General features: G+C 44.4%; 50 protein-coding genes, 7 tRNA genes and 1 pseudogene. 34 read left to right on the plus strand and 24 right to left on the minus strand.

What is annotated here, in order from left to right:
- Positions 1-53 precede the first annotated feature (53 nt).
- Positions 54-956 carry a TIGR01777 family oxidoreductase gene (locus tag ACRRSY_RS16010; RefSeq protein WP_432452243.1) on the plus strand — a complete coding sequence of 301 codons (903 nt, stop codon included), beginning with the start codon at positions 54-56 and terminating at the stop codon, positions 954-956.
- Positions 957-1,014: 58 nt separating this feature from the next.
- Here the strand turns inward: ACRRSY_RS16010 and ACRRSY_RS16015 are convergent, their stop codons facing one another.
- Positions 1,015-1,701 (minus strand): DNA-3-methyladenine glycosylase I, encoded by a 687-nt coding sequence (locus ACRRSY_RS16015; RefSeq protein WP_432452242.1) that lies wholly within the window; start codon positions 1,699-1,701, stop codon positions 1,015-1,017.
- 607 nt (positions 1,702-2,308) lie between these two features.
- Between ACRRSY_RS16015 and ACRRSY_RS16020 the strand changes: the two genes are divergently transcribed.
- The 5 genes from ACRRSY_RS16020 (at position 2,309) to ACRRSY_RS16040 (ending at position 6,549) form a co-directional block, all read left to right on the plus strand.
- On the plus strand, positions 2,309-2,752 hold the full coding sequence (locus ACRRSY_RS16020) for a MarR family winged helix-turn-helix transcriptional regulator (RefSeq protein WP_432452241.1): 444 nt from the start codon (positions 2,309-2,311) through the stop codon (positions 2,750-2,752).
- Positions 2,753-2,767: 15 nt separating this feature from the next.
- Positions 2,768-3,856, plus strand: a complete 1,089-nt coding sequence (locus tag ACRRSY_RS16025) for a DUF4405 domain-containing protein (RefSeq protein WP_432459835.1) — start codon at positions 2,768-2,770, stop codon at positions 3,854-3,856.
- Between the two features lie 327 nt (positions 3,857-4,183).
- Positions 4,184-4,273 (plus strand): hypothetical protein, encoded by a 90-nt coding sequence (locus ACRRSY_RS16030; protein WP_439022902.1) that lies wholly within the window; start codon positions 4,184-4,186, stop codon positions 4,271-4,273.
- Positions 4,274-4,850: 577 nt separating this feature from the next.
- Positions 4,851-5,831: an acetylxylan esterase gene (locus tag ACRRSY_RS16035; protein ID WP_432452239.1), complete on the plus strand. Its 981-nt coding sequence runs from the start codon at positions 4,851-4,853 to the stop codon at positions 5,829-5,831.
- A complete protein-coding gene (locus tag ACRRSY_RS16040; RefSeq protein ID WP_432463631.1) occupies positions 5,821-6,549 on the plus strand; it encodes an esterase family protein in 729 nt (242 codons plus the stop codon). The genes ACRRSY_RS16035 and ACRRSY_RS16040 overlap by 11 nt, the downstream gene beginning before the upstream one ends.
- Positions 6,550-6,552: 3 nt before the next feature.
- Here ACRRSY_RS16040 and ACRRSY_RS16045 read toward each other — a convergent pair whose 3' ends face one another.
- Positions 6,553-8,412 (minus strand): TIGR00341 family protein, encoded by a 1,860-nt coding sequence (locus tag ACRRSY_RS16045; RefSeq protein WP_432463632.1) that lies wholly within the window; start codon positions 8,410-8,412, stop codon positions 6,553-6,555.
- A gap of 577 nt (positions 8,413-8,989) precedes the next feature.
- On the opposite strand from ACRRSY_RS16045, the gene ACRRSY_RS16050 reads away from it, so the two are divergent.
- From ACRRSY_RS16050 to ACRRSY_RS16065, 4 genes are all read left to right on the plus strand, one after another.
- Complete coding sequence (locus tag ACRRSY_RS16050; protein WP_432452236.1) at positions 8,990-9,784, plus strand: transporter substrate-binding domain-containing protein; 795 nt, start codon at positions 8,990-8,992, stop codon at positions 9,782-9,784.
- Between the two features lie 108 nt (positions 9,785-9,892).
- Positions 9,893-10,840 carry an amino acid ABC transporter permease gene (locus ACRRSY_RS16055; RefSeq protein ID WP_432459837.1) on the plus strand — a complete coding sequence of 316 codons (948 nt, stop codon included), beginning with the start codon at positions 9,893-9,895 and terminating at the stop codon, positions 10,838-10,840.
- A 19-nt stretch (positions 10,841-10,859) separates the two neighbouring features.
- Entirely contained in the window at positions 10,860-11,585 is a 726-nt protein-coding gene (locus ACRRSY_RS16060) for an amino acid ABC transporter ATP-binding protein (RefSeq protein WP_432456156.1), read from the plus strand.
- A 375-nt stretch (positions 11,586-11,960) separates the two neighbouring features.
- Complete coding sequence (locus tag ACRRSY_RS16065) at positions 11,961-12,755, plus strand: transporter substrate-binding domain-containing protein (protein WP_432452234.1); 795 nt, start codon at positions 11,961-11,963, stop codon at positions 12,753-12,755.
- A 95-nt stretch (positions 12,756-12,850) separates the two neighbouring features.
- Here the strand turns inward: ACRRSY_RS16065 and ACRRSY_RS16070 are convergent, their stop codons facing one another.
- The 6 genes from ACRRSY_RS16070 to gltX form a co-directional block, all read right to left on the minus strand.
- Entirely contained in the window at positions 12,851-14,305 is a 1,455-nt protein-coding gene (locus ACRRSY_RS16070) for an HDOD domain-containing protein (RefSeq protein ID WP_432452233.1), read from the minus strand.
- Positions 14,306-14,546: 241 nt separating this feature from the next.
- Positions 14,547-14,622, minus strand: a tRNA-Ala gene (locus tag ACRRSY_RS16075).
- Between the two features lie 21 nt (positions 14,623-14,643).
- Positions 14,644-14,719, minus strand: a tRNA-Ala gene (locus ACRRSY_RS16080).
- Positions 14,720-14,864: 145 nt separating this feature from the next.
- Complete coding sequence (locus ACRRSY_RS16085) at positions 14,865-16,562, minus strand: ATP-binding SpoIIE family protein phosphatase (protein WP_432452232.1); 1,698 nt, start codon at positions 16,560-16,562, stop codon at positions 14,865-14,867.
- Positions 16,562-16,873, minus strand: a complete 312-nt coding sequence (locus ACRRSY_RS16090; protein ID WP_432452231.1) for an STAS domain-containing protein — start codon at positions 16,871-16,873, stop codon at positions 16,562-16,564. The genes ACRRSY_RS16085 and ACRRSY_RS16090 overlap by 1 nt, the downstream gene beginning before the upstream one ends.
- A gap of 622 nt (positions 16,874-17,495) precedes the next feature.
- Positions 17,496-18,983 (minus strand): glutamate--tRNA ligase, encoded by a 1,488-nt coding sequence (gene gltX, locus ACRRSY_RS16095; protein WP_432459840.1) that lies wholly within the window; start codon positions 18,981-18,983, stop codon positions 17,496-17,498.
- A 228-nt stretch (positions 18,984-19,211) separates the two neighbouring features.
- On the opposite strand from gltX, the gene ACRRSY_RS16100 reads away from it, so the two are divergent.
- The 5 genes from ACRRSY_RS16100 to ACRRSY_RS16120 all read left to right on the plus strand — a co-directional run bounded on the left by ACRRSY_RS16100 (position 19,212) and on the right by ACRRSY_RS16120 (position 19,783).
- Positions 19,212-19,287: transfer RNA gene (locus ACRRSY_RS16100), tRNA-Val, on the plus strand.
- 48 nt (positions 19,288-19,335) lie between these two features.
- Positions 19,336-19,411, plus strand: a tRNA-Val gene (locus ACRRSY_RS16105).
- Positions 19,412-19,459: 48 nt separating this feature from the next.
- Positions 19,460-19,535: transfer RNA gene (locus ACRRSY_RS16110), tRNA-Val, on the plus strand.
- Between the two features lie 48 nt (positions 19,536-19,583).
- Positions 19,584-19,659: transfer RNA gene (locus ACRRSY_RS16115), tRNA-Val, on the plus strand.
- Between the two features lie 48 nt (positions 19,660-19,707).
- Positions 19,708-19,783: transfer RNA gene (locus ACRRSY_RS16120), tRNA-Val, on the plus strand.
- Positions 19,784-20,159: 376 nt separating this feature from the next.
- On the opposite strand, the gene ACRRSY_RS16125 is transcribed toward ACRRSY_RS16120, so the two are convergent.
- The 6 genes from ACRRSY_RS16125 to smc form a co-directional block, all read right to left on the minus strand.
- A complete protein-coding gene (locus ACRRSY_RS16125; RefSeq protein WP_432452229.1) occupies positions 20,160-20,651 on the minus strand; it encodes a DUF523 domain-containing protein in 492 nt (163 codons plus the stop codon).
- A 263-nt stretch (positions 20,652-20,914) separates the two neighbouring features.
- On the minus strand, positions 20,915-22,225 hold the full coding sequence (locus ACRRSY_RS16130; protein WP_432452228.1) for a hypothetical protein: 1,311 nt from the start codon (positions 22,223-22,225) through the stop codon (positions 20,915-20,917).
- Positions 22,226-22,486: 261 nt separating this feature from the next.
- On the minus strand, positions 22,487-23,326 hold the full coding sequence (gene focA / locus ACRRSY_RS16135; RefSeq protein WP_432452227.1) for a formate transporter FocA: 840 nt from the start codon (positions 23,324-23,326) through the stop codon (positions 22,487-22,489).
- 124 nt (positions 23,327-23,450) lie between these two features.
- Entirely contained in the window at positions 23,451-25,460 is a 2,010-nt protein-coding gene (gene ligA, locus ACRRSY_RS16140; RefSeq protein ID WP_432452226.1) for an NAD-dependent DNA ligase LigA, read from the minus strand.
- A gap of 71 nt (positions 25,461-25,531) precedes the next feature.
- Positions 25,532-26,497 (minus strand): cell division protein ZipA, encoded by a 966-nt coding sequence (gene zipA / locus ACRRSY_RS16145; protein WP_432452225.1) that lies wholly within the window; start codon positions 26,495-26,497, stop codon positions 25,532-25,534.
- An 18-nt stretch (positions 26,498-26,515) separates the two neighbouring features.
- Complete coding sequence (gene smc, locus ACRRSY_RS16150) at positions 26,516-29,941, minus strand: chromosome segregation protein SMC (protein WP_432452224.1); 3,426 nt, start codon at positions 29,939-29,941, stop codon at positions 26,516-26,518.
- Positions 29,942-30,042: 101 nt separating this feature from the next.
- Between smc and cysZ the strand changes: the two genes are divergently transcribed.
- A complete protein-coding gene (cysZ, locus tag ACRRSY_RS16155) occupies positions 30,043-30,810 on the plus strand; it encodes a sulfate transporter CysZ (protein WP_432452223.1) in 768 nt (255 codons plus the stop codon).
- A 15-nt stretch (positions 30,811-30,825) separates the two neighbouring features.
- Here cysZ and ACRRSY_RS16160 read toward each other — a convergent pair whose 3' ends face one another.
- Positions 30,826-32,304 carry an HD domain-containing phosphohydrolase gene (locus ACRRSY_RS16160; RefSeq protein WP_432452222.1) on the minus strand — a complete coding sequence of 493 codons (1,479 nt, stop codon included), beginning with the start codon at positions 32,302-32,304 and terminating at the stop codon, positions 30,826-30,828.
- 390 nt (positions 32,305-32,694) lie between these two features.
- Here ACRRSY_RS16160 and cysK point away from each other — a divergent pair, with 390 nt between their 5' ends.
- The 9 genes from cysK (at position 32,695) to ACRRSY_RS16205 (ending at position 39,946) form a co-directional block, all read left to right on the plus strand.
- Positions 32,695-33,663: a cysteine synthase A gene (gene cysK, locus ACRRSY_RS16165; RefSeq protein ID WP_432452221.1), complete on the plus strand. Its 969-nt coding sequence runs from the start codon at positions 32,695-32,697 to the stop codon at positions 33,661-33,663.
- A gap of 427 nt (positions 33,664-34,090) precedes the next feature.
- Positions 34,091-34,348: an HPr family phosphocarrier protein gene (locus tag ACRRSY_RS16170; RefSeq protein WP_432452220.1), complete on the plus strand. Its 258-nt coding sequence runs from the start codon at positions 34,091-34,093 to the stop codon at positions 34,346-34,348.
- A 50-nt stretch (positions 34,349-34,398) separates the two neighbouring features.
- A complete protein-coding gene (gene ptsI / locus ACRRSY_RS16175; RefSeq protein WP_432452219.1) occupies positions 34,399-36,126 on the plus strand; it encodes a phosphoenolpyruvate-protein phosphotransferase PtsI in 1,728 nt (575 codons plus the stop codon).
- 38 nt (positions 36,127-36,164) lie between these two features.
- Entirely contained in the window at positions 36,165-36,674 is a 510-nt protein-coding gene (gene crr / locus ACRRSY_RS16180) for a PTS glucose transporter subunit IIA (protein WP_432452218.1), read from the plus strand.
- A 187-nt stretch (positions 36,675-36,861) separates the two neighbouring features.
- Entirely contained in the window at positions 36,862-37,227 is a 366-nt protein-coding gene (locus ACRRSY_RS16185) for an ArsC family reductase (RefSeq protein WP_432452217.1), read from the plus strand.
- Positions 37,228-37,232: 5 nt separating this feature from the next.
- Positions 37,233-38,372, plus strand: a complete 1,140-nt coding sequence (gene dapE, locus ACRRSY_RS16190; RefSeq protein ID WP_432452216.1) for a succinyl-diaminopimelate desuccinylase — start codon at positions 37,233-37,235, stop codon at positions 38,370-38,372.
- Positions 38,369-39,058: a M15 family metallopeptidase gene (locus tag ACRRSY_RS16195; RefSeq protein WP_432452215.1), complete on the plus strand. Its 690-nt coding sequence runs from the start codon at positions 38,369-38,371 to the stop codon at positions 39,056-39,058. The genes dapE and ACRRSY_RS16195 overlap by 4 nt, the downstream gene beginning before the upstream one ends.
- Positions 39,058-39,759 carry a hypothetical protein gene (locus ACRRSY_RS16200; RefSeq protein ID WP_432452214.1) on the plus strand — a complete coding sequence of 234 codons (702 nt, stop codon included), beginning with the start codon at positions 39,058-39,060 and terminating at the stop codon, positions 39,757-39,759. Before ACRRSY_RS16195 ends, ACRRSY_RS16200 begins: the two co-directional genes overlap by 1 nt.
- Positions 39,760-39,775: 16 nt before the next feature.
- A complete protein-coding gene (locus ACRRSY_RS16205; protein WP_432452213.1) occupies positions 39,776-39,946 on the plus strand; it encodes a DUF2897 family protein in 171 nt (56 codons plus the stop codon).
- Positions 39,947-40,227: 281 nt separating this feature from the next.
- Here ACRRSY_RS16205 and bamC read toward each other — a convergent pair whose 3' ends face one another.
- Complete coding sequence (gene bamC, locus ACRRSY_RS16210; RefSeq protein ID WP_432452212.1) at positions 40,228-41,412, minus strand: outer membrane protein assembly factor BamC; 1,185 nt, start codon at positions 41,410-41,412, stop codon at positions 40,228-40,230.
- A gap of 234 nt (positions 41,413-41,646) precedes the next feature.
- Here bamC and ACRRSY_RS16215 point away from each other — a divergent pair.
- Both ACRRSY_RS16215 and bcp read left to right on the plus strand, forming a co-directional pair.
- Positions 41,647-41,808: pseudogene (locus tag ACRRSY_RS16215) on the plus strand (glycine cleavage system protein R); the annotation flags it as partial.
- Between the two features lie 387 nt (positions 41,809-42,195).
- A complete protein-coding gene (gene bcp, locus ACRRSY_RS16220) occupies positions 42,196-42,660 on the plus strand; it encodes a thioredoxin-dependent thiol peroxidase (protein WP_432456155.1) in 465 nt (154 codons plus the stop codon).
- Positions 42,661-42,932: 272 nt separating this feature from the next.
- Here bcp and ACRRSY_RS16225 read toward each other — a convergent pair whose 3' ends face one another.
- Both ACRRSY_RS16225 and ACRRSY_RS16230 read right to left on the minus strand, forming a co-directional pair.
- Positions 42,933-44,009 (minus strand): AI-2E family transporter, encoded by a 1,077-nt coding sequence (locus ACRRSY_RS16225; protein ID WP_432452211.1) that lies wholly within the window; start codon positions 44,007-44,009, stop codon positions 42,933-42,935.
- Between the two features lie 10 nt (positions 44,010-44,019).
- The gene (locus ACRRSY_RS16230; protein WP_432452210.1) at positions 44,020-44,247 is read right to left on the minus strand and encodes a sulfurtransferase TusA family protein; all 228 of its coding nucleotides are present in this window, start codon (positions 44,245-44,247) and stop codon (positions 44,020-44,022) included.
- Positions 44,248-44,371: 124 nt separating this feature from the next.
- Between ACRRSY_RS16230 and ACRRSY_RS16235 the strand changes: the two genes are divergently transcribed.
- Genes ACRRSY_RS16235 through ACRRSY_RS16245 form a run of 3 tightly spaced genes read left to right on the plus strand, consistent with a single transcriptional unit; the run spans position 44,372 to position 46,571 of the window.
- On the plus strand, positions 44,372-45,811 hold the full coding sequence (locus ACRRSY_RS16235) for a M48 family metalloprotease (protein ID WP_432452209.1): 1,440 nt from the start codon (positions 44,372-44,374) through the stop codon (positions 45,809-45,811).
- A gap of 21 nt (positions 45,812-45,832) precedes the next feature.
- Positions 45,833-46,183, plus strand: coding sequence for an arsenate reductase (glutaredoxin) (arsC, locus tag ACRRSY_RS16240; protein WP_432463633.1), 351 nt, complete (start codon positions 45,833-45,835; stop codon positions 46,181-46,183).
- Complete coding sequence (locus tag ACRRSY_RS16245) at positions 46,176-46,571, plus strand: DUF2069 domain-containing protein (RefSeq protein ID WP_432452207.1); 396 nt, start codon at positions 46,176-46,178, stop codon at positions 46,569-46,571. The genes arsC and ACRRSY_RS16245 overlap by 8 nt, the downstream gene beginning before the upstream one ends.
- 276 nt (positions 46,572-46,847) lie before the next feature.
- On the opposite strand, the gene ACRRSY_RS16250 is transcribed toward ACRRSY_RS16245, so the two are convergent.
- The 4 genes from ACRRSY_RS16250 to upp form a co-directional block, all read right to left on the minus strand.
- Positions 46,848-47,120 (minus strand): hypothetical protein, encoded by a 273-nt coding sequence (locus tag ACRRSY_RS16250; RefSeq protein WP_432452206.1) that lies wholly within the window; start codon positions 47,118-47,120, stop codon positions 46,848-46,850.
- A 398-nt stretch (positions 47,121-47,518) separates the two neighbouring features.
- Positions 47,519-48,223 (minus strand): DnaA inactivator Hda, encoded by a 705-nt coding sequence (gene hda, locus ACRRSY_RS16255; RefSeq protein ID WP_432452205.1) that lies wholly within the window; start codon positions 48,221-48,223, stop codon positions 47,519-47,521.
- 70 nt (positions 48,224-48,293) lie between these two features.
- Positions 48,294-49,289: a DUF2066 domain-containing protein gene (locus ACRRSY_RS16260; protein WP_432463634.1), complete on the minus strand. Its 996-nt coding sequence runs from the start codon at positions 49,287-49,289 to the stop codon at positions 48,294-48,296.
- Between the two features lie 46 nt (positions 49,290-49,335).
- Positions 49,336-49,962 carry a uracil phosphoribosyltransferase gene (gene upp, locus ACRRSY_RS16265; RefSeq protein ID WP_432459852.1) on the minus strand — a complete coding sequence of 209 codons (627 nt, stop codon included), beginning with the start codon at positions 49,960-49,962 and terminating at the stop codon, positions 49,336-49,338.
- Between the two features lie 171 nt (positions 49,963-50,133).
- Between upp and purM the strand changes: the two genes are divergently transcribed.
- Positions 50,134-51,174, plus strand: a complete 1,041-nt coding sequence (gene purM, locus ACRRSY_RS16270) for a phosphoribosylformylglycinamidine cyclo-ligase (protein WP_432463635.1) — start codon at positions 50,134-50,136, stop codon at positions 51,172-51,174.
- Positions 51,175-51,182: 8 nt separating this feature from the next.
- Positions 51,183-51,824 carry a phosphoribosylglycinamide formyltransferase gene (purN, locus tag ACRRSY_RS16275; protein ID WP_432463636.1) on the plus strand — a complete coding sequence of 214 codons (642 nt, stop codon included), beginning with the start codon at positions 51,183-51,185 and terminating at the stop codon, positions 51,822-51,824.
- A 23-nt stretch (positions 51,825-51,847) separates the two neighbouring features.
- On the opposite strand, the gene ACRRSY_RS16280 is transcribed toward purN, so the two are convergent.
- The gene (locus ACRRSY_RS16280; protein WP_432463638.1) at positions 51,848-52,612 is read right to left on the minus strand and encodes a class II glutamine amidotransferase; all 765 of its coding nucleotides are present in this window, start codon (positions 52,610-52,612) and stop codon (positions 51,848-51,850) included.
- Positions 52,613-52,645: 33 nt separating this feature from the next.
- Positions 52,646-53,221, minus strand: a complete 576-nt coding sequence (gene lpcA, locus ACRRSY_RS16285) for a D-sedoheptulose 7-phosphate isomerase (protein WP_432463639.1) — start codon at positions 53,219-53,221, stop codon at positions 52,646-52,648.
- A 212-nt stretch (positions 53,222-53,433) separates the two neighbouring features.
- On the opposite strand from lpcA, the gene fadE reads away from it, so the two are divergent.
- Entirely contained in the window at positions 53,434-55,905 is a 2,472-nt protein-coding gene (gene fadE / locus ACRRSY_RS16290) for an acyl-CoA dehydrogenase FadE (RefSeq protein WP_432463640.1), read from the plus strand.
- Between the two features lie 121 nt (positions 55,906-56,026).
- Complete coding sequence (locus tag ACRRSY_RS16295; protein ID WP_432452197.1) at positions 56,027-57,553, plus strand: DUF3369 domain-containing protein; 1,527 nt, start codon at positions 56,027-56,029, stop codon at positions 57,551-57,553.
- The last annotated feature ends 118 nt before the right edge of the window (positions 57,554-57,671 follow it).

Raw genomic sequence — 57,671 nt, forward strand, 5'->3', positions numbered from 1 at the left:
GACTAAATTAAGGCGTAATATTACAAGCTCTATATAAGGAGTTGTGGTTAACGATGAAAATTTTACTCACAGGCGGAACTGGTTTTATCGGTAGCCGACTGGTAAAACATCTACAGTTTAGTCATGAACTAACCGTTCTATCACGTGCGCCCATTAAAGCCTACCAGAAGCTAGGGCACAATCTATTGGCAATCCCTTCGCTCAAGGATTTAACCGACTTAAATGAGTTTGATGCAGTAATTAACCTAGCCGGAGAGCCGATTGCTAATCGACGCTGGACCAAACATCAAAAACAGCAGATCTGCAACAGTCGGTGGCAAATCACGGAACAACTTCTGCTTTTATTTCAACAAAGCCAACAGCCGCCCCATACCTTTATTAGCGGCAGCGCCATTGGCTATTATGGCACTCAAGGAGAACAGGATCTTGATGAATCGAGCATGATTAAGGATGACTCATTTCCTCATCAAGTATGTAAACAATGGGAAGCAATTGCGCTACAAGCCCAGTCAAGTCATACCCGGGTGTGTTTATTACGCACCGGCGTAGTGATGGGCATCGAAGGTGGCGCATTAGCCAAAATGTTGCCAGCATTTAAACTCGGCTTAGGTGGCCCGATTGCCAATGGTCAACAGATGATGTCATGGATCCATATTAGTGACTTGGTCGATGCCGTGATTTTTTTGTTAAAAAATCAACACTGTCACGGCCCATACAACCTTACAGCCCCCACCCCAGTGAGCAACCAGCTGTTTAGTCAAACCTTAGCCAAACAACTAAAGCGGCCCTGTTTCGTGCGAACTCCGGCTTGGTTACTCAACACGGCTTTAGGCGATATGGCCAGTCTCATCACTGAAGGGCAAAAAGTGCTGCCTGCTCGCCTAAGAGAGGATGGCTTTAGCTTCCGCTATAAAGAAATAAATCATGCACTTAAAGAAATCCTGGCGAAGAATTAACGGCAAGTTCACTAAGACGCCGCCAAGAGCAACTCGAACAAGCACTCTTATATAGTGCTCAATCAAGGTTATTCTCACCCACCGAGTATGCGAGCGTCTGACTAATGGTGGCCAAAGGTAGACCACTTTGCAACTGCCAACGGTTAAACACCTGTTGCACCGTATTTAAACCCTTCACACTAGTCGGCTGCTTATCCACAACACCACGATTCACCAAATAAGCCACCACGTCCTTAGACAAAATAAAGGTATCTTTGCCCATTCTTCGCAAGGCATAGGCCGCTGAATTCCCCCCCAAACGAGCGCCCTGCTTTTTTAAATATAGCCACAAACCAACAATATCATCGTTGGGCCAATCCGCTATAAATTTAGCAAAACTGCCATGCTCAGCCGCAAGTTTTAAAATCATCTGCGCGTTGACTGGTACTGTGATTATTTTCTGACGATTACGGATAATGCTGGCATCATTAGATAAACGCTCAATATGAGAATCATCCAGCAACAACATTTTTTCAGGCTCAAAATCAAAAAACGCCCGTTCGAAATCGGGCCACTTGTTTTCGACAACTCGCCATACAAAGCCCGACTGAAAAATCACTTTAGTAAACATCGACAACCAACGGTCATCACTCACGGTGGATAAATACTCAGAACTGAATGGCGCAGTTAAGAGATGTTGCAGTGCTGCATCACCACCTTTACGCTCGGCGGCTCTCTGCCAAATTGATGAAAAATCTTCTACCAAACTACAATCCTTAATTCATTGTCAGTTAAGCGCTCACTACGATTCACTTAAAACCAAGATAGTAAACCTTGTGAGTACTTAGATAAGTAAATTCTATCAGGCACTTATATTCAATGCTGTATTTAAAGCTTTATCAAACCAATTTTACCGAGCCAAAGCGTAAAGTACCCGACCTGTTGGTCGAGATTCTATGGGCAGGGGTATATGCCGCCGTCGCCGAAGGCACCTAGCATGAAGACTGCTTCGCTTTGTCGCTGATGTTTTCAGTGAATTTTATTCACCACTGGCTACCAAGAGCTAATGACGCATTCATATAGAGCAAACAATGAACCGGCAGGCTCTAAAAAATGAACCAACTTGATTGCCCAATTAAAATTAGCCTTGTGTCCTTGCCGCAAGCTTATCCATTTGGTGGGTGCAGAAATACACTAGGCGGCGTCACTCATTCGCTAAACGATGTTGATGCATTTTAAAATACTTGCTTTTACTCTCCTCTCTAAATACACTTAAGCACCTTAACCATTAAGATACTTAAGCATTTCTATTGCCCACTGTTAGCAATCAATGCCAATGCTCTATTTTTAACACTTAAAGGCGCTTAACGAATATGGACCATCTCCCCCAACTGATTACAGCAACATTTCGAGAAATAGCCATTATTCATGAGCGCATGGAAATTATCTTAAAGGAAAACCTGCCATCTGAACTGCCAACCTCCCAGTTCAAATTACTCAATCACCTTATTTACACAACCAACAGCCAAGAGACCGCCAGCCAGCTAGCGAAAAATTCGCATGTGAGTCTGTCTGCGATGAGTCAAATAATTAAGCAATTAAGCAATAAAGGTTATGTTTCCTTACAGATCCGCGACCACGATGCGAGAAAAAAAACAATTTTAATAACCGAACAAGGACGTATCGCTCACCAAAACGCCTTAACGCAGATTGATATTGTCCTTAAATCATTTGCCCCTAATTTTAGCCTGGTCGACATTCAACAACTGTTCAAATTAATCAATCAGTTTCGCCGCGAGTTTGAACAACACACTTAGTTATGGAGAAATATTATGCGTGAACATTCAACACATGCGCTACCTTCGGCTTCTAGGTCAAAAACCAAAAAACGAAATGGTAATAGTCGATCTTGGGTGAGTATTAACCTTGTTGGCGCATTAATGGGCATGGCCGTTACTGGTGTACTTTCTTATGGAATGGCTTATAACGAAATAATAGCAGGTATACATACTTGGTTCGGTATTGCATTCATCCTGTTAATGGCATTCCATTTACGGAACAACTTTAGAGTTATCCTCACTTATTTAACTCAGGATAAAGCTAAGCTTTGGTTAACCACCAGTGTGGTGAGTATATTAAGCCTTACGCTCGGAGTCATATTAGCAGTCCCACCATTTAGTAGCGTATTAAGCTTTGGTCAAGAACTTCGTAAATCAGTGACTCTTAGTGAAGGAAGTTATCAAACATTAACCACCCACATTGGCAGCAATGGTCTTCCAATTTCAATTGAATTGCGTAAAGGGGAGCACTATGAGTCGGAACCACAAGCACTGTTTTTAGGCATGACTTACACCACTGTGCCCCAGGTCGCTTTTTGGATTGAAGATTTGGCCGGTCACTATATTGATACTTTATACGTTACTCAAAAAACCAGTAATGGCGGTTTTATTCCTAACGAGGATCTATTTGGCTTGGTGAGTCGCCCTGAAGCCCTCCCCTATTGGGCACATCAACGTGGAGTAAAGTATAAAAACAACCTCATGGTGCCGGATGCTAATAATACTGATTTAGATGGCGTGACTGGTGCAACTCCCCTCGGAAACTACGATATTAACAGTAAAGTGAACAGCGCTTTGCGACAGTTTAGAGTGATGATGGAAATAAATCGCTCTTATGATTTCAATTCTTATTACACCAAAGACAAATATCCTCAAGACCCTATTTATAGTGGTTCTGGTTCATCTGGACAACCCTCGGTGATCTATGCAGCATCAATCGATTTAGATGATCCACAAAGCACTTATCTAATGAAACCGATAGGTCATGGGCATTATTCTGGGGCTAACGGTATTCTATATACAAACATGACAGGTATCGACACCGCCTTGCAATTGGTTCAACGTGTCATTATCGATATCTAAGATGCGAATCTTCGTTTAAAAGTCCTATAACCCTGGAATAATGGCCAATATCTCTCGTGAAAACAGCCGCAATGCATCGAGAGTTTTGGCCTTTATACAAACCTTTGGTCAATGCTTGGGAGCGGCCTTTATCGGCATCATCCTTGATATTCTGAAGTTCAGGCGAAACAAGTTTAAAATTGGTGCATAAACACAATGACCAAATTAACAAGGGATCAACTTCATGTCCTCAAACACCGAGCACAATTACGGCGCCTATAATATTGACTCCAAAAGCTGTCCCGCAAGGGCTTTTTCGATAGCTTCGCAGACAGTTGGATACAACTTATCTTAGAGCTACTCGCAAAAGGTTCACGCCGCTTCAATAGGATAAAAAGTGAGGTGAAAGGCATTTCCCAGAAAATACGGTTCTGGTGACTGTTGAGTATCAGCCCTCCCTTGGAGAGTCCTTTTCCAAAACGATAAAAAACTTTGCGCGTTGGACTGAGCAAAACACTTATCAGGTAAAACTGGCTCAAACTTCCTATGATGCTAGTCATCCGGGCAAATAATGTCGCAAAAAGTAAAAGCCTCAGGGATCTTACTGAGGCTTTTTATATACTAAACATGCTTGTTAGCTTCGCTCCGTTATCCAGCTTCGTTTTCCACTGCGACCAGCAAAAATGTCGAGTTAAATATTTACCGTCCACACTTGACACTAACTGCGTAATATTTTTTGCATTATCCCCGCTCCAGATGGATCGGTAATATTACAACGCGACCAAAGCCACCTTCCGAGACGGTGACGACTGGAGTCTAGCATTCAAAACCGGCCCTTGGCTTGTCTTACTGCTGCAACCCGCTCACTGCAACTATCAAACGCCAGCCTCACTACCGCAATGAATCGCGAGGACCAGTTGTTGATTTTTTTAATATTAAATACAAGCATTGTCTGGAAAAACGTCATATAAACGGTTTATAGTTTTCATGAGTTGATTGCCGAGACCTGCCTATCATGCCAAGCAAACTAAAGCATCCTTTTGAGTTTGAGCCCGATTATGGCTTTAGTTTGCCCGAACTAGATGCACTTCAGCCAAATGACGCACCTGAAGATTTTCAGTCGTTTTGGCAACAAAAGTATCGACAAGCCTTAGCGGTTGCGCCCTATCTTTCGCTACAAGATACTCAGCAGGTTCGTGGTTCCTGGCGCATTTTCGATTGTTATTACAACTCTACCAAGCAAGTCCGTTGCGGTGGCTGGTTACTACTGCCAAAGTCTGGCCACATTAATGCAGCCATAATTAGTGCGCATGGTTATGGTGGCATTCGTGAGCTTAACTCAAGGCTCTCGCTCAAACATACTGCGATCTTAATGCCTTGTGTTCGCGGCATTGGCCGCAGTGCCAAAGCGCCGATATCTGATAACCCAATGTGGCACGTATTACATAATATCCAAGACAAACAACGTTATATCATCGGCGGATGTGTACAAGATTTGTGGTGCGCAGCGACTGCTCTAATCCGTTTATTTCCACAAGTGACTAACAACCTGGGATTTATGGGGAGTAGCTTTGGTGGGGGGCTTGGCATTTTTGCCTGCGCCTTTGATAAGCGAATTCAGCGGGCGCATTTCCATGTCCCCACTTTTGGTAATGTACCACTCCGCTTAAAATTACCCACCCTCGGCAGCGGCGCAGCCTTGCAGCAATTTTATAACGCTGAGCCTCAGTTGGCGCTGTCGACCCTACGTTACTTTGATTCAGCAACCGCCGCCCGTTATCTCAGCATTCCCAGCCATTGGGCCTTAGCCTTATTCGATCCCTGTGTTGCCCCCCCCGGTCAATTCTCTGCCTACAACCAAGCGCCGCAGCCAAAGCAACGCTTTTTGCTTAGGGCTGGTCATTTTGATTACCCCACAAAACAACAGCAACGCCAACAGTTAGAGCAAGAGCTGGAACTTTTTTTTGAACCTTTGAGTGAACCTTATGAATCGTGAATATCATCGATGGTGGAGTCCCAACCTCAACCGAGACATGGAACTGCTTATATTTGGCCACGCAGGCGCAAAAGTATTAGTTTTCCCAACCCGTGGCGGCCGCTTTTATGAATATGAAAACCTGGGCTTAGTGAATGCTATTGCCCCCAAAATAAACCAAGGCCAATTACAACTGTATTGCGTAGATAGCATCGACGCCGAAAGCATGTATTGTTTTTGGGCGCACCCTTCGGGGCGAATTACCCGCCACCAGCAATACGAAAATTACATATTACGTGAGGTGCTTCCGCTGATGGCCGCAAAAAATGAACATCCCTGCACAATTTCTCATGGCTGTTCACTGGGCGCTTTTCATGCCGCGAATATCGTGTTTCGCCATCCTCATCTATTTAATAAATTGGCAGCCTTTTCCGGGCGCTTTGACCTGACTTGGCAAGTAGAGTCGTTTACTGATTTATTTGATGGTTTCTACGATGAAAATATTTATTTTCATACACCGACCCATTATTTGGTAAACATGAATTGCCCAGAACGGCTCTCAGAGCTGGCCAATACCGAACTGGTCTTTACCATTGGCAACCAAGATCCCTTCCTGCAAAACAATCATGTGCTCAGTCACATTCTACATCACAAAGGGATTAAGCATCATCTGGTTGAATGGGAGGGGCGAGCTCACCGTGGCCGTTACTGGCGACAAATGACCCCGCTATATTTGTAAATTCTAGCGCCTCACGATCACTGTCGCTTCCAGCTGCAAAGGCTTGCCTAATTGTTGGATGATTTGATCTTTTAGTTGATCTAACTGAGCATCGTTCACCGCATGAGATGACACAAGTTGCAAACTTAAGACCAGCGGCTCAACACTTTGCACACGCACCGAACGAACCAATAAAAACTCAAAGCTTTGCCCTTGCAAGCGCTGCACGATATGCGCTTCTTCAGACCAACGCATAAAACTAAAAGCCAAAGGAATACTAACCACCGTCACCGCAAGCAAGGCAATTGCTAAACCTTTCTTCGCTCGCGTAAAAGGAGCAAAACCCAGTGCTAAAAAAGTTAAAGCCGCAGAAAAGACAATTCCCGCAAAGTTAGTTAGAAATAATAAAAATGCACCGCCCGCAACATTCAGATCAAACCAGCCAAGACCGATCCCGGTGACCGCCAGTGGTGGAACCAAAGCCACCGCAATAGCAACCCCCGCCAAGCTTTTGGCCGCATCAACACGTGCATGCGCATAGGCACCAGCAATGCCGGAGATAATAGCGACCGCCAGATCCAGTAAATTGGGACTCAATCGAGCAGCAATTTCAGAAGTGACAACTTCCATAGGCATAATGAAGCTGGCCAAGGCAGCAAACCCCAAAGCAACAAACAAACCAGTCGTTAAGCTTGCGATGCTTTTAGTCATCAAGCTAGAGTCTTGTCGAGTTAAGGCCATTGATAAAGAAATAATAGGCGCCATCATCGGTGCCAATATCATTGCCCCAATAATCACCGGTGCAGAATTTGCAAACAAACCAATACTCGCCAATAAAGTAGACAAAATCATTAACATCAAAAAGGCTGACGAGGTGGTAGCATTGTCACGTAGCAATTGGTAAAGCTCTTTAAACTCTTCAGTTGCAGCATGCGCGATTAAAGGCAGTGGATGTGCGGCCATTGCGGCAATAGCCTCTCCCCGAGGAAGTTTGCCAATCTTACGATTCTCTTTGACTGCCGTGACATTATCTAGATAAACAAAATCGGCAGAAGGAAGCAGCCGTAATTGCCGATGACAGCATTCAACATGCAGCCGTTGACTGGATGCTTTGACACCATCGAGCCAATAGTCAAACTGATGATTCGCTTCAATTTCAATCGATTTAGATTTGATCAAACTAAGAAAGCTCGGTTTTTTTACCACCCGACCAAACATGGCTAACAATAAAAAACGTAACATTTCCATGATGCTACGTGGCGCTATCAACATACTTTGCAACATACCGTCATTAGCGTGGGTGTCCTGTAAAATTTGCTTCGATAACATCGAGCCATGAGCATGTTCAAGTATCACTACGCCGACTACGGTGGTGTCTAAAATTGTCTCACTGGCGGTCGTTAAACGCAGTCGTTGAGGCATGATCTTTGAGACTTTAAGAAGGTTACGCCAAGTTTGCAGCACCCGTTGACGCCATGGCGCGTTATGACCACCAGGACGCAAATTAAAACTATGCCCAACCACCAGATGATTCAACACAACCAGCCCATTACAACGTAATACGTCTACGTTGATAGTGGGTGCCGTCTGTAAATGATTTATCGACTTTTCAAGATCAGAGCTTAAAGCAAAACCCCGTTTCGCATGACTCGCAAGAGGGTGTGGCAAGATGGCAAGAGTCCATCCTTGTTCAAGCGCTAAAGCAATTGCCAATGACAATTGCGCGTCACTTAAATAGCAATACACGAGGCTATCCGCTTCAAATATTGGCGGCTGTTGTGGATCCCATCCCTTGGGTAGTACCACCTGAGTAAATAGTGGTAAAATTTTATTGCTGACCAAGTCATGCTCAAGCGGATCAAATAATAAGAAACTATCAGCCATTCGCCTATCCATATCTAGCATACAGCCTCCCAGGATCTGTTGAGGCGACTTCATTAACCTACAACAAACTAAGCCAATCACCCAGTCATTGCAACACGACTAATAAGCTATTGCATGATTAAAAAACTCAATGGAAATCGTCAAAAATAGTAATGTAAACCGAATAAAGGCGAGCTTAGCACCAATTTATATCACTTTGCATAAGGCGTTATTGGAGAGCCTAGACAACTTCGGTATCTTCAAGCGCACGCGGTTATTTACTCCAAAAAAAACATTGCCGAATAACATTTAACCATCAATTCGCTGTGATTTAATCATATCTAAGATTTTCCAACTAGTTCAGCCGATGACAAGCATTTATCATAAATCTAAAAATAAGCCTATTTAACCAACTAAATGGCTGTTTACTTAATAATTATTCTACTTTTATGCTTTTTTACCCCAAAGCCGATACTACCTTTTGTTAGTATATTCTGCTATAACATCCCTAAAAGACGATGGCGTATCACTGTTTTGAACGGATTAGACAGAACATGGCCACAATAAAAATAACTACGAAAACACAACAAGGACAACTATGAAACGTGTCATTCAATCGGCTATTGCCACTCTCACACTACTCTCTAGTGCCGCATTTGCGCAACCAAGCTTATTACAAGAAATTTCTCAGTCAGGAGAACTTCGCACCTGTTTTGATGCTGGTTATATGCCTTTCGAAATGAAAGCCAAAAATGGTCAATTCATTGGTTTTGATGTCGACTTAGGTAAGCAAATGGCACGAGCGATGGGCGTAAAATATGTGCCAGTCAACACTGCTTGGGATGGTATTATTCCCACCTTGTTGACAGGTAAATGTCATCTCATTATGGGCGGTATGACAATTACGCCACAACGTAACATGCAAGTTAACTTTGCCGACCCTTATGTGGTGATAGGTCAATCTATTCTGCTTAGCCCTAGCTTAAAAGGAAAGGTAAGCAGCTATCGGGATCTAAATGATGCCAAATACACCGTCGTAACCAAACTTGGTACCACAGGCGAAGGCGCAGTGAAACGCTACCTCCCAAAAGCCAAAAGCAACTTATTTGAAAATCAATCGGATGCTGTACTCGAAGTCACCAACGGCAAGGCGGATGCTTTCGTCTACGACTTACCTTTTAACGCCATCTATGCCGCCCAGCATCAAGGTCAATTGGAGCACCTAGACCAACCCTTCACCTACGAACCCCTCGGTTGGGCAATCCGCCAAGGCGATCCAGATTTTCTAAACTTTTTGAACGGCTACCTACGCCAAATCAAAGGTGATGGCACTTACCAACGGATCTACGACAAGTGGTTTAAAGATGACGCTTGGTTAAAACAAGTACAATAGATAGATCTCGGTGGCTGGCTTATCCAGCCACTTTCTTTATGTAACGAGGGGATAAACCTCAAAGTTACGCAAAGTTATGCCATATATAAAGAAAAATAAGAGCTTCAGATGAAAACTCTAACAAAAAATATTCTCTGGAATGGTCTATTTGCTGCCATTCTCATCAGCCTGTGTGTACTGATTTATCTTTCCGGTAAAAAAATTGACTACAACTGGAATTGGCAACGGGTTGTTCCCTACATAATCAATACCGAAGCATCTAGTATTACCGCACCGCAAGATGGAAGTATTCACAGCGATGCCTCGGGAAAACTAGCACTAGTATCAGATAGCGGTGATATCCTGGTAAAACTCAGCGATTACCAAAATGTAACCGTATATGAAGGCGACCTAGTATTCGAAGGTGATCAGCTCGCATCCTCAGAATCCTGGCGAATGGGTCCGTTAGCGGAAGGTCTAATTGTGACGATCAAGATCTCCATCTGGTCGCTATTCTTCGCAATTATCATCGGGCTAATGGTGGGTTTAATGCGTATCGCTGCCAATCCAACGTTGGCGAAACTAGCGGTTACCTATATTGAGATCATTCGCGGCACACCGTTATTGGTACAAATTTTTATCGTCTACTTCTTTATCGGCACCGTGTTTGATATTGAACGCTTTACTGCTGGAGTCATCGCTCTGTCGGTGTTTACCGCCGCCTACGTAGCGGAAATAATCCGTTCGGGGATCCAATCGATTCCCAAAGGACAAATGGAAGCGGCTCGTTCTCTAGGTATGAATTATGCCCAAGCGATGATTAATGTCATTTTGCCACAGGCCTTTAAACGTACCCTGCCCCCAATGGCAGGCCAATTCATTAACCTAATTAAAGATTCTTCCTTAGTCTCGGTGATCTCAATTACCGACTTAACCAAAGCAGGCCGAGAAGTGGTCAGTGGTAGTTTCGCCCCTTTCGAAGTTTGGTTTACTGTTGCCTTGCTCTACTTAGTACTCACCAGCAGTTTATCTTGGGCAATTCAACGCTTAGAAAAGAGGTTAGCAGCCAGTGACTAAAGATTATCAAGGCGATGAAATGATCGTCGCAAAAAAAATCAATAAAATTTACCCCAATGGCTGTCACGCTCTAAAAGACGTTTCAGCAACCGTGTCTCGCGGTGAGGTGGTGGTAATCGTGGGCCCTTCAGGTTCGGGTAAATCAACCTTCTTACGTACCCTCAACCAACTGGAAACAATTAGCAGCGGAAGCATCAGCATTGATGGAACCGACATGTACGCCAAGGGAACCAATATTAATAGCTTACGCGAAGAAGTTGGCATGGTTTTTCAAAACTTCAACTTGTTCCCGCATAAATCTGCTTTAGGCAATGTGATGTTAGCGCCGCTCAAAGTCGCTAAACGACCTAAAAAACAAGTAGAAGATGAAGCTAAAGCCTTAATGCTTAAAGTCGGTCTCTCGGAACGTATGAATAACTATCCATCGCACTTGTCTGGCGGGCAACAGCAACGAGTCGCTATCGCTCGTGCTTTAGCGATGCAGCCCAACATTATGTTATTTGACGAACCAACCTCAGCGCTTGATCCAGAGATGGTGGGGGAAGTTCTGGATGTAATGAAAGGCCTGGCCGCTGACGGCATGACTATGGTGGTGGTCACCCACGAAATGGGCTTTGCCCGTGAAGTGGCAGACCGAGTACTGTTTATGGAGGACGGTGAATTGCTCGTTGAAGATTCACCTGAAAAGTTCTTCGACCAACCCGCTCACCCACGACTACGACAATTTTTGTCAATGGTGTTATAGACCCACAGCGGCCCAGCAAACTTGGCTTTGCTGGGCCGCCGATGCCCGATGCCTCACCTAGAAATACTCTTAAAACCAACAAAAACCAATAAGTACAAAAAAATATATCCAACTAGCAATCAGCCCTCATAAAGACATAAATCAAACAATTTCTCAGTTCAATGCACCTGCCCTGGCAATTTCATCTAGTAATAACGATAAAAGCCTTGATGAATTAAAAATATCTAGGGTTTAAATGAACAGGCGATGACTATCACTAATCAGTTTATTCTGCTATAAAGATGTAGGATAAATTGGATTTATCTCTACATTGACAAACAAAACAGCATATAAAATCCAAAATAAGCCAAACATAACCACACAACAAGGACGACTATGAAACGCGTTATTCACTCGGCGCTTGCCGCCATCACCTTACTATCCAGCTCTGTATTTGCGCAACAAACCCTATTACAAGAGATAACTGAAGCAGGTGAACTACGGGTCTGTTTTGAGGCCGGTTATATGCCTTTTGAAATCAAAGCTAAAAATGGTCAATTTATCGGTTTTGATATCGATTTAGGCAAACAAATGGCTCGCGCTATGGGCGTTAAATATGTGCCAGTTAATACTGCTTGGGATGGTATTATTCCAACACTACTCACGGGTAAATGCCACATTATTACTGGCGGAATGACCATTACGCCACAACGTAACATGCAAGTAAACTTCTCAGACCCTTACGTAGTCGTTGGTCAGTCGGTATTGTTAAATCCAAAACTGAAAGGCAAAGTAAGCAGTTACCGAGACCTAAATAGCGACCAATACACCGTTGTGACCATGCTCGGTACCACCGGTGAAAGCGCCATTAAACGTTACCTGCCAAAAGCTAAAGTTAACTTATTTGAGTCTCAAGCTGACGCCGTATTGGAAATAGCCAATGGCAAAGCAGATGCCTTTATTTACGACTTACCCTACAATGCAATTTATAGTTCGCAACACCAAACTCAAGTCATTCATCTTGACCAACCCTTCACCTATGAGCCTCTCGGTTGGGCCATACGCCAGGGCGATCCTGATTTTCTAAACTTTTTAAATGGCTACTTACGCCAAATTAAAGGGGACGGAACCTATGATCGAATCTATAACAAGTGGTTTAAAGACGATACCTGGTTGAAACAAGTTCAATAATCACGCCGTTGTTAATCACACCAAGGAGGCTGAACATACTCAGCCGCCTTGATTTATGATTTTAATATCAAAACCATATCGCGACAGTAAGCATCCTATTTTAAAATGACTGACAAACATAAATTAGTTTGCTTGGCAAAGTGTACAAAACTGTCGAAGTCCTCCTTATTGAGCGGCTCAGCACCCGATCCCACAAGCCTATCGGCATAAATCATCGCGATACAGCGTCCTTCAATAATTAACGGTGCTAGAAAGAATGGGCCCGCTTGAGTGATTCGACGGATCTGATTATTTAGCAAGCCTTCAAAACGCGAACCAGTCGCATTATTCATCCAGATATTACGTTTATCTCGATAGGCTTGAATAAATACCGTATCAGCCCCTTTTAAGCTCAATTGAAAATCAATTTTGTCTTGCTCTGGCTGTGGGCTTGCCACGAAACGAAGCTTTAGCGCGTCATGTGCCGGATTCACCATCAGAACCATCACTCGGTTCATCTCAATCCCCCGCTGGATCCCTTCCATCGCAGTATGGATCACTAAGTTTAAATCAGGATTTTCAGTGGTGACTAGCGTAAGTTCACGCAATAACTGCAATTGTAAATGTTGTTTAGATAAGACATCACTTGCCGTTGCATCTGAAAGGTCATCCAATTCCAGAGGTGGCGAGTCACCAAAGTTTAAGTAGGGTTTAAGTACAATTGCACCATACGAGACGGCCAATTGTCTGGTTTCCTCAGAACAATGATTGACCATTTCAATCAACTTAGGCATCGGCAACTTCATTTGTTCTGAGATCAACTTAAAAACTTGCTGGCGAGCAGCTAGATCTTGCTCAATCATCGCTTTACTAAACTGGTGAGCCAAATGAATACAACGAAACTCAGGCGAGCGACGCTCCGGCTCGGCCAATGACTTCACTAACATCGGCCCCATATTCCAATGACTCGCCAAACCAATACTCAGTTGAGTAAAATTAGTCCCTAGTAGCTTTGAGACTAACTGCTGTTCTGGTTCTTCATTTTGCTGTAACTGCTGTTCCAGCTGTTCGGTAATGCTGCCCCCCATACTCCAGAATGCGACCTCACCTAGGTTATGCAGCAATGCCGCAATATACACCTCTTCCTGCGTATCTTCGGCATAATCCGCCAACATCATCTTCGCCAGCATCGCCGCATGAAAAGAGCAGGCCATTAGCTTTAACACTCGCTGGTATACCGCCTCGCTAATACCTCGACTAGACAATAACCCATCAATCATCCGAGCAGTAATGCAAATATGCTTCAGCCGATCATAGCCTAGGATCACCGCCGCGCGACTTACGGTGGTGATTTGAGTTCTCCCTCGATTATAACTGATGCTATTCACAACCCGCAGAATACGTGAAGTTAGCCCATGATCATGTAATACCGATTGTCCCAATACAGCCAGAGAGGAAGTGTCATCTTTTGCGAGTTTTTCCAATAGGCGCACTGTAGCCGCAAGTGCGGGTAACTCATGCTCGCTGATCCTTTCTACCCATTGTTGAGTACCGAAGGTGTGTTTATGCATACTCTGAATTCTTATTTATAGAACCTAGAGTATGGCTGGCAAACCCCAAAATTAGCCAGTTACTTGGTCATTTTTGTTATATAAGTCAATCTATTAATAACAAAATAGATATTAATTGCAGGGAATACTCAAGGAAAAGACCATCGCTCAGAACAAACCACAAAACGGCTGAAATCGTTACGTCACTGATTCAAGGTTTAATTGAAGCCAAGCAAAATAACGAGCCGAACAGTAATAGAATTGGTGGAGCTACGCGGGATCGAACCGCGGACCTCTTGCATGCCATGCAAGCGCTCTCCCAGCTGAGCTATAGCCCCGAAAAACGGTAGGGTGTGAATTGGTGGAGCTACGCGGGATCGAACCGCGGACCTCTTGCATGCCATGCAAGCGCTCTCCCAGCTGAGCTATAGCCCCAAGTCACATCACTTTCTTAAGGCGTTTAAACCTGAAAGCGAGCAGAATTCTAAGCAGCAGAGGTTTAAGTGTCAACCGCTTTTTAGTGGAATCATGCCAGTTGCTCATTTAGTCAACGATTTACACGTAATTACTTTCATCTCGTTCAATATTGACAACGATACACGGCTCTAGCAAAAGATCCCTGTTTAGAAAATTCAAGTGATTCGCATAGCGATGCGACCAGCGCCAAACCACGACCAGAATAAGGCCATTGCTCGCAAAGTTGCGACACCTGTGTCTCATCAAAACCAAGTCCACTGTCCTCAACCTCGATGATAAACTCACGACTTTCATCAGCTTGGTACTCAATCGAGATATTAACCCACCCCTGTTCAAGCTGAACCGCCCGTTGTTTTCGCATTTGATAATACTCAGCGAAACCATCCGTGGAGTTTTTTAGAGACGAGTCTAACGCTAATACCCCATGTTCAAAGGCATTGTTATATAACTCGCTAACAATACAAAAAAGTATATTTCGATCAGTTTCATTCACCGACAATTCTTGTAATGTCGTCATCAACAACGGAATAGGAGTTATTCTTTGTAAACGCTGCGCATCTAAACTAAGTTGCCAACGCCATCGACCTTCCGCTCGAGGAGTTGCAGGGTAGGCATTTTCAGCGTACAGACCAGCACGACTCAATAAATCAGGGATCTCCACCATACTAATATCATCCAGTTGACTCTCTCCACCACAAAACTGGTCTAAATGTTGCTGAATACTGGCAATAAACGAGGGTTGTTGCTGCGGGTCCATAATCGCCTGTTCAACGCCTTGCAGACCAAACATTTGTTGCTTAGAGTTAAGCGCCTCGGTCACACCATCACTAAACAGCAACACATGATCCCCCTTTAGCCATTGAATAACGTTTAAATTAAACTCAACATTTTTATCAATCCCTAAGGGAATATTATTAGAACTGATCTGTTCACGGATCTGCTGTTGCTGTGAATTAAAAATTAATAAGTCAGGCATTCCAGCATTCCATATTATCAGCGACTGCTGCTGCACCGAAGTTTCAACGAAGGTGGCAGCCATAAACATCCCGGTAGGCAGCAACCGATAGAGCCGTTGATTGATTTGTTTTAGAATAACCTCTGCTGAATATCCTTTACGAGTCATGCTATAAAAGATGTCAGCCACTGGCATCGCGCCAATCGCAGCTCGTAAGCCATGTCCGGTAAAGTCACCAAGTAATACATGAATATCACCATTTGGACGATACTCTGCAAAAATCACATCCCCAGAAAACCTTGACGCACTACTCAAAAAAATTAATAGTTCATGATCTGCACAACTAGAACTAGACACCGCATTGCTAAATATTCGCTCAGCAAATTCTTCTTCCTCATGAAATTGTCTATTTAATTGATTTATTTCGTTGTAGATAGCTTTACTGCGCTCAAACCCTAACGCTTTTGCTTTCAAAATAGATTGATGTACAGGCTTAAGTAACACGTCGTCTCCGCCACAAGCGATGCACTTTACCAAAACATCAACTTCTGTTTGAGCGGTTACAAATAGCACCGGAGTATAGCGCTGGCCACTAAGCAGCTTTATTTGCTCGGTTGCCAAGTAACCATCCAACTGTGGCATAAACACATCGATAAACACGATGTCGATGTGTTGTTGTTCAAACGCAGCCACCGCCTGAACACCGTCTTCTGCATAAACCACTTGATAGCCGATTTCACTGAGCGCTTTTCCTAACAATAGGCGATCGATACGAGCACTATCCACAACCAGCGCATTACCTTTCACTTCACGCTGAAGAAAACTCAAGTGATGACTATCTGCCACTAGTTTTCAATCTTGAGTAATTTATCAAAGTTTGCGACCTCTAAAATTTTTAAGATAGCAGCGGAAGGTTTGCGAATCGTAAAGGCTTGAGCGTTACTTTTCTCCGCATGTTCTTTCAGTAATAACATCATCCCAAGTGCCGAACTATCCATATATTCAGCCTGACTTAAATCCAGAACTAACCGAAGGCCTTCAACCGAAACATGCTCATAACAAGCGCGGAATTCTCGATGTAGAGAATAATCGAAGCGACCAGATACACAAATAATTAATAGGTCAAGCTCTTGACTTAATTGGCTCGTAATAGACATACCCACTCCTTTGAGGTCATTATTTTAAGTAAATGGCACCTTACTCGATAAACCGATAAAACCTGTCAGGCACCGTTCTCTTATTCGTACAACTCGCTGTTTTATTTCATAAAACAAAGCGTAACTACGATTTAGTATTACCCACCATAGCAAATATTCAATTAAAAACTTTGAACCACGCACATTATTAACAAAAAGGATATTTAACTCTTCGTTCGACCTAGGTTCAACACAAACGGTTCAAGCAACAGTGTTACTTTTGACACCATTCCCCAACAAATCAACAACAAGGTGCAAAATTGATGAGACCTAGATGTGATTTTGTTAACTCAAAACACACTCAAGAAACAAACTGTGAAGTGTTTCATGGTTTTAACTAGTCCGCTTGTTGCAAGATGAACCATCTACTGATGCATTTTAAAGGAACACGATGAGTATCAAACTTCAATTGCAGTTTCTGCTAGCGCTAGGTTTATTGGTTACAGCCTGCGGCAGTGTATTATTGGTATAAGAAGATTTTAGAAAGGAAAGCCAACTCATCGAGTTGGCTTTTTTATAGCGATTTGAATAAATATTTTGTCACAACGGTCTCTAAAACCAATTCGGGACTTATTTTGCAGATCTAACAACTTGCTTTATAGGCACGATAGGCTTTGTCTAGCGACTTAGCTTGCTTCTTACTCACACCAATATGACTGAGCGCAAAACGTAAGCGTGCGCGACTCATATCCGAGCCCAGTATCGCCATCGCGTCAACCACCGAGCTTGAACTGGTTTTACCGGTAATCGCGACAAATACAGGCTCTAGGAAATCACGAATTTTCACATCAAGATAAGCAGACAACTGTTTCGCCACCGCAAATACAATGTCTTTATTCCACTGTCGCTGTTCTTCTAATTGCCAAATGAACATTTGTAAAAGACGACGAACTTGTTCTTCTTCAAGTTTACCCGCTGTTAACAGTTCTGGCGCATATTCAGGCATGCCGGCAACAAAGTGACCCGCTAATGGTGCTAAATCACTCATCACCTCTAGGCGCGCTTTAGCTTGTGGAATAATTTCCATTAAGGTGTTTTGATTGTAGGCCCACTCAATCAATCGTTCTGCCAATTGTTGATCGCTTAACTCTTCGCGGATCCACAAGCCATTAAGCCACTTCAACTTATCAACATCAAATACCGGCCCACCTAATGAAACACGTTTCATATCAAAATGTTCAATCATCTCTGCCAAAGTGAACTTTTCACGCTCATCAGGCATCGACCAGCCCATACGCCCTAAATAATTGAGTAAGGCCTCAGGTAAAAAGCCCATTTTACGGTAATAGTTAATGCTGGTTGGGTTCTTACGCTTACTTAATTTACTCTTATCAGGATTACGTAATAACGGCATATGCCCTAGAATCGGCGCTTCCCAAGCTAAATCTTGATATAACTTGAGTAACTTAGGCGCTGAGTTCAGCCATTCTTCACCCCGAAAAACATGTGTGATCCCCATTAAATGATCATCAACCACGTTGGCTAAAAAGTATGTGGGTAAGCCATCTGCCTTAAGCAGCACTTGCATATCCACTTGCTCCCATGGGATCTCGACTTCACCTCGAAGATAATCATTAAAACTGAAGCTACCTGACTCAGGGATTTTCATGCGCACCACGTAGGGTTTCCCTTCAGCCAAATAAGCAGCAACCTGTTCAGCGCTTAAATGTAAACCACGACCGTCGTACTTAGGCTGTAAGCCTTCAGCCATTTGTTGCTGGCGCATTTCATTAAGCTCGTCTGCAGTTGCAAAACAATAAAATGCTTTACCTTCATCAACTAATTGCTGTGCATATTGCTTATAGATGTCACTGCGTTCACTTTGACGATAAGGACCAACGGCACCGCCGCAGTCAGGACCTTCATCCCAACTTAAGCCAAGCCAGCTTAAACTATCATATATCGCTTGTTCCGATTCTGTAGAGCTACGAGCTTGATCTGTATCTTCAATACGTAAAATAAATTCACCACCGTGCTTCTTAGCAAAACAGTAATTAAATAAGGCAATGTAGGCGGTCCCTACATGTGGGTCACCAGTTGGTGAAGGCGCAACACGAGTGCGAACTGTCATGAGTATTCTCTAAGTCAATAATTAAGCAATATGAATGGCGCGAATTTTAACACACTAGCAAGAATTCGCTAGATAAGAGCAGCCTCTGCGAGACTAAATCCAGTGGAAACTTTGTATCTGCTTGCCGTGAAAGCAATCAATTTGATGAGATTTTGCACAAGCAGTCAGTTTCCTTAAAATTTGCGTTGACACACTCGTAGACCACCCTATAATACGCCTCCACAAGATGGTCGCTTAGCTCAGTTGGGAGAGCATCGCCCTTACAAGGCGAGGGTCACTGGTTCAAGCCCAGTAGCGACCACCATATTCAAGCAAATGGTTGAACAAACGATTTGCCAGTAACAAGTAATTCGGTCGCTTAGCTCAGTTGGGAGAGCATCGCCCTTACAAGGCGAGGGTCACTGGTTCAAGCCCAGTAGCGACCACCATATTTAAGCAAATGGTTGAACAAACGATTTGCCAGTAACAAGTAATTCGGTCGCTTAGCTCAGTTGGGAGAGCATCGCCCTTACAAGGCGAGGGTCACTGGTTCAAGCCCAGTAGCGACCACCATATTTAAGCAAATGGTTGAACAAACGATTTGCCAGTAACAAGTAATTCGGTCGCTTAGCTCAGTTGGGAGAGCATCGCCCTTACAAGGCGAGGGTCACTGGTTCAAGCCCAGTAGCGACCACCATATTTAAGCAAATGGTTGAACAAACGATTTGCCAGTAACAAGTAATTCGGTCGCTTAGCTCAGTTGGGAGAGCATCGCCCTTACAAGGCGAGGGTCACTGGTTCAAGCCCAGTAGCGACCACCACTTCTAAAGCCTGCATCATTGCAGGCTTTTTTTTACCCGAGAATCACGGCTTCAAGCCCCCACACGAGCAAGTACGCCTTCAAAGGCCTGCATTATTCGCTGAGCAATGCGGCCCCTTGGCTTGCTGTCACGTAATGTTTTGGGGATAAATGGACTGAATATCAAAGCGCATCATACCAATCTGATGAATGATATGATCAACTTATAGTGCAGAATAAATCTGCCGACACCAGGTATGAAGAGCAGTAATTAGTGGCTCTAATTACAAAATACATAATGCAGTTAGCGCTAATTTAGGCCAGCAAGAATCAACAGACAATGAGTGAGATTGGTATGATATGGCGAGCTCTATGATTCAAGCCCTCCATTCAAAGGTCTATTCAGCTAAAGCAAGCAACTTAGATTTGAGCGCACTCGCCTGATGCTGATTATAAACCATGATGCCGTGTTCATTCAGTAACGCAGCAGTGACGCCTTTACCTGGCTTCTTATAACCTTGAAAACGTCCATCGTAGATGGTTTGACTACCACAGGATGGGCTCGACTCGCTAAGTACCGCAAATTTTATCTGGTGCTTTTGACACTGCTTCAGAGCTAATTCCGCTGCTAACACAAATTCATCACTCAGATCTGTTCCATCTTGGCCCACCACTTTAGCATCTCCGCGTAACACATCTTCCCCACCCCCCAACTGGATCTCCGCAGGTGTTCTTGGCGTCGGTAAACCAGCAGCGACCTCCGGACAAAACGAAATGATTTGATGATGTGCAATCAGCCAATCTACATCTTGATTTTCTGACTTTAAATCTTGACCGTTATAACGTACTTTGCACCCAAGTAAACAAGCACTAAACAAAATCTTAGCCACAAATATCGTCCTCTATTTAAACTCATCCCACACTATGACGAAATAATTTAACACGCCAAGTAATCCATCATATCAGCAGTACCAATCGTGGCAAATTCCATCCTCGATATTGACCAATAAACGTTTTTCGCTTATTCCATTCAAAAAGATCTGAATGGTTCATTGATATTCGTGATAAAACTATCTTAATTGTGACTGCTTGCAATACAACAACAAAAGGCCTGCATTATGGCAGGCCTTATTTTTGTTACGCCCTAAAAGAGTTAAGACTCGATCTGCTTTCTAAAAAACTGGATCATCTCATCACGGGTTTTACGGTGATTCAGATGAAAAATATCCATCGGGAACAACAGTTCAATCACCCCTGTATCAAACATTCGTTTTACCTCATACTCATTATGTGCCACATCCTGCTGATAACGATAGTTCAGCCAAGTGCGGTTGGTATGAATGATAAACTCCACTCGCATCCCTCCTAAACGAGCAAAAAATTTCATCATCGGGGTTTTATCGCTAGAACCAACCGCACGACTTCGATACACCGACTTATCTGTGAGTGAATCAGAAATATCTTCTAATACCATCAAGGAATTGGCCCTCGAAGCACTGCGAGTGAGATGTTTTTGAAAGGCCTTGATATCACTGACTGAATCCAATACCGCCATGAGCCCAAGTTCGTCGTCCACCGCCACCGCCGGATTTTTTTGATTCTTACGCAATAGCTTAAGAACCTTGGCTTCAGGTGGCTTCTTACGGATAGACACATAGATGGGAACCCGCCGCTCACCAACCGTAAAACTGCGTCGCTTAAGTAAGGTTAACTTCTCTCGAGGCTGATCTTGGATAAGCTTTGCCTGCTGGGGGGTTAACACACTCACTTCGCTACAAGCATAGTCTTCCGCCTGATGTTTAGAGTGCAGGTACACTGGCTCTAACTCACCAATTTTCAGCTCCGAACTCCAAACATAGCCATTCAAAAAAGCTAAAAAAGTAGAAAATTTATCCTCTATTTCGGTCTCTCTTTCTCGCTGCTCAATGCTACCAGCGAGAGTCATTAAAATCAGTTTACGACGAGCCTCAAAGCGAGCTTTCTTGTGATATTGATTATTGAACATAATCAATAATAGTTCGACGGGGTTATTGGTAACTTCTATTTCATTGGTATTTTCAATGTGTGAGGCATAAGGGGCGAGAATTTTGCCTTTGATAGAATGAATCACCGCATCAGCGGTACGCGCATACTCATCAACCCGATTAGAAATTTCGTTAAGGTTACCATTTAAGCCAAACATATTACCGAGTAATTTGAGTGCGCGTTCGCTGCGCTCTTTACGTAGTTTAGAACTATCAATCAAACTTTGAATTTGAGAAAAGTCATCAATTTCAAGGAACTCGAATATTTGACTACGCAAGGCGCGATACTTAGAAACGTTATTGCCATCTTGTTGCAATCGTTTTACCCACTGCCGCACCGAAGGAGAAAAACGATGAGCGACCACCGCATCACGAGTCAGTGCAAATGGTCCCTCTTGTTGTAAAGACGTAAACACACTATTTGGAGATAAAACCGACATAAACCACCTAAAAATCCAACAACAGCAAATACTTGCTAGACTACTCGAAGCAAAATATACACCAAAGCAGACAATTCCTCGGTCCAGCCTACAAATAGTCCTCTCTTGGCTTGAGACTTCTTAAATAAGAGCACCAATAAACCGCTGCAGAAAGCGAATGAAGCAATAACGCACCAAATTAGCGCGCAAATAAACGTCCTTGCTTAAACAACGAGTGATATCCCTCAGGCTTATTCGAAGGTTTATACGCCCCTACGAATACTAAGGTTTACGCAAGTAAATCAGCCAATATCCTAGACCAACAAACACCCCACCACCAAGGATGTTGCCTAAGGTCACCGGGATCAAATTATGAAAAATAAAATTGGAGAAGGTCAAGTCAGCAAAATCAGCAGGGCTGAGTCCCGTCGCAGCCCAAAACTCCGGACTGGCTAAATATCTAATACCAATCGCCATCGGTACCTGAAACATATTCGCGATACAGTGCTCAAAACCTGCTGCCACAAACATCGCCACAGGGAGTATAGTAACCAGCACCTTATCGGTAAGACTGCGGGCACTGAAGGTCATCCACACGGCGACACACACTAATACATTACACATAATCCCGAGTGCAACAGCTTGACTAAAGTCATGGTGCAGCTTGTGTTGGGCGATCCGCATGGTATTAATTCCAACCTCACCAGCAGCAAAAGTGTATTGTTTGCTGACCAACATCAGGATCACCAATAGGCTAGCCCCAACCAAATTGCCTAAATAAACCAAGGACCAATTCATTGCCAACCGAGGCCATGAAATCTTACCACTGGCTTTGGCGACCAAAGTTAATACCGAACTGGTAAACAGTTCACCACCGGTAATAATCACTAAGATCAAACCGAGGCTAAACGCCAAACCACCAATCAGGTGAGTAAACCCCCAAGGCATATCACCCGCCCCGGTGGTAACCGTGGTGTAAAACACAAAGGCGATCCCAATATGCACGCCTGCGGTCAGCGCCAACATAAAGGCTTTAAAAGGATCTTTGGTGGCTTTGCTCTCACCCACTTCAGCGGCTTTCTCAGCCATTTGTGGGGGCAGTAAGGAATCAAACTGGCTCATATTATTCACTTTATTTAATTAAATTTAGTTAACATCCTTTAGCACATCAACTCACGGGAAGGTGTACTAAAGTAACTAGGTTTAAGGGCTAGCAGCCCTTAAGCAGGACAACCGTATGCAAGCTTCAACTTTGCAGTAAATCCACTAACTGCTGCTCATCCCAAATTTCGATGCCTAAGTCTTGAGCCTTAATCAGCTTAGACCCTGCGGCTTCCCCGGCAATCACGATATCGGTTTTCTTGGAAACACTCCCCGTAACCTTAGCTCCCAAACCTTGTAAGGCCTGTTTCGCTTCACTGCGCCCCAACTGACTGAGGGTACCAGTCAGTACCACCACCTTACCGCCTAAGACCAGATCTTCGACAACAACAGACTCAATTGCAGGCCAAGTCAATTCATTGGCTAAAGCTTCAACTAATAAAGCATTTTGCTGCTGGGTGAAAAAGAATCGAAGATGTTTTGCAACAATCTCACCGACATCTGGCACGTCTTGTAGCTGCTCTAGGCTGGCGGCAATAATCGCGTCCAGTTGCTTAAAATGTAAAGCTAGATTATTAGCGGTCGCTTCACCCACTTCGCGGATCCCCAAAGAATAGATAAAACGTGGCAAACTGGTATTTCTCGCAGCATCGATCCCCTCCAGCAGTTTATTCACCGACTTTTCACCCATTCGCTCCAATCCCATGAGCGCGTCTTGCTTATCCGCGAGATGGAACAAATCGAGTGGTGTTTCTAGCAATTGCGCATCGACCAGCTGTTCCACCAACTTATCGCCAATACCATCAATATCTAAGGCCTTACGTGAGACAAAGTGCTTTAAAGCTTCTTTACGTTGTGCGCCGCAACGTAAGCCTGCAACACAACGAGCCACTGCTTCCCCTTCGATACGTTCAATTTCGCTATCGCATACTGGACAAGTCATCGGGAAGACGATCTCTTTAGCATCTTCTGGACGGCGCTCTAACAATACCCCTGCAATTTGAGGGATCACATCACCAGCGCGGCGTACCACCACACTATCGCCAATTTTTACCGCCAATCGCTCGATTTCATCCGCATTGTGTAAGGTTGCATTACTTACCGTCACCCCCCCCACAAATACTGGCTCAAGCCGAGCTACGGGAGTAATCGCACCAGTACGCCCAACCTGAAACTCGACATCTCGCAGCACCGTGATCTCTTCTTGTGCAGGATATTTATGAGCCGTCGCCCAACGCGGTGCTCGCGCAACAAACCCCAGTTGTTGCTGTAAAGCGAGCGCGTCAACTTTATACACCACACCGTCGATTTCATAAGCTAAAGCATTACGACGTTCGCCGATTTCCTGATAATAATCAAAGCAAGCTTGATGGCCACTCACCGTTCGAACCTCAGGACAAACTGGCAGCCCAAAATCTTTTAATTTCTGCAAATTCTGGTAATGACTCTGACTCAAAGGCTCACTCACCACACCAAGCGAATAAGCATAAAAGGCTAATGGACGGGTGGCGGTAATTTTCGAATCGAGCTGGCGTAAACTTCCAGCGGCAGCATTACGTGGGTTAGCGAAACCTTTTTCACCCTTTTCTTTAGCGAGTAAATTGAGCCGCTCAAAACCTTGTTTCAGCATGAACACTTCACCCCGAACCTCTAAACGAGCCGGCCATTGCTCTCCACGCAACCGCAAAGGGATCGAACGAATGGTTTTGACGTTCTCGGTCACATTTTCGCCAGTACTCCCATCACCACGCGTTGCCGCTTGCACCAACATACCATCCACATACAATAAACTTATCGCTAAGCCATCGAGCTTGGGTTCTACACAATATTCAATGGCTTCAGTGCGCTGTAAACGCTCTGAGATTCGCTTGTTAAATGCGCTTAATTCAGCTTCGCTAAACACATTATCGAGAGACAACATCGGCATTTCATGCTGAACCTGCTCAAATACCGACAAAGGCACTCCGCTGACTCGTTGAGTCGGAGAATCCTTGCTTAGCAGCTCAGGATGGTTTTTTTCTAAACCCTGTAGCTGACGAAATATTCGGTCATACTCGGCATCGGGAACCAAAGGCTGGTCAAGCACGTAGTAATGGTAATTATATTGCTCAAGCAGGGAGATCAGTTGCTTAATTTGTTGTTCTGGCTTGTCCATCGTCGACCTTAAAAAAATAAAAAGCCTTTCCAAAATAACCGATTGGAAAGGCTTCTAAAAACATAATAACTTTAGTTTACGAGAAGTTGCTTACGCTCATATTCACGTACTCGCTGCTCGTAATGGTTCACCGTTTGCCGAGTCAAAGGGTTGCGTTGATCATCCAAAATAATCGCATCCAAATCTTTGGCTAAGCTTGTCGCCGCATTATGCATCAATGCAAAATTTTTAGTGGGTTCACCTTTACACGGCACCGTCATAAACAAAGTGACGCCACGAGTTTCCAACTGCTCAATTTTATCTAAATCGAAGGTGCCAGGATTGAGCATATTCGCCAGACTAAAAATAATCGGGCCACTGCCACGATTATCTAAATGGCGATGAAAAATATCCATATCCCCATAGCGCAACCCAATTTTATCAAGACTGGCGAGTAACGCAGGGCCCTTAAGATAACGGCCAGATTGAGCCATTATATTCAGAATGAATACATCATCAGGTGCATTTGGATCTTGAGTCGGCTCAGTTTTAGGCTGCGGCTCAGGCTCATTATCTTCATCCATATCATAAACAAACGTGGGCTCAACTTCCGGAGCTGACTCTACATCCACAGTCGATAAGCTTGCCTCGGCCTCTGTTTTAACGGTTTCGACTAAGCCATCTAAACCCTGAACATCACTTACCTCTGGCGCACTATCAACGGCAGAAAAATGAAATGCAGGCTCTTTGCGTTGCTCTCGCTCTGCCTCTGGCTCTAGTTCTGGCTCAACACTTGAAGGATTGAGCACCGGTTTCTCTGCCGCATCAAGGTTAGAAATAGCGTCGTCAATCGGATCACCAATCACCCGAGCTTGGCCCACACCCAAATCGTCGAAACCCGAATCATCTCTGGTCGATATAGGTGCCTTACTCGCTGACACTTTAGGACTAAGCAATTTTTCTGGTCGTTGTTTGCGGCTGCTCCAAAAACCGTGCGCTAATAACGCGACAATCAAAATAACACCAACAACGATAAGTACGATGCGTAATTCCTGCATTTAACTATTCTCTACCTATTATTCCACCATGGCTATCGCTTCTGCGATGTCCACCGCCACCAGACGCGATACGCCTGGCTCCTGCATTGTAACCCCAGCAAGTTGCGAGGCCTTCTCCATGGTCACTTTATTGTGACTTATAAATATAAACTGAACCGAATCGGACATACTATGCACTAAATCAGCAAAACGTCCCACATTTACTTCATCTAAGGGTGCATCCACTTCATCAAGCATACAAAACGGTGCCGGATTTAAGCGAAATATCGCAAATACTAAGGCTAATGCGGTAAGGGCCTTTTCCCCTCCCGATAATAAGCTAATGCTAGCATTTTTTTTCCCCGGAGGACGAGCCATAATCGTCACGCCAGTCTCCAGTAAATCGTCAGACGAAAGTTCTAACCAGGCTTTACCGCCACCAAACACTTTCGGGAACAATAGCTGTAAGTCCGCATCTACTTTAGCAAATGTTTCACTAAATTTAGAACGGGTTTGTCGATCAATTTTCATAATCGCAGCTCTCAAGACCTCAATCGCAGATTCTAAATCTAATAATTGGGCCGACAACTCTTGATAACGGCTATTCTGTTGATCATATTCTTCTTCGGCAGCTAAGTTTACCGCACCCAAACGTTTCAAACGTTGATCAAGCTGTGCTAATTCAGTGGCGTAGTCGTCTTCCAGACTCGCCTCGGGTAAAGACAACTCTAGGTGCTTAAGGTTCTCACCCTGTTCCGCTAACTGCTCCAATAGTAAGCTTCGCCTTGCCAATAAATTCTGCTGCTGAATACGTCGCTCGGTGCCGGCTTCGACGAGCTGTTTCAAGTTAAGCTGAGCCTGCTTGATACTTTGTTGTAACTGTTGTTGCTCTGCAATACTTTGTTGATACGCGCTGGCGGCAACGCTCTGCTGGTCTTCGATAACTAAGCTTTGCTCTAGCAATTGTTCGATTTGCTCCGCCAAAATTTCGAGTTGCTCACTAGATACTTCCGGTTGCGTCAACAGTTGCTCAGCCAACTCCTGCAACCGTTGCTGCTGATAGTGCTGCTGCTGTTGCTGATTCGCATATTGCGCCTGCTGCTTCTGGATAGCCAGTTGCAACTCATGCAGCCGAGTTTGTTGCTGCTGAGCATGATGACCAAGCTGCTTGACCGAGTCTGCGGCAGTATCATTTTGCTGTTGCAGTTGTGTCAGCTTAAACTGCGCTTCATCTAGCTCAGCTTGCTGCAACTCTAATTGCTCTTCTAACAGCAGTTGGCTTTCTTGATCTTGTTCTAATTGAACATTTAATTCATCAACTTGTTGGCTCAACTGTTGCTGTTGTTGCTGCGAAAACAACTGTTGCTGCTCTAATAAAGCAAAACGACTGCGACAATCGGCTTGCTCGGTGATTAAAGTATCTAAGGCGAACTGCTCATGTTGTTGCTGCTGTTGTAAGCGCTCAATATTTTGGCTTTGTTGCTTAAGTTGTTGTTCTAAGCGCTCATCTTGTTGTTTAATTTCCGCTAAACGCTGTTGCAGATGCTGCCGTTCCTGCTGCCAGCTAAGCACCGAAAGCTGCTGATGAGAAACCTTAAGGCGCTGCCAATATTTACCTAACCACTCTCCTTGTGGCGTAATCAAAGACTGATGAGGGCTTAAATACTCTCGAAGCTCAAACGCCTGGGTCAACGACTCCACCAGCAACACCGGTTCACACAGATAACTCAGCTCGACATTTTCTAAATGTTCGGCCAAGCTCGCTAAACCTTGTAATTGAGGCGCCCGAGGCAATTTTAAAGGCGCAGCAACCGCGCTTAAGGCCAAAGGATAATCTGAGTCAAGCTGTTCACACCATTCAGCTTGCAACCATCCAGCTAAAACCACATCCGCTGCCCGCTGCCAACCTTCACTCACCCCAAGAACATCCATTAGCGGACGCTTGGCCTTGCTATCAACCTGCGCCAACAATTTGTTAACCCCCTGCAAACGGGTCTGCTCCGCAGTATAAGTTAATTGAAGTTGTTGCTGTTGCAACTTGAGTTGCTCAAGTTCAGCTCGCTGCTGTTGTAAATCGTTGCTCACTTGAGTGAACTGCTGCTGCAATTGCTCCTGCTGGGCTTCCCCCTGTTGTAATTGTTGTTGCAGTAAAGCGATTTGCTCAACATCAACAGCAACTAAAGTTGATAATTGATGTTGTAGTTGCGAAATTTGCTGCTGATGACGTTGCTGCATCTGCTGGCAATGCCCCAACTGAGACTCGGTTTGCCGAAGCTGCTGTTGAACTTGCTGCTGCTGAGCGCTCGCTGAGCCTTGTTCAGCCTTTAGCTGACGATGCCGCTGCTCAGCGGCTTCCAGTTGCGGCATCATTTCCAGCATCAGCTGCTGTTGTAAGTCCATTTCAGCTTCAAGCTGTTGCAGGTTCAGCTGCTCCTGTACCCGCTGAGTTTCAAGTAAAGCTAAGTTTTGTTCGAGCGCTTGCTGCTGTTCAATATTCTGCTGCTGAGCTTGCTGACTCAGACTTTGCTGTTGCTTGGTATGCAGTTGCTGCTGCTCCAACTTCGCCAACTGTGTTCTCAGTTCGAAATGCTGCTGTTGCAAATTTTGTTGTAATTGTTGTTGTTCAGCGATTTGATTCGCTAGCAAGATTGATTGGTTTTCACATTGGCTAAGCAGATGCTCTTCGGCACGCTGTTTTTGCTCGGCATCAGCATGGTATTGCTCGCCACCATCAATACTATTGTCTAACTTCCGTAACTCCTGTAAGCATAACAAGGCCTTAAGCTCTCGATGACGAGCCCGGTATTGGCGATAACGTTTTGCTGCCTGTGCTTGCGTTTTAAGCTTATTCACCTGCTGGGCCAATTCCGACTCAATATCGCGTAAACGCAAAATATTTTCGTCAGTATGTTTAATCCGCAGCTCGGTTTCACGACGACGTTCTTTATATTTAGAGACACCCGCCGCTTCTTCGATAAATACCCGTAATTCCTGCGGTTTGGATTCAATGAGCCGACTAATCATGCCTTGTTCGATAATCGCATAACTACGCGGCCCTAAGCCCGTCCCCAAAAACAAATCGGTAATATCGCGCTTACGGCACTTGCTACCATTTAACTGGTAGTGATTCTGCCCATCTCGACTCACCTCCCGGCGAACCGCAATTTCAGCATAACTAGCAAACTCTCCACCGATCCGCCCTTGGCTATTATCAAAGATCAACTCTACCATCGCCTTCGACACCGCCGCCCGTTTGGTAGAACCATTAAAGATCACATCGGTCATCGCGCCACCACGCAGGTGGCGAGCGTTACTTTCACCCAGTACCCAACGCACCGCATCGATCACGTTAGATTTACCACAACCATTCGGCCCGACAATCGCGGTCATGTCGGTCGGGAAGGGAATTGTTGTTCGGTCAACAAAAGATTTAAATCCGGCTAGGCGAATTTGTTTCAAACGCATACACTAGTTTGCTTATCGATTTATATTATTAGCCGAGACTTTACCAGAGCGGCCAACGCTTTGTAATATGACGGCCTATAAACTATTCAAGGATCACAATAATGGCGCACACCTCGCTAGCTTCTCGTAGCGGTATTTCTTATATTGCCCAGGGTTTTCAGCTTATCAGTCAACCTGGACTAAGACTGTTTGTGATGATCCCACTACTCGCTAATATCATTTTATTTAGCGCGGCCTTTATTGTTTTATACCAACAACTCGGGGGCTGGGTTCAGCAAATCCTCGACTACCTCCCCAGCTGGCTGGATTGGCTAAGCTGGTTCATTTGGCCCAGTGCCATCGTTGCAATTATGCTGGTCTTTGGCTTTACCTTTAGCATCATCGGCAATTGGATAGCGGCACCATTTAACGGCTTACTGGCAGAGAAAGTTGAGCAACACCTCTGTGGTGAAAAAATTGCCGACACTTCACTGCTCGAATTAGTAAAAGACTTACCGCGAATTTTTTCGCGAGAATGGCAAAAATTATGGTATTGGTTACCTAAAGCGCTGGGCCTGCTACTATTGTTTTTAATTCCGGCAATCGGCCAAACCATCGCCCCCGTACTGTGGTTTCTATTTACCGCTTGGATGATGAGCATTCAATATATCGATTACCCCTTTGATAATCATCGAATTCCCTTCTCCACGATGCGCGACCAATTAAAACAACATCGCTTAAGAAACAGTGGCTTTGGTGCAATCGTGTTATTTTGTAGCACGCTACCGCTATTAAATCTTATTATTATGCCAGTCGCCGTGTGCGGTGCGACCGCAATTTGGGTCGACATCTACCGCAAACCATTGCTTAAACAAAAACAGCAACAATAATCAGCCGCGACTGAACTAAGCAACAGCTTGTGGTTCTTTATCTTGATAGCGAGCAGCAATATTTAAAAATTGCGACTCGCTTTGACAAAACGCTTCAACCACCGCTGGATCAAAATGTTTTCCCTTCCCCTCAAGAATGATTTGCTTAGCTTTTTCGTGAGTGAACGCAGGCTTATAGACTCGTTTACTAATCAAGGCATCATAAACATCAGCCAGGGCCATTAAGCGCGCACTCAAGGGGATCGCCGCCCCAGATAAACCTTGCGGGTAACCCGAGCCATCCCATTTTTCATGGTGAGATAAAGCGATTTGTTTTGCATATTGTAAAAATGCGGTGTCTTCACTAGGGAATTGCAGCTCAGCCGCAGCTAAAGCATTTGCTCCAATTTGTGGGTGCTGACGCATCGTATCCCACTGTTCTGTATCCAACTGACCTGGTTTCAATAAAATAGCATCCGGGATCCCAACCTTACCGATATCGTGCAGTGGCGCGGATTTATACATCAAATCGATGGTTTGATCGCTGAGTTGCTCGGCAAAATCAGGCTGTTCACGTAAAGCCTCAGCCAAGGCTTTCACATAATATTTTGTCCGTAGGATGTGTGCTCCGGTCTCGTTATCCCGAGTCTCAGCAAGGCTCGCGAGACTATGGATGGTGATATCTCGGGTTTGTTGCAAGGCCCGGGTGCTGTGTTGCAAACTACTAATCATGGCATTGGTTCGCTGGGCCATCAGTCCAAACTCATCATTACTACTAATCGTAACTTGGGTATCGAATTGTCCCAGCTGTACCTTCGCTAAGGTTTGATTCTCATTTTCCAATAACAGTTGTAAATTTTTCGAATAACTCATGATCACCCGCAACACATAGGACATCACCACCAACAACACAAAGGAGACCTCAATAACAATGTATCTTTGGGCCGTAGCCAATGGGTAACGTTCACTTCCTACATTCACTAACCAATCAAGATCCTTGTTAATCACTAAAAAAATCACCCCCGCCAATATAAGGGTGCTAATCGCCGCAAATGCAGAAAACTTCTGACTCACCGATAACGCTTTTTTATTTAAAGGTAGATGTAGCTGATGACGACTTAATTGCTTCGCAATATCCCATTCTTTCGCCAGCGCTAAATCACTAGCGACATAAAAACCAAGCGCCGTCAGGCCAAGTATAACTTTTAGGTGAGACTCCCAGGGCGGATCAAAAAAATAACTGTTATAGCCAACAATCATCAACGCAGCCAAAATAAAGAGTATAAAGTCCAACTTAAATTGAAGCCGCACTTGCCGCGCCAACTCTGAGTTTTCGATAAATTGCATCGCAATAATTCGAACGCTAGAGGTAACAATAAAACTAATGACAATCGGAAGTAACAACTGAAATACCGTTTGAGCTTCTAAAAAAGGGCATACTTGAATCCCATAAACAGCAAATAACAGCATCGCCAACAGCCAATGTTTAATCGCTAAGCCACTCACTCTATTCATACCAATTGTTCCTTAACTTAGCGCAATTAACGCTTTAGTCCCGCCTCCACTATAGCCTGCTTCAGTATGACTAGCTAAAAAAGCTAAACTCAAAATAGGCACTTTAATATCTTCAGTAAATGGATGCATCACGTCCCGCCAGTTAAACCTCGCACTTACAATATTGATAGGCTGCTGTTGGGGTTAAATCTATAGACCGACTATCGTAGAGAAAACTTTGCCCTTCAGACACTAAAACTCATATCAATTTATCTCTTAATTACATAACGTTATAAATAAACGTTACTTCACCTTACAAATAAGCACGCTATGCTAGTACTACGATTTATGTTGCTGAGTGCCATTGACCACTGATTGTAGCAACCGTCATTAGTCCATAAGGAAGTTTCAATGAGTAAAATTTATGAAGATAACTCGCTAACCATTGGCCGTACGCCATTAGTTCGTCTTAATCGAGTCAACAAAGGCAACATTCTTGCGAAGGTGGAAAGCCGCAACCCAAGCTTCAGTGTGAAGTGTCGTATTGGTGCCAACTTAGTTTGGGATGCAGAGAAAAAAGGTTTGCTTGGTCCTGGAAAAGAAATCATTGAACCCACCAGTGGTAATACCGGCATTGCTTTAGCCTTTGTGGCAGCCTCTCGTGGCTATCCAATTACACTAACGATGCCTAATACCATGAGCCTAGAACGTCGTAAATTGCTCAAAGCTTTAGGAGCAAATCTAGTCTTAACCGAAGGTGCTAAAGGCATGAAAGGGGCAATTACCAAGGCGGAAGAAATCCGCGATAGTAGCCCAGAAAAATACATTTTACTTGGCCAGTTTGACAATCCTGCCAACCCAGAAATTCATGAAAAAACCACGGGGCCTGAGATTTGGGAAGATACCGACGGCGAAGTTGATGTCATTGTCGCAGGCGTTGGTACTGGCGGAACCATCACCGGTGTGAGCCGCTACATCAAGCAACAACAAGGAAAAAGTATTACTTCCGTTGCGGTTGAACCCGTAGATTCTCCAGTGATCACTCAAGCCAAAGCGGGTGAAGAACTTACCCCTGGACCACACAAGATCCAAGGGATTGGCGCAGGCTTTATCCCTGGTAACCTTGACTTAGATTTAGTCGATCTGGTCGAACAAGTGAGCAATGAAGATGCGATTGCGATGGCTCAGCGCTTAATGGAGGAAGAAGGTATTCTTGCAGGGATCTCTTCTGGTGCAGCAGTGGTCGCAGCGAACCGGATTGCTGAAAAAGCAGAGTACGCGGATAAAACCATCGTCGTGATATTACCTAGCTCTGGCGAACGCTACTTATCAAGTGCATTATTTGCAGATACATTTACTGAACAAGAAAACGTTCAATAAATAAATCAATAGCTCTATAGCTCTATAGCTCTATATTAAGACGACGAATTTTCAGTCGTCTTTTTTTTGGTCAAACAACTTTATTCTCAAAGAAAATTAACTCTCTGGTCTTGTGCTATAATTTTGCAAAAACTATACTCCCCCGCGCCAAATGTTAGCGTTTTCAATGTATCGTTTTGTAACAGAGGTATCAAAACGGATACATTGTTTACGTCGATAAATTAATATAAGTAATTAAAAATCAATAACTTAAATTGAATTTAACGATGTAATATTAAGTAACAGTGTACAACTAAGCCTAAAAACTTGACATAGATTAAACTTCGACGTCATTTTTTACGTTATTTTTTGGCGGAAATATTTTACTTATAAACGTCTAAGCTTAACTGAATATTTAGACAACAAAACAAAATTAAGGAATGTATGTATGTTTGAGAAAAGTGTTGTAATTACCGCAGAGAATGGCCTTCATACTCGTCCCGCCGCTCAATTTGTTAAAGAAGCCAAAGCATTCGCAAGTGATATCACTGTTGAAAGTAACGGCAAATCGGCCAGTGCCAAAAGCCTATTTAAGTTACAAACCTTAGGCTTAACCAAAGGCACTAGTGTCGTTATCCGCGCTGAAGGCGCAGATGAAACCGCAGCAGTTACAAAATTAGTCGCGCTAATGGATGAACTAGAATAATACGGTCGCTTTTTATCCATTAACGAGTTTCAACTAAATAGGTGTAGGTTATGATTTCAGGTATTCTGGCGTCTCCAGGAATTTCATTTGGTAAAGTACTGCTACTTGCAGAGCAAGAAGTAGTGATTAACCAAGCTCATATCGAAGCAGCGCAAGTAGAAAACGAAATTCAACGTTTTTTCGATGCACGTAATGCAACGTCTGCTCAACTCGAAGAAATTAAAATAATGGCAGGCAAGACTTTCGGCGAAGAAAAAGAAGCCATCTTCGAAGGTCACATCATGCTATTAGAAGATGAAGAGCTTGAAGAAGAAATTCTAGCCTGCATCAAAGACAACTTAGTGACTGCAGACAAAGCGGCTCATACTATTATTGAGCAAAATGCCCAAATGCTAGCTGAGTTAGATGACCCCTATTTAAAAGAGCGAGCCACCGATTTTCGCGATATCGGCTCGCGCTTAGTTAAAAATATTCTAGGCATTGAGATCATTTCACTTAGCACTATTACTGAAGAAGTCGTGTTAGTTGCGAATGATCTTACCCCCTCAGAAACTGCACAAATCAACTTAGATAAAGTGCTCGGTTTTGTAACCGATATCGGCGGTAGAACTTCACATACTTCAATTATGGCGCGTTCTTTAGAGCTCCCGGCGATCGTTGGCACCAATGACATCACTCAACGCGTAAGCAATGGCGATATCATCGCTCTAGACGCAATTAACAATGAAGTGATAATCAACCCAAGTGCAGAACAGTTAGCCGTTTATCGCCAACGTCAACAAACTTACTTAGACGAAAAACTAGAACTAGCCAAACTGAAAGACTTACCTGCTGTGTCTCTAGATGGTCATCAAGTCGAAGTCTGCGCCAACATTGGTACGATTAAAGATGTTGATGGCGCTCACCGCAATGGTGCAGAGGGTGTGGGTCTTTACCGTACTGAATTCCTATTTATGGACCGCGATCAACTGCCAACAGAAGATGAGCAGTTTGAAGCGTATAAAGCAGTCGTTGAATCGATGCAAGGTCACCCAGTGATTATCCGTACCATGGATATCGGCGGTGATAAAGATTTGCCTTATTTAGACCTTCCTAAAGAAATGAATCCTTTCTTGGGTTGGCGTGCAATCCGTATTTTCTTTGATCGTGAAGAAATCATGCATGCTCAGCTGCGCGCTTTGCTCCGAGCGTCAGCCTTCGGTAAAGTTCGCATCATGTTCCCGATGATTATTGCGGTCGAAGAAATCCGCAAGTTAAAATCAGTATTAGAGAGCCTAAAAGCGGATCTACGAGCGAACGATATCGCCTTTGATGAAGACGTTGAAATTGGCGTAATGGTGGAAACACCTGCCGCCGCTGCAATTGCACATCATTTAATTAAAGAAGTTGACTTCTTTAGTATTGGAACTAATGATTTAACCCAGTACACTTTAGCAGTTGATCGTGGTAACGAATTGATTTCAGCATTATATAACCCAATGTCACCTGCGGTATTAACCCTCATTAAGCAAGTGATAGATGCCTCACATGCGGAAGGTAAGTGGACGGGTATGTGTGGTGAATTAGCCGGTGATGAGTCAGCAACCTTATTACTAATGGGTATGGGCCTTGATGAATTCTCAATGAGTTCCATTTCTATACCTCGGATCAAAAAACTAATCCGTAATTCGAATTATGCTGAAGTGAAGAAATTAGCCGATCAAGCTCTTTCGTTACCAACAGCGGCAGAAATTGAAACGTTAGTTGATACTTTTGTTAAACAAAATACCATCTGTTAAGATAGCAGTAATAAACATAAGAATTCAGGAGCTCTATAATGGGTCTATTCGACAAATTCAAAAAAATGGTTTCAGATGACAGTGCAACTAAAAGCGGTATTGATATTATCGCCCCACTATCTGGCGAAATTGTTCCAATTGAAGAAGTGCCAGATGTGGTGTTTGCCGAGAAAATCGTAGGTGACGGAATTGCCATTAAACCGAGCGGTAACAAAATGGTTGCCCCTTGCGACGGCACCATTGGTAAGATCTTTGAGACTAACCATGCGTTTTCTCTAGAATCAACCGACGGCATCGAGTTATTTGTTCACTTTGGTATTGATACTGTTGAGTTAAAAGGCGAAGGCTTTACCCGCATCGCTTCCGAAGGCCAAGAAGTAAAACAAGGTGATGTGATCATCGAATTCGATCTGGCGGTATTGGAAGAAAAAGCTAAATCAACCCTAACTCCTGTCGTCATTTCAAATATGGATGAAATTAAAGAGCTAGTTAAGATGTCTGGCCCTGTCACCATTAGCGAAACACCAGTATTACGCATCATCAAATAATACTGAATGACTCTCTAAAACCACGCTATATGCGTGGTTTTTTTTGTCCCCAATTTACCCATGAGCAATACCATTGCTCTAAGTTGTCACTCTGTTTAAGAATAAATCAATACCATAAAGCGTAAATCCCCAATGAGCTTTCAGCCCAGCTCTGGTATTCTTAGCAAAAATATAACAGGAAACTTACATGTCTATAAGCAAGATTGTCATGTTTGGCATACCCAACTGCGACACCATTAAAAAAGCCCGTCGTTGGCTCAATGAACACAACTTAGAATTTACTTTCCATGATTATCGTAAAGATGGTTTGGATAGTCAGCAACTGCAGGCATGGGCTCAACAACTCGGTTGGCAAGCTTTACTCAATAAACGTGGCACCACCTTTCGTCAACTCAGTGATCAACAAAAGGCGAATTTAGATGAAGATACCGCACTTGCACTGTTAGAACAGTATCCTGCGATGATCAAACGGCCATTGTTACAAATCGATCAGCAATTTACACTTGGCTTTAAAGCCGAGCTTTACCAACAACTCTTTTTTCCGGAAAGCTAAATTCAATGTCAGACAGCCCAGTTTTAAAACTCGCAAAAGATCTCATCAGCCGCCCTTCGGTTACACCAGAAGACTGTGATTGCCAAAAACTCATGGCCCAACACCTCAGCGACGTCGGTTTTGCTATCGAAGAGATGATATTTGAGGATACCACTAACATGTGGGCCCGTAAGGGGCAACAAGCCCCCTTATTTTGTTTTGCCGGTCATACCGATGTGGTCCCACCGGGCCCAGCAGAACAGTGGCATACGCCCCCTTTTGAGCCGACAGTGATCGACGGAGTACTACACGGCCGTGGCGCCGCAGATATGAAAGGTTCATTGGCCGCAATGGTTATTGCAACCGAACGCTTTGTCGCAGCGCACCCTAATCATCAAGGATCGATTGCCTTCCTTATCACCTCAGACGAAGAAGGCCCATTCATTAATGGTACCACTCGTGTCGTTGATACCCTCATTGCCCGCAATGAGCTAATTGATATGTGTCTGGTAGGCGAACCCTCTTCGACGCATCATGTAGGTGATGTCGTTAAAAATGGTCGACGAGGCTCACTCACTGGCGATCTTCATGTACACGGAATGCAAGGCCATGTCGCCTACCCTCATTTAGCGAAAAACCCTATCCATGAAGTTGCACCAGCTCTGGCCGAGCTAGCCGCCATGCACTGGGACAATGGAAATCAGTTTTTCCCACCAACCAGCTTTCAAATCGCGAATATCCACGGCGGCACTGGCGCGTCGAATGTCATTCCTGGCGAATTACAGGTTCAATTTAACTTCCGCTACTCCACCGAAGTCACCGATCAACAGCTGGTTCAGCGGGTGCATAATATATTTGACAGTCATGGCTTAGATTACCAACTCGACTGGACCTACAATGGCCAACCTTTCTTAACCGAAGAAGGTGATTTTTTAAATTCGGTGAGCCAAGCGGTCACCAAGGTCACCAAAAAAGCCCCTGAGCTACTGACCACAGGCGGCACGTCAGATGGACGTTTTATTGCCAAAATGGGCACCCAAGTAGTTGAATTAGGTCCCATAAATGCAACGATTCATAAAGTGAACGAATCTGTTAAAGTTGCTGACTTAGAGCAGCTCGCTGACATGTACTTTGAACTATTAGTGAACGTATTAGGACCCAAATGAACACATCCAATCACCAGGCAGGCCTATATGGACTAAACCAACAAGGTTTAGTTAACAGTGCTGATTTTGCTTGGATACATCCGGGTGTGTTAGAGGATTTACGCGGCTTAGCAAGCGCGGCCACGCAAGCTGGTTTCCAGCTTGCTGTATATAGTGGCTATCGCGACTTCCATCGCCAAAGCCTCATCTGGAACCATAAATGGCAGGGCTTACGCCCCATATTAGATCAACACAGCCATCCCATCAGCCTAGCTGAGCTAAGTGATGAACAAAAAATGCATGCCATTTTACGCTGGTCGGCCCTGCCAGGCACCAGTCGCCACCACTGGGGAACCGACTTCGATCTCTATGATCCCCAGTTACTCCCCGCCGGCAGCTCGCTAGCACTGATTCCTCAAGAATATGCAGCAGGGGGCTGCCAACATTCCTTTGCTTGCTGGTTAGAACAACATGCAAAATCTTATGGCTTCTTTTTTCCTTATCAGCGCTTTCAGGGCGGGGTCGAATTTGAACCTTGGCATCTGAGCCACTTAGCCTGCAGCCAAATCAAGCTAAGTGGACTCGAAACCGACACACTCCTAAGCCACTTACGTGAAGCACAAGTGGCAGGGTTCACCACCATCGAGCAACATATTGAGCAAATATTTGAGCAATATGTTCGTAATATATGTTTACCGGAGAGCTAATGCCAAGCGTCTATTCAACCCTATTCTTCAGTTTAATTAGTTGCGCTAGTCTAGCCTTTCTACTACTCATGCTCGTACTTTACAAAGGCCAACTGTGCCCCGGTCAAACAGGCCGTATTCAGCGTCAATTAGGCACCCTTGTCAGTCTCATCACCCTCGCGGCTTTGTCTAGCATAGAAAGCCAACAAAGTAGCTGGCTAAGCGCTCTGATCCTAGTCGCTGCATTTGCGGGCTGGGCCTTGCTATTTCAACTAAATAAACTGAAGCATAAACGCAGCCTCAAACTCAAGTTATGGTGGTTCATGGGGATTCCAATGCTGGCAGCAGGGCTCGTCGTATTAAATCAACAGCCGCTATTTTTATTTACATACCTAGTCTGTGCAACTGCTTTGGCGCACTGGTTAATGGTGAAAGCCAAGCACCGTTTAAGTCAGTTTGACAAAGTACTACCTTGCTTAGGTATCGTCAGTGCCATGTTAAGCATACTCTGTTTATGCGTCTATTTGCTGGCGATGCCCCAACTGAGCCAAGATCCTCAACAAATAAAACAATTCGTTATTGTCGCCATACTATTAACCTTAGCGGTTTTGCTTTGGTTAGCCCCTCAATTTAAAAAACAATCTCCCCCCGCCAGCTTACTACTCGTTGTGGTTGTACTAAGCTTTACTTCAAGTCTTGCAATGCAAGGCCTAGCGACCTAGCGGCTAAGGAGATGCCATGAGTAGCGGATACGTGATCCTTATCATTGTCTTAGTATTAGGTTTTATTATCGGAAATTTAATGATGTTAAGGCATATAGGAAAATTTAATATTAGCGCTGAGTTGCGTAAAACTATTGAGCAAAACAATCTTAGGGCCGACCAGCAAGCGCAGGATGAAAAACAATAGTTAGCCGCTCCTCGATCAAGTATTTGCTCATATCAAACTGGATGAAAATAACGATTCCCTGTACATGCCTTGAAGCCCTTCAAGGTTCTCATGTCGCCTATTTCGCAGGCCGCTTCCCCGATTGCTGCCATCAGTAATTTCGATTGGCAATAATCGCTTTCTCATCAGCTTAAATTCAAGCCTAAAGCTCTGTTAACTGAATCTTTAAATACCATTCGTCGCAAGGCGCTAAGACTAAAAAGGCCCCATTTGGGGCCTTTTATTTGAAACATTCACAAGAACTAGTGCGATAAGCTATTCGTCGTATCCAGTCCCATTTTCATCAAAATCGCCAAATAAGGATACAACTTGCTCACTTCCCTAGGTTTAAGCACCTTACCCTCATCATCTGCTAAGGTGATTTGGGTAATATTATCATTAGAGCCAACAGTGAAAATATAATCTTTCTCTTCAAACTGCATCCCGGATAAACCATGTTTTTCCAAGAGCTCACTATCTGGACGCTTATAGGTAAGATACAAGCTACCCGAAGTCTCGATATAATCGGTAATCGTAAAACCAGCGATCGGCAGAACCATACGCAAACGCTTCATGGTTTTATCCATATTAGCCCGTGCCTTGTAGTAAGCCGTTCCACCATCATTAACCAATAACAAACTAACCGAAGGATCGTTTAAGCGTGCTTTTTCTGCCGCACTCATGCTAGCCAAACGCGCTTGTTCACGTTTCTCTGCCAACTGCGCTTCCAACTCTTCTCGACGATCATTCACATAGCCAATTAATCGGTTTAGCTCAATAATCTCTAAACGTCGTCGATCAAAACTATCCAGATCAACGACCACATCATTATCATTTCGGTATAGCTCTGCATCCACTAATTTAACTGTTAAACCAACGGTTCTTCCATGAGGCTTAACCTGTAGCTGATAACTAAATTTCTGCCGTTGCTCCACAGCCTTATCGCTGATGAAAAACCAGCCACTGTCGACCATTTCTCGGTCCACTAACCAATTTGACTCAACAATCCGCTGCTGTTCGTCTAAACGTGCAATCGATGACTGACGAAAACCAATATAGTCTCGAATCAGGTTTAGTACCGTTTGGCTGGTTTCTTCGGCAGATTGCGCGAGCAAGATATCAAACCAAAAAATTAAACCTGCATCGCTACTCTCTGTTCGGCTTCCCGCGATCAACGGAATCACCTGCATCGGTGACCGCACATCAACTCGTGATCCGAGTATCGGCTCACCTTTAGGCTGGGCATTGAGGATCACAAAATCTTTGCTTTGCTGTGGTGGAGAGACACCTTCAGGAATAAACAAAGGCTCGATCTGAGTCGCCTTCAAATAATCAAAATTACGCTCAGCTTGACGTAACTGCTCACCACCGCTTGAACACGCCACCAAGCTAGTCACGAGAGTCGCTGATAACACGATTTTTATCGCTGAAAAAGAAACTAGTTGCATATTCCACTACATCAACAAACTAATAATTTGACTGGTATTTGTCTTCGACAGGCGAAAACAATCCAGAGTAAGGGCGCTATACTACTTAGCCACTTTCATAAACACAAGATGAAAACTATCAGTGTTTGATAGAAACGGTGCATTTACAGCCCGCTATTTTTTTATCCGCTAGAAATCCCTTGTTTAAGCAAGTATCCTGAACTCATCTATCTAGCGATACAAACAAAATAGAATATGAGCCAATACCTTGTAGTCACCGCGGTGGGTACCAACCGCCCCGGCATCGTAAATCAACTTACTCAACTAGTATCAACTTGCGGTTGCAACATCGTGGATAGCCGAATGGCACTATTTGGCTCTGAATTTACCCTTATTATGTTAGTCTCGGGCACACATAATGCGATCATTCAAATCGAAACTCGACTGCCGGTCACCGCACAAGAATTACAGCTATTAAGTGTCTTAAAAAAAACTTCACGACATGAACGGATCAACTATTCACATGCGGCCATACTGCAGCTAACGTTGCCCGATGCCACTGGGGTAATTAGTCAAGTAACTCAGTTTATTAGCGATCATGATATGAATATGGTGAGCTTGAAGTCCAATCTATTTAGCCAGGCAGAAGTAGAAATGTTACACGCTTCTTTCGAGGTCAAGCTGAATCAGCAACACCAAACAGAAATCATTGAACAGCAATTTGCCAAACTTTGCCAAACACTCGGTAGTCACGATTTTAGCCTACAGTTTTTATCTAATGAAGCGAGACAAAAGGAATCAGCAATGAATACGCTTACCGCCGGCAATGCCGCACCACAATTCGATTTAGCCAACCAAGATGAAAAGCGGATCAAGCTCAGTGATTACGCAGGAAAAAAGGTGTTGGTGTATTTTTACCCTAAAGCCTTAACACCCGGTTGTACCACTCAAGCTTGTGGCTTAAGAGACAGTATTCAGCAATTATCCGATGCCAATACCGTGGTTTTTGGCATAAGCCCTGACCCAGTGAAACGTTTACCGAAGTTTATTGAAAAACACCAATTGAATTTTGATCTCTTGTCTGATGAAGATCATCAAGTTGCCGAACAGTTTGGTGTCTGGGGACTGAAGAAATTCATGGGAAAAGAATACGACGGCATCCACCGCATTAGCTTCTTGATCGACGAGCAAGGTATCATCGAACATGTATTTGACAAATTTAAAACCAAAGAGCACCACCAAGTTGTACTCGACTATTTAGCAGGCTAGTCAGATAAGACTCGCGTATATGGATTTTTGCCGACCCATTTAGGCTTTCGTCACCGCGAGTCATATTGATACCCAGCTAACTCATTATCTGTTGATCTTGCTGGCTTAAATCACCGCCTACAGCCTGATGTATCTTGTAATTAAAGCTTTCAGTCAAAGTTGTTTATCAATGCAGCGTTGCTCATGATTCATAGCGACTACATTTGATATGTTCAGCAATCCCTAAATCAAGCATAAACGATCACAGCAGCACCAGGAGAGAACGACCGCCGCTAGGATGAAGGCTGATCAACTTCAGCTTTTTCGGCATGTGGCCAAGCATTCATCACTGCTTTGACGAGAGTTGCTAACGGAATAGCAAAAAATACTCCCCAAAATCCCCACAGACCGCCAAACACTAATACCGCAACAATTATCGCTAAGGGATGCAAGTTAACGGCCTCTGAGAATAAAATCGGCACTAACACATTGCCATCTAATAGTTGAATGATGCCATAACCCAGAATCAAGTAGCCAAACTGAGGACTCACTCCCCATTGAAATAAACCGACCATCGCCACTGGTAAGGTAACCGCAAAAGCTCCGATAAATGGAATTAACACCGACAAACCAACTAAGACACTGAGCAAAGCTGAATACCGTAAATCCATTAGCGCAAATACAATATAACTCACACCGCCAACCACCAATATTTCAATGGCTTTACCACGAATATAATTAATCACCTGACCATTCATTTCCATCCAAACTTGTGCGAGCAAACGACGGTCATTCGGGAGAAAACGAGTCACGCTTCGCATTAACACTTGTTTATCACTCAACATAAAAAATACCATCAAAGGCACTAATACGCTGTACACCATCACAGTGGCCAGGTTGATGATCGATGAGACGGAAGATTGAAGTAACTGCTCACCGACCCCCATCAGACGGGTTCTGACATTATCCACGACAGCCTGCACTAATGCCCCATCAATAAACTCTGGATAACGCTCAGGAAGCGACTCCAACCAACGTTGACTGCTATTCAGCATCACCGGATACTCGGTCAACAGATTCATCCCTTGTCCCCAGACCGTCGGAAGCACACGTAATACAATAAAGGTCGCAATCAGAAAAAATACCAGTAGAACCAGCGACGTTGCGATCCCACGGCGAAAACCATGACTTGCTAAAAAACTCACCGGCCAATCTAATAAGTAAGCCAATACCAAGGCGATTAATAAAGGGGCGAGTAAATTACCAAAAAAGTAAAGCATGACAAAACCGATGACAAACACCAAGGCCATTGCCACAGCTTCCGGATCTGAAAACATCCGGTTATACCAAAGAGATATGACTTTAAACATAGTTACTGCGTTAATCCTTAAGCATATGAACGGTGATTGTGACACAAAACTGCTGGGAATTTTGCTCGATTTTAACCTCATGGCCTAAACCTTGAAAATACTTAGGAATATCCCGACATGACCCCGGATCGGCCAGCCATAACTTTAACTGCTCCCCCTGCTGCGCTTGCTTTAACCACAATTTACTTTGCAGCAGAGGAATTGGACAAATTTGATCTTCAAAGTTAAGACAACGCATGCATCTTACCCATAGCAACAATGAAATGATCATAGTTTATCATCAAGAATGGCATTTATAGCTTTTGAATAACAAACAAAATCAGAGTATTCTCGCCGATAAGAAAAATAGATAGTGGAAACTAATGATCCGTCTTTTGCAGCTTATTTTTGTCGGTATATTGTTTGTATATACGCCCTTCATATCTGCCAATAACCAATTGCCTGAAATAGGTACGGCTGGGGCGTCGGCATTATCCATCGACAAAGAGGTTATTTACGGCAAAGCCTACATGCGACTGATTCGAGCAAGTCACCGCATGACCAATGATCCTGTACTCTCAGAATATGTCAGCGAACTCGGAAATCACTTAGTCGCCAAAGCGGAGCAAGTTCGCACACCATTTCATTTTTTCTTAGTGACCGACAATGAAATCAACGCGGCTGCCTTTCTCGGCGGTTATGTGAAGATCCACACCGGCTTATTTCTATATGCCAATACCGAGAGTGAATTTGCCTCGGTGATTGCCCACGAGATCGCCCACGTTACCCAACGACATATTGCGCGTAGTATCGAAAACCAAGCCGCTGCGCAAAACCTAACCCTCGCAGGTATGTTAGGTTCAGTGCTATTAGGGATCGCGAATCCAGTTGCAGGTATAGCAGCGCTGCAGGCGTCGATGGCAGCCAACATCCAAAATTCGATTAACTATACTCGGGCAAACGAATTTGAAGCCGACCGTATCGGTTTACAAACCCTCGTCAGAGCGGGTTACGACCCCGCTGGCATGGGTAGTTTTTTCGGTAAACTTGCCGAAAAATATCGTTATGCTAGCAAACCACCACAAATGCTCATTACCCACCCCTTACCAGAAACTAGGGTGAGTGAGGCGCGTGCCAGAGCTAATCAATACCCACAGCACTTTATTGCGCCCTCATTAGCATTCCAGTTTGCCAAAGCCCGGATCATCGTCCGTCATGGTACTTTAGACGCTAAAGCCGCCTTAGACTATTATCAACAACAACTGCAACGTAAAGAATATCGTATCAAAGACGCGGCCTTATATGGTAAAGCACTTGCCCTATTTGGCTTAGGCCAATATCCGGAGTCTAAAACTATCATTGATGAGCTCGCCAAACGTCATCCCGATAACTTATTTATGATCGATACCCTGAGTGATATTGACCTCGCTCAACAACACTTCGAATCAGCGATTGCTCGTCTACAGAGTGCTCAATCTCGTTACCCCGATAATCAAGTCATCATATTAAATTTATCTCACGCCTATAGTGAAAAAGGCGAATTTACCAAGGCCGCTAAGCTGCTCGACCGTTATTTACGCCATCACCCAGATGATAGTTTGGCCTGGGGGGAGCTTAGCCGAGCACAAGGGCGGCTAAATAATTTACTGGAAAGCCATATCGCTCAAGCCGAGTATTTATCATTACATTCAGATTATCGACGTGCCATTGATGAATTGCATAGTGCCTATAACTTAACGAAAAATCAGCTCGAGCTGGCACGGATTGAGGCGAGAATCAAACAGTTTGAAGCTGCTGAAAAACAATTAGAAGAACTGAACTAATCTGAGGTTTAAGGAAATACCATGTCTGAAATAAAAATACTGCATAACCCGCGTTGCTCGAAGAGCCGCCAAACACTACAACTGCTTCGCGACCAAGGCATTGAGCCAGAAATTATCTTGTACTTAGAGACGCCTCCCAGCGAACAGCAACTAGACCTTATTTTAAACATGCTGAGCATTGAGCCTCGCCAATTGATGCGTACTAAAGACGAGCTATATAAACAACTTAACTTAGCAGACGAGTCTCTCAATAGAGCACAATTGATTTCCGCAATGCACGCCAACCCTAAATTGATTGAACGCCCCATCGTCATCAATCAACAGCAGGCACGGATCGGTCGACCTCCTCAACAGGTATTAGAGATTGTCTAGATTCACCAGTCCACAACTGCTATTACTGGCCAAAACCAGTTACCTTGGTCTACTCGCCTGGGTCTGTTTATGGCACCTATGGTTGTCACCGCCAGTAGACATCAGTATCGGTTTAATGCTGCTATTCTGGGTACTTCCCCTACTTTTCCCCTTAAGAGGGATTTTGGCTGGCAAACCCTACACCTATGCTTGGAGCTGCTTTGTATTGCTGTTATATGTGTTGCACAGCACCACACTTTTAGCCACCTCAAACAACGAACGCGGCATGGCTGCTGTCGAGTTGCTATTGGTACTCACCGCCTTTATTTCTAGCCTTAGCTACGCCAAACAACGCGGCAAAGAACTTGGTATCGGTTTAAAGAAACTCAAAGATAAATCACCCGATTGATTAATGAGGCCCATGGCAAGTGATGTGATAGGTGGCTTACCTATACTCGATAAAAAGTTCGGGAATAATGGTAGCAAATGTAGGCCGAAAGGAGGAGTAGCTAGATAAAATCCAGCCTATCTTGAGCAAGCAAAACCATAATTCACAAACCACGAATAGCAACTCCCCCCCGATTTAAGCATTATTCGCCTGTTGGGGAGCGTGTATCGCAAGTAACACATAAGTTTTAATAGATTGGAAAGCCAAGCAATCTTGATTGTGCTTGGCTTTTACGACTCAGAAATCAAGACGTTGAATATGCGTGATCCCTACATGACCTTGTAAGTCACTAAACATATGAACCATGGCAGGGTAAGGTTGTGCACCAGGATAAACAACTTCAGCATTACAGAAAAATGCATAATTACAACCTGCAACCACCTGAGTCGCAACCACCAGAGGTTTATAACTCACACCAACAAACCCTTCCATCCCATGCACAAATACTTGGTTATCTTCGTCTGATAGTTCATGAAAAGGACTCCAACCACCCGCGAGTTGATTAGCCATATCAGTTTCCTTTTTCTTAAGCACTCTTTATTGAGCAAATTAACTATAGTTAATTTTATGGTTTGTGCAAATATTCAAACAAAAGACACTACAAATCAGCTGCTGACAGACACACGACCAGAAGAGCAAACCAGACATGGCTCATTCACTGTTAGCATTCGGTCATATGGCGTAAATTATCTGGCAGCATTTGCTACAGAACTGCGTATTACCGAACAAATGGAAATCAATGGGTAGCAAAAGCTAGAGAAATTGGGATTTGTTCAATGTAGTGACTTGAACGCCCGTCCCATGGCTCTAAGAAACGGTTGCTCTCGAAGACGCTTGATTCACGCGATTTGAAATAAAAGTTTCCTCAAAGCTTAAGCGAATTAAGCCACACAGAAGCCCTCTATCTGCTAAATGTCGAGAATTTCCTTCACAAAAGGAACTGTAAGTTTGCGTTGCGCGGTGATCGAAGCTTGATCTAATACATCAAGTTTCTTCAATAAGGTCGGCATGTCTCTCGACAAACGTTTAAGTAAAAAACGAGCTACCTCTAAGGGCATTTTCAAACCGCGTAATTCAGCACGTAACTGCAAGGCGCTCAGTTTCTGCTCATCATCAAGCTCATGCAGTTTATAAGTGACCCCCCAATTTAAACGGGATTGCAGATCAGCTAAAGCAAAAGAGAGTTGTGGCGCAGGTGCGTTAGCGGTCACAATTAGCCGAGTCGTTGAGGCTAACTCTTTACGACGATTGTAAAAATCGAAAATTGCTTCTTCCCATGCCTGAATACCGACAATGGCATCGATATTATCTAAACACACCAAAGCCATGGTTTCCAAACCTTCAAGCATTTGCGGTGACATCGCTGCATGTAAATCTAGCGGCAAATAAGCGCTTGCGGCCCCCATATCAGCCATCTCAGTACAACTGGCATGCAGCAGGTGGGTTCGACCAGAGCCTTCCGCGCCCCACAAATACAACATTCTCTCCCCCTTATCTAAGGCAAGATTACGTAAGGCACTCAACAACTGCTGATTATCTCCCGGGTAAAAACTCACCAAGGTTTCATCATCAGGTAAATGCACAGGAAGTGATAATTGTGGGGAAAAACTCAAAGTAACAAATCAAAGCCGATACAAAACTTGCGTCATTGTATCAGCTAGGCCTTAAGATTAGAAATTTTTGCTATTGGAAATAGTATAGCTTATCGCGAATATCATCGACTTGTAGGCGCGGGGAGATATCTAGGGACGATTTTAAATCCTGCCAAGGACTTAATAACTGAACCCGAAAAGTAAAGGTATCATGGTTAACTTGTTCCAGAGTGACACTTGCCACACTAGGCTGCTGATTCAAAAAACGTTCTAAATCCACATATTTATTCATGCCGGTAATATTAGCAAAGCTGAGTACGATAGCTTCATCGGTGCTTTCACCCAACGCCACCCCAAAACGCTCCGCCAAGCTAGCGCTTACCGCGTCCATGGCCGCGGCAGCGACTTCCTCAAGAGGTGCTTGCACCTGACCGCTAGCTAACTGAACTTGGTTAGCACTATCGAGTAAACGCCACTGTATCTGCCAATTCTGTCCTTGTGGATATTGGCGAAAGCTCAAGATGAGAGGCGTATTATATCGAGCACTAGCGGTGTATAGAGGGCCATCGAAGCCCCCCCAAACATCATTGACGCTAAGAGCCATACTATCGCTCAAATCCATCACTGGTAGGCGGATCGGTAAGGCTAATAACTGCGCCTGCTGTCGCCCATGCACAAACCAACTTTGCTCAGCACTATCGGCCATCAATTGGCGATTGAAATTTTGCTCAGACGCATACCACAATAGAATATCAGGCCGTTGCTTCCCCCAAAGACGTAGCTGGGCTTGGGTCAATAATTGATTCACTTTGGCTTCGTTAAATAGCACAGATATGTGCTGTTCAGCAAAACTAAACTGCTGAATATATGGAGTTATATTCTTCTTAGCCTTCACCACCAAGGGATTGGAATGACTCGCCGAATCCCCCGTTAAACGCCGTAATAATAATTCAAAAGCTTGCTGTTGATCTTGCTTATTATCGCCACTGGCGACAGCTTCAACCCGGTATAAGTCGTTTTGTTGGGACGCTTCAACCGGCAAAAATACCAAGGCCAAACTCAATACCAACCAGCACTGTTTTATCACTACGTTCTCCCAGAGAAACTCATCAACGATCCTGACCCGCTACCGTTTATTTAGTACCGAAGATCTTATCACCCGCATCGCCTAATCCCGGAAGGATATAACCATGCTCATTTAATTTTTCATCAATCGATGCAGTATACAAGACCAAATCAGGATGTGCAGCTTCCAAGGCTTTTAAACCTTCTGGTGCAGCGACCAATACTAATACCACAATATTCTTACAGCCTTGTTCTTTGAGCAGATCGATGGTCGCGATCATCGATCCACCAGTCGCTAGCATCGGATCAACAACAATGGCTAAACGCTCTTCTATTTGCCCCACCAATTTATGGAAATACGGCACAGGCTCTAAAGTTTCTTCGTTCCGATAAATCCCTACCACACTGGTTTTTGCTGAAGGCATATGCTCTAACACACCATCCATCATGCCAAGTCCAGCGCGCAAAATGGGGACCACTGTGGCTTTTTTACCTTTAATTTGCTCAATGGCCACCGGACCATTCCAACCATTAATGGTGACCTCTTCCAACTCCAAATTAGCCGTTGCTTCATAAGTGAGCAAAGTAGAGACTTCACGCGCTAACTCACGAAAACGCTTAGTACTAATATCGGCTTCGCGCATTAAGCCAATTTTATGACGAACCAGTGGGTGCTTTACTTCAACAACTTTCATGTTTATTCCTATAATTTAGCGAATTGTGAGCCGCCAGTGTAAACCAAGCTCAATCAAGATATGTTAGCAAATATCAACAAAATGTTTTAGTTCTCGTTTACTACTGTTCCAGCGCAGCTAACACTGCTAAAATGTCGCCAAATTTTTCTCAGTTCGCTGCAAGGTAATCCTGTGACCAAACAAAACACCCCTCTGAGCTATAAAGATGCTGGCGTTGATATCGAAGCTGGTAATGCATTAGTTGAACGAATCAAGAGCGTGAGTAAACGCACCCAACGTCCGGAAGTGATGGGCGGACTCGGAGGCTTTGGTGCCTTATGTCAATTACCTTCCGGTTACAATGAACCGGTATTGGTTGCAGGCACCGATGGTGTAGGTACTAAACTTCGTCTTGCTTTAGACTTAGAAAAACACGATACCGTCGGGATTGATTTAGTCGCCATGTGTGTCAACGACCTAATTGTTCAAGGGGCTGAGCCACTATTCTTCTTAGATTACTATGCCACTGGCAAGCTCGATGTCGATACCGCTGCCGACGTAGTGAAAGGGATCGGTCATGGTTGTGAGTTATCCGGTTGCGCTCTAATCGGTGGTGAAACCGCGGAAATGCCTGGCATGTATCACGGTGACGACTACGACATCGCAGGCTTCTGTGTTGGTGTTGTAGAAAAAGCCGAAATCATTGATGGGACTAAAGTGGCTGCCGGGGATGCGCTGATTGCACTCGCCTCAAGCGGCCCTCACTCAAACGGCTATTCATTGATTCGTAAAATTCTTGAAGTCTCGAATGCCGATCCGAAGCAAATGTTAGGTGAGAAAACGTTGGGTGAAGCGCTGTTAACCCCAACCAAAATCTACGTGAAGTCGGTACTTGCCTTGCTCAAGCAATGTGAAGTACATGCCCTATCGCATATCACTGGTGGTGGCTTCTGGGAAAATATTCCTCGGGTATTACCTGCAGGTGCAAAAGCTGTGGTAGATGAGAATAGCTGGCAGTGGCCTGAAGTATTCAACTGGCTGCAAGAACACGGTAACGTTGCTCGTGAAGAAATGTACCGCACCTTTAACTGTGGGGTTGGCATGGTGATTGCGCTTCCTGAAGCAGAAGTAGAGGCGGCCTTAGCTCTGTTAGCAGAACACGGCGAGAGCGCTTGGAAAATTGGTCACATTGAAGATGTAGCCACTGACGAGAATCAAGTCGAGTTCAAATAGGACACATAATGGCTGGCAACATTGTTGTATTAATTTCAGGTTCAGGGACTAACCTGCAAGCCATTATCGATGCCTGTAATGAGGGGCGTGTCAACGCCTCCATTTGCACAGTAATAAGCAATAAAGCGGAAGCTTATGGCTTAGAACGAGCAGCGCAAGCAGGCATTCATACGGTGGTACTCGACCCCAAACCGTATACTGATCGCGAAACTTATGATCAAGCCTTAGGCGATATCATTGAACAGCAGCAAGCTGATCTGATCGTAATGGCTGGCTTTATGCGGATCTTAAGTGAACCATTTGTGCAGCGTTTTAGCGGAAAAATGCTGAATATTCACCCTTCGTTATTGCCAAAATATCAAGGTTTACATACTCATCAACGCGCTATCGATGCTGGCGATCAAGAACACGGTTGCAGCGTCCACTTTGTGACGCCGGAATTAGATGGCGGACCGGTGATCTTACAAGCCAAGGTGCCAGTATTTAGCGAAGACAATGCCAATCAACTTGCTGCCAGAGTGCAAGTTCAGGAGCATGCCATCTATCCGGTGGTGGTGAACTGGTTTGTGGAACAACGACTGCTGATGCAACAAGGTAAAGCGGTACTCGACGGTCATATCCTACCAAGTGGTGGTTACGCCAATAATTAAAAAAGCGCCAACTAGGCGCTTTTTTATTGCACTTCGCCTTCCTTAAACAACACATACTCACCAATGGCGATTTTTTGCCACTGTTCATTATTGGTTAAAGGTTGAGTCGCAATCATCGTGACCACATCATTGGGTGTGGTTTCTTTACAAAAATCGATGGTGACATCGGCATCGGCTAATTGTGCTTCACCAAAGGGGGCTCGACGAGTAATCCAGTGTAAGTTCGTGGAACAATAAGCCATCACATATTCACCATTGCTCAGTAACATGTTAAACACGCCCCGCGACCTGAATTGCTCCGCCAAGCTTGCCACAAACTTAAACATGGCGTGCATATTGTTGGGTTTACGCGGGTATTTCAGGCGTAATTGCTCTAATAACCAACAAAAAGCATGTTCGCTATCGGTGGCCCCTACCGGGCGAAAAAAACCGGTGTCGAGCTGTTTATAGCCTTTTAGCTGGCCGTTATGCGCGTAGGTCCAATTTTGTCCCCACAATTCTCGGGTAAAAGGGTGGGTATTCTCCAAAGAAACACACCCCCGGTTGGCTTGGCGAATATGGCCAATCACCGCCTTACTCTTAATCGGAAAAGCCTGCACTAACTCAGCTATTTTAGACTCACTGCTTGGGGCTGGGTCTTTAAAACTACGACAGCCCTTGCCTTCGTAGAAGGTAATCCCCCAGCCATCCACATGCGGGCCAGTCACCCCACCACGCTGCACTAATCCAGTAAAAGAAAAACAAATGTCGGTGGGTACATTTGCACTCATTCCCAATAACTCACACATATTACCGCTCGCTCAATACGCTATTTGAATGGCTTATTGAGCCATATGCTTTTCAATTAATTGGATCAAAATGTGGATCACTTTAATATGAATTTCTTGGATACGATCAGCAAAACCAAAATGTGGTACCCGAATTTCAATATCCGCTTGACCAGCCATTTTCCCGCCATCTTTACCCGATAGAATAATCACCTTCATTCCTTTCGCTTTGGCCGCTTCAATTGCTTTAATAATATTACCTGAATTACCACTGGTACTAATCCCAAACAACACATCGCCCTTCTGGCCCAAGCCCTCGATATAACGCGAGAAAACAAATTCATAGCCGTAATCGTTACTCACACAAGAGAGGTGACTGGGATCAGAAATCGCGATCGCAGGCAACGCAGGACGATTTTCACGGTAACGACCCGTGAGTTCTTCAGCAAAGTGCATGGCATCGCAATGCGAGCCACCATTGCCACAGGCAAGCACCTTACCTTGCAGCTTAAAGCTATCCGCAAGTAGCTGAGCCGCATTATCGATGGCGTCAATATTATTTTGATCCGTGATAAAAGCATTCAACACGTTTGCGGCTTCTTGTAACTCTTCAACTATCAGACTTTTCATTAAAACTATCTCATTTTATGCAAGCTATCAGGCTGACACTATAACGTTTTTTAATAGGATATTCAGCGCTCAAAACAAGCCTAATGCTCATTTTGTTAAACAGATATTACGCCACCAACATGTTGAGCAAATGTAAATTACTTGCGATCTTTTAACCTTTGAGTTACAAATAGCAAGAGGTCAGACCTCTTAACGAGACCAAGGAGATATTCATGCTAAGTTATTCACCGCTATTTGCCATCGTCGGTATTGGCCTACTCATCTGTGGGCTAGCCTACTTTAGGGCTTCGTTATTAGCCTTTAGCCTCGCCGTTACTGCCGCTTTAGTGGCTTACAGCGCCATCACACCATTAAGTGAAATCTTTTGGCTCGGCTTTTTAGTTGTGGTCGGAGGGATTAATTTTAAACCTTTAAGGCAACAGCTCATTTCCAAACCACTATTTAAAATCTTTAAAAAGATCATGCCAGAGATGTCACGAACAGAGAAAGAAGCAATTGATGCGGGCAGCACCTGGTGGGAAGGTGAATTATTTCGTGGGGATCCGAATTGGAAAGTGCTACACAGTTACCCCGCACCGCGTCTCAGCCCGGAAGAACAGGCTTTTATCGACGGTCCTGTAGAGCAGGTCTGCGCCATGACCAATGATTGGCAAATCACTCACGAACTCGCTGACTTACCTCCGGAAATTTGGGACTTTCTTAAAACCCATAAATTCTTCGCGATGATCATCAAGAAACAATATGGTGGCCTCGAATTTTCAGCCTACGCACAGTCCTGTGTATTACAAAAACTAGCCAGTATCTCTGCCGTACTATCAAGTACCGTCGGAGTCCCCAACTCCTTAGGTCCCGGTGAATTGCTACAACACTATGGCACCAAACAACAGCAAGACTATTACTTGCCACGCTTAGCCGAAGGGAAAGAAATTCCTTGTTTTGCACTCACCAGTCCAGAAGCGGGGTCCGACGCGGGCTCAATCCCCGACTCAGGCATTGTATGCATGGGTGACTGGCAAGGTGAACAAGTACTGGGGATGCAACTTACCTGGAATAAACGCTATATCACCCTCGCGCCTGTAGCAACCATTCTTGGGCTGGCTTTCAAACTCTCGGATCCCGAGGGATTACTGGGCGATCAAAAAGAGCTTGGGATTACCTGCGCACTAATCCCCACCGATATTGAAGGCGTTGAGGTCGGTCGTCGCCATTTCCCGCTGAATATCCCTTTTATGAATGGCCCTACAACCGCTAACCAACTATTTGTTCCTATCGATTACATTATCGGCGGCCAAGCCATGGCTGGCCAAGGTTGGCGAATGCTGGTCGAGTGCCTATCGGTCGGTCGCGGCATCACCCTGCCCTCAAGTGCAACTGGCAGTATTAAAAATGCAGCTTTAGCGACTGGCGCCTATGCCCGTATACGTCGCCAATTTAAACTGCCCATTGGTAAGATGGAAGGGATTGAAGAGCCATTGGCTCGTCTCGCCGGTAACGCTTATATGATGGGCGCGGCATCGGATCTAACCGTGACTGCCATCGATTTAGGTGAAAAACCCTCGGTGGTATCAGCTATCGTTAAATACCATTTAACCCATCGAGGACAACGCGCCAGCATCGATGCCATGGATATCGTCGGCGGCAAGGGGATTTGCCTTGGGCCAAAAAACTTCCTCGCCCGAGCTTATCAAGGTGCACCGATTGCCATTACCGTTGAAGGTGCGAATATCCTCACCCGCAGTATGATTATCTATGGACAAGGGGCCATTCGTTGCCACCCCTATGTGCTCGCTGAAATGGAAGCAGCGCAGCATCCAGACTTTCATCAAGGCCTTCAACAGTTCGATAGCGCCTTATTCAGTCACTTAGGTTTTGCAGTGAGTAACTTTATCCGTAGTTTTTGGTTTGGTCTGAGTGGAAATACGCTGCTAAAAGCGCCCTATTCCGATCAAACAGCAATCTACTATAAACAACTGACTCGCTTTAGTAGCAACTTAGCCTTGCTCTCTGATGTGGCCATGGGCACCCTCGGCGGAAGTCTGAAACGAAAAGAACGTGTTTCTGCACGCTTAGGCGACATTCTTAGTCAGCTTTATCTTTGTTCAGCAACACTGAAGCGCTATGCTGACGATGGCCGAAAACAAGAAGATCTCCCCCTGCTACACTGGAGCATGCAAGAAGCTTTATTCCAGTTACAAACCGCTCTAGATGAACTACTTCGCAACTTCCCAAACAAATGGGTAGGCAAATTCATGCGACTCGTGGTGTTCCCGCTAGGCAAGCCATTACATGCGCCTAGCGACCAGTTGGATCATCAACTAGCCCAGATGTTACAACAACCAAGTGAAACCCGAGAGCGACTTGGTCAAGGTCGATTTGCCAGTCGAGTCGCTGGTAATGTTTATGGCGAATTAGAACAAACCTTAGAAGACATGCTCGCCTGTGAAAGCCTGCATGACAAAATTTGCAAGGCGATCGGTGAAAAGCGTCCGTTCACCCAGCTCGACAAACTTGCCCTTGAAGGCCTCACGCTAGAAGTCATCACTCAAGCTGAAGCCGAATTAATGCGGCGCACCGAGCAAGGCCGTTTAAACGCAATTAACGTCGATGATTTTGCGCATCAACAATTAGAGAACAGCACCCAGCCTGCACAAGACCAAAGGTCTAGATTAGGGTCGGTCGCTTAAATGGCAAACTCAAACCAAAGCGAGCCTAGCTCGCTTTTTTTATATCGATAAAATCAATCATTAAATTGAATTTACGCCGAGAATATCCTTTACTTAATCAAAAGTATAAGTTTGGATTGTAATGGAAGATGACTTCTTTGTTTTAGCTGACAGTGCTCCTGATGATATTATTCCACGGGCCCAATGGAAGCTATTGGTGGTAGATGATGAGCCCGAAGTTCATCACATTACCACGATGGCCTTGTCTCAGTTTATTTTCGATAATAAAACCCTTCACTTCTTACATGCCAACTCAGCAAAAGAAGCCAAAGAAGTTTTCAATGCTCATTCCGATATCGCTTTAGTTCTACTCGATGTGGTCATGGAAACCGACGATGCAGGCTTACGCTTAGTCCACTACATTCGCCAACAGTTAAACAATAAGAGCGTCCGTATTGTGTTACGAACCGGGCAGCCAGGGCAAGCGCCAGAAGATGAAGTGGTAGAAAACTATGACATCAATGACTATAAAGATAAAACCGAGTTAACCTCACAAAAGCTGCGCACCCTGATCCGCGCCAGCTTACGCTCATATCGAGATATATGCGCCTTAGAAAGACATAAGTTAGGCCTAGAAAAAGTCGTTAAGGCCTCCCGCGGCATATTTGAAAAACACGCGCTTTTCGCCTTTGTTGAAGGTGCTCTCGAACAATTATCCGCCATCCTAAATATTGAAGATAGCTGTATCTACCAAGTGGAACAGTTTGCTTATCAAGTACATTCAACCCAGCTACAACTCCTAGCTTATCAAGGCAAGCACCGCCCTCAAGTTGAGAACTTGTCAATTAATGATTTTTCGGATCCCCCACAACGACTCCTAAAACAAGCCATTGAAAGCAAACTCAACGTTTTTGAAGATCAAGCGTTGGTCATTTACTGTGAAAACTCAGCCAATAGCTTATTGTTCTTAATCACCCGTAATCAGGCTTTCAATGAGGATGAACAGCATTTCATTAACTTGCTAAGTGACAATATCATCGCAGCGTTAGAAAACATTCGACTCAATGAACTCATTAGCAGCAATCAAAAAGAAGTTCTTTATCGGCTCGGTGAGATTGTCGAAACACGCTCGAGGGAGTCAGGTAAGCATGTGCGTCGAGTCGCTCTATATACAGCTTTATTGGCCCAACAAATTGGCTTACCACCAGAGAAAGTCGATCAACTTAAATTGGCCTCGCCACTACACGATGTAGGAAAAGTCGCCATTCCCGATGCTATCTTACACAAACCTGGAAAGCTGAACTCAGAAGAATGGGAACAGATGAAGACTCATGCGCTTATTGGTAAGAAGATGCTCAGTGGCTCTAGTATTGAAATTATGCGACTAGCCGCAGAGATTGCTGGCGCCCATCATGAGTACTGGGATGGTAGTGGCTACCCAGAGGGTTTAAAAGGAGAACAAATACCTCTCTGTGGCCGTTTAACAGCATTGGCAGATGTATTTGATGCACTGGGAAGCGTTCGCTGTTATAAGCAGCGCTGGGAAGATGAAGAAATCATTGACTATCTACAACAACAAAGCGGGCGGCAATTTGAACCACGGCTAATCGGTGTATTACTCGATAATTTCGAAAAATTTCAAGCGATCCGCGACAAATATCAAGACTAGTGCTCAAGTTTTGTAAGCCTTATTTCACGATCAAATAATTCGTTTAAACCAAGGCTAATAAATCAAGCTACAGGATTGATGGCGCTCATCGATGATTGTGATGACAGCACGATCCACA

The sequence above is a fragment of the Agarivorans sp. QJM3NY_33 genome (assembly GCF_050870865.2).
In the GTDB taxonomy this organism is placed as follows: domain Bacteria; phylum Pseudomonadota; class Gammaproteobacteria; order Enterobacterales; family Celerinatantimonadaceae; genus Agarivorans.

Excerpts from the sequence above, each read along its gene's own strand:
- ACRRSY_RS16010 (WP_432452243.1), top strand. The coding sequence starts at position 54 with ATGAAAATTTTACTCACAGGCGGAACTGGTTTTATCGGTAGCCGACTG.
- ACRRSY_RS16020 (WP_432452241.1), top strand. The coding sequence starts at position 2,309 with ATGGACCATCTCCCCCAACTGATTACAGCAACATTTCGAGAAATAGCC.
- ACRRSY_RS16025 (WP_432459835.1), top strand. The coding sequence starts at position 2,768 with ATGCGTGAACATTCAACACATGCGCTACCTTCGGCTTCTAGGTCAAAA.
- ACRRSY_RS16035 (WP_432452239.1), top strand. The coding sequence starts at position 4,851 with ATGCCAAGCAAACTAAAGCATCCTTTTGAGTTTGAGCCCGATTATGGC.
- ACRRSY_RS16040 (WP_432463631.1), top strand. The coding sequence starts at position 5,821 with ATGAATCGTGAATATCATCGATGGTGGAGTCCCAACCTCAACCGAGAC.
- ACRRSY_RS16045 (WP_432463632.1), bottom strand. The coding sequence starts at position 8,412 with ATGGCTGATAGTTTCTTATTATTTGATCCGCTTGAGCATGACTTGGTC.
- ACRRSY_RS16050 (WP_432452236.1), top strand. The coding sequence starts at position 8,990 with ATGAAACGTGTCATTCAATCGGCTATTGCCACTCTCACACTACTCTCT.
- ACRRSY_RS16055 (WP_432459837.1), top strand. The coding sequence starts at position 9,893 with ATGAAAACTCTAACAAAAAATATTCTCTGGAATGGTCTATTTGCTGCC.
- ACRRSY_RS16060 (WP_432456156.1), top strand. The coding sequence starts at position 10,860 with ATGATCGTCGCAAAAAAAATCAATAAAATTTACCCCAATGGCTGTCAC.
- ACRRSY_RS16065 (WP_432452234.1), top strand. The coding sequence starts at position 11,961 with ATGAAACGCGTTATTCACTCGGCGCTTGCCGCCATCACCTTACTATCC.
- ACRRSY_RS16070 (WP_432452233.1), bottom strand. The coding sequence starts at position 14,305 with ATGCATAAACACACCTTCGGTACTCAACAATGGGTAGAAAGGATCAGC.
- ACRRSY_RS16090 (WP_432452231.1), bottom strand. The coding sequence starts at position 16,873 with ATGTCTATTACGAGCCAATTAAGTCAAGAGCTTGACCTATTAATTATT.
- gltX (WP_432459840.1), bottom strand. The coding sequence starts at position 18,983 with ATGACAGTTCGCACTCGTGTTGCGCCTTCACCAACTGGTGACCCACAT.
- ACRRSY_RS16130 (WP_432452228.1), bottom strand. The coding sequence starts at position 22,225 with ATGTCGGTTTTATCTCCAAATAGTGTGTTTACGTCTTTACAACAAGAG.
- focA (WP_432452227.1), bottom strand. The coding sequence starts at position 23,326 with ATGAGCCAGTTTGATTCCTTACTGCCCCCACAAATGGCTGAGAAAGCC.
- ligA (WP_432452226.1), bottom strand. The coding sequence starts at position 25,460 with ATGGACAAGCCAGAACAACAAATTAAGCAACTGATCTCCCTGCTTGAG.
- zipA (WP_432452225.1), bottom strand. The coding sequence starts at position 26,497 with ATGCAGGAATTACGCATCGTACTTATCGTTGTTGGTGTTATTTTGATT.
- smc (WP_432452224.1), bottom strand. The coding sequence starts at position 29,941 with ATGCGTTTGAAACAAATTCGCCTAGCCGGATTTAAATCTTTTGTTGAC.
- cysZ (WP_432452223.1), top strand. The coding sequence starts at position 30,043 with ATGGCGCACACCTCGCTAGCTTCTCGTAGCGGTATTTCTTATATTGCC.
- ACRRSY_RS16160 (WP_432452222.1), bottom strand. The coding sequence starts at position 32,304 with ATGAATAGAGTGAGTGGCTTAGCGATTAAACATTGGCTGTTGGCGATG.
- cysK (WP_432452221.1), top strand. The coding sequence starts at position 32,695 with ATGAGTAAAATTTATGAAGATAACTCGCTAACCATTGGCCGTACGCCA.
- ACRRSY_RS16170 (WP_432452220.1), top strand. The coding sequence starts at position 34,091 with ATGTTTGAGAAAAGTGTTGTAATTACCGCAGAGAATGGCCTTCATACT.
- ptsI (WP_432452219.1), top strand. The coding sequence starts at position 34,399 with ATGATTTCAGGTATTCTGGCGTCTCCAGGAATTTCATTTGGTAAAGTA.
- crr (WP_432452218.1), top strand. The coding sequence starts at position 36,165 with ATGGGTCTATTCGACAAATTCAAAAAAATGGTTTCAGATGACAGTGCA.
- ACRRSY_RS16185 (WP_432452217.1), top strand. The coding sequence starts at position 36,862 with ATGTCTATAAGCAAGATTGTCATGTTTGGCATACCCAACTGCGACACC.
- dapE (WP_432452216.1), top strand. The coding sequence starts at position 37,233 with ATGTCAGACAGCCCAGTTTTAAAACTCGCAAAAGATCTCATCAGCCGC.
- ACRRSY_RS16195 (WP_432452215.1), top strand. The coding sequence starts at position 38,369 with ATGAACACATCCAATCACCAGGCAGGCCTATATGGACTAAACCAACAA.
- ACRRSY_RS16200 (WP_432452214.1), top strand. The coding sequence starts at position 39,058 with ATGCCAAGCGTCTATTCAACCCTATTCTTCAGTTTAATTAGTTGCGCT.
- ACRRSY_RS16205 (WP_432452213.1), top strand. The coding sequence starts at position 39,776 with ATGAGTAGCGGATACGTGATCCTTATCATTGTCTTAGTATTAGGTTTT.
- bamC (WP_432452212.1), bottom strand. The coding sequence starts at position 41,412 with ATGCAACTAGTTTCTTTTTCAGCGATAAAAATCGTGTTATCAGCGACT.
- bcp (WP_432456155.1), top strand. The coding sequence starts at position 42,196 with ATGAATACGCTTACCGCCGGCAATGCCGCACCACAATTCGATTTAGCC.
- ACRRSY_RS16225 (WP_432452211.1), bottom strand. The coding sequence starts at position 44,009 with ATGTTTAAAGTCATATCTCTTTGGTATAACCGGATGTTTTCAGATCCG.
- ACRRSY_RS16230 (WP_432452210.1), bottom strand. The coding sequence starts at position 44,247 with ATGCGTTGTCTTAACTTTGAAGATCAAATTTGTCCAATTCCTCTGCTG.
- ACRRSY_RS16235 (WP_432452209.1), top strand. The coding sequence starts at position 44,372 with ATGATCCGTCTTTTGCAGCTTATTTTTGTCGGTATATTGTTTGTATAT.
- arsC (WP_432463633.1), top strand. The coding sequence starts at position 45,833 with ATGTCTGAAATAAAAATACTGCATAACCCGCGTTGCTCGAAGAGCCGC.
- ACRRSY_RS16250 (WP_432452206.1), bottom strand. The coding sequence starts at position 47,120 with ATGGCTAATCAACTCGCGGGTGGTTGGAGTCCTTTTCATGAACTATCA.
- upp (WP_432459852.1), bottom strand. The coding sequence starts at position 49,962 with ATGAAAGTTGTTGAAGTAAAGCACCCACTGGTTCGTCATAAAATTGGC.
- purN (WP_432463636.1), top strand. The coding sequence starts at position 51,183 with ATGGCTGGCAACATTGTTGTATTAATTTCAGGTTCAGGGACTAACCTG.
- ACRRSY_RS16280 (WP_432463638.1), bottom strand. The coding sequence starts at position 52,612 with ATGTGTGAGTTATTGGGAATGAGTGCAAATGTACCCACCGACATTTGT.
- lpcA (WP_432463639.1), bottom strand. The coding sequence starts at position 53,221 with ATGAAAAGTCTGATAGTTGAAGAGTTACAAGAAGCCGCAAACGTGTTG.
- fadE (WP_432463640.1), top strand. The coding sequence starts at position 53,434 with ATGCTAAGTTATTCACCGCTATTTGCCATCGTCGGTATTGGCCTACTC.
- ACRRSY_RS16295 (WP_432452197.1), top strand. The coding sequence starts at position 56,027 with ATGGAAGATGACTTCTTTGTTTTAGCTGACAGTGCTCCTGATGATATT.